This is a genomic window from Pseudomonas sp. GM33, from assembly GCF_000282295.1.
In the GTDB taxonomy this organism is placed as follows: Bacteria; Pseudomonadota; Gammaproteobacteria; order Pseudomonadales; family Pseudomonadaceae; genus Aquipseudomonas; species Aquipseudomonas laurylsulfatiphila.
The window spans coordinates 1-55,543 of sequence record NZ_AKJO01000111.1; the positions used below are offsets into that span (position 1 = coordinate 1).

Consider the following 55,543-nt stretch of genomic DNA (forward strand, 5'->3'; position numbering starts at 1 on the left):
AGAAAGCGATGCTGAGGAGGGTCTGGCGTTTCATGATCGTGTGCTCCGGGGTGCTTATGGGTGGGTATGGAGCAGATGTTACGCCGCGGATTTTTTAAGAGAACTTCATTGAGGTGATGGTGAACATCGATGGCAGTGATAGGACCTGCGCCATACCTCTTGTGAGCTTGATGGTGCGATCGTCGGATGGTCGCTGTGTGGCAGGTGGTGGCTTCTACACTGGAAAGCTGGCGCGTTCCTCTGCCGGGACGGATGATGAGGCACTACAGAGATCGCGGTGTGCAAGGAGACGATTATGTACCAGCTCTACGGCCATCAGAACTCCGGGGCCGCGGCCATCGAGGCCGCCCTTGAACTCTGTGATGTTCCTTATCGCTTCATCGATGTCGAGGCGTCCGCGGAGGCGGCCCATGCGCTGGAGAAACTCAATCCGCTCAAACAGATTCCAACCCTGCAACTCCCCGATGGCGCTGTCCTGACCGAGAGCTTGGCGATCCTGATTCACCTCGGGCTGAGCTTTCCCGCGTCGAGGTTGTTGCCCCAGGACCCGGCCGAGCGGGACCAGGCCATTCGCGCCATGGCGTACATCGTCAGCAATTGCTATGCGGCCATCGGCATCATCGATTATCCCGAGCGCTGGCTGGCCGGGGCGGATGAGTCGTCCAGGCAGAATCTCATGGAGGGAGCCCGCCGGCGCCTGCACTGGAGTTGGGAGGTGTTTGCCGACCAGTTTTCGGGCGAGCTGTATCTGGGCAGCGAGAAGCCAGGGGCCCTGGATGTGCTGACGGCGGTGATCTCGCGATGGGCGGGCAGTCGGGAACATTTGCGCACTGCGCGGCCCGGGTTTTTCGCCTGGCTGGAACGAATCGACCGCCACCCGGCTCTGGCACCGGTGTTCGCCCGGCATTGGCCAGTCTGAAAACACCACTTACCCTGTGGGAGCGAGCTTGCTCGCGATGGGGCCATGTCGGTCGACATCTATGTTGAATGTCTGGCCGCTATCGCGAGCAAGCTCGCTCCCACAGGTTTTCGGGTGAATGTTGTGTCCGGATTTACTCCCCGCGAATGTATTGCTCCAGCTGGCGAATCAGCTCCGCCTGTTCGGCAATCGCTTCCTTGACCAAGTCACCGATCGACAGCAGGCCGATCAATTTGCCGCCTTCGACCACCGGTAAGTGACGCAGGCGTCTATCGGACATGATGCCCAGGCAGGTATCCACGGTTTGGTGGGTGTCGACGGTAATCACCGGCGACACCATGATGTCGCGCACGGGCGTGCCCACCGAGGAGCGGCCGTGCAGCACCAGTTTGCGCGCATAGTCCCGTTCGCTGATGATGCCCAGCACTTCATCATTCTCCACCACCAGCAAGGCGCCGACGTTTTTCTCGGCCATCTTCATCAGCGCTTCGAGCACCATGTGATCGGGTTTGATCTGGTGCACTTCCTGATTCTTCTGATCTTTGAGCTTGAGCAGTTGGGCGACGGTTTTCATGGTGGTTACTCGGGTGTTGTCGTTGTCCTTGAAGAATCGTAGACGCAGGCGCTCAGGGCAAGGGCGAAAGCGGCAGATAACACGCAAAAAACGTCATTCGGCGGTTTTTCTTCGGTAAACCTCTTATTTCCGGCTAGCAACTTACCTGTGGGAGCGAGCCTGCTCGCGAAAGCGGTTCAACATTCAATGATGATGTTGGCTGTAAGTCCGCTTTCGCGAGCAGGCTCGCTCCCACAGGATTTATGTTCATCCCGAATCCCGGGGCCATACGCGCTATCCCTGCCGATGACAGGTAGAATCCCCCTCTGAATCAACGTTGAGGTTTGCAGTGGTGGATCTACAGCAGGGCTTCGTCCTGACCCGGCATTGGCGCGACACCCCGGCCGGTACGGAAGTCGAGTTCTGGCTGGCGACCGACAGCGGTCCCCGGCGCATCCGCTTGCCTTGCCAGCCCTCGGTGGCGTTCATCCCTGCTGCGCAGCGTCTGCAGGCCGAAAGCGTTTTGCATGACGAGAAGAACGTCGAGCTCAGGCCCCTGGCCCTGCAGGATTTCGACCATCGCCCGGTTCTCGGGCTCTACTGCCAGCAACATGGCCAGTTGATGCGCCTGGAAACCGCGTTGCGCCGGGCCGGCGTCGAAGTGTTCGAAGCCGACGTGCGCCCGCCGGAACGCTACATGATGGAACGCTTCATCACAGCGCCGGTGCGCTTCAGTGGCACGCCGAATGCCGAGGGCCTGCTGCTCGACGCTCAGATGAAGCCCGATCCCGACTATCGGCCGAGCTTGAAACTGGTGTCCCTGGACATCGAGACCACGGCCCAGGGCGAATTGTATTCGATTGCCCTGGAAGGCTGCGGCGAGCGTCAGGTGTACATGCTCGGCGCGCCCAATGGCGACGATAGCCAGGTGGATTTCCAGCTCGAGTACTGCGATTCGCGGACCCTGCTGCTGAAAAAGCTCAACGAATGGTTTGCCCGGTTCGACCCCGACGCGATCATTGGCTGGAACGTCGTGCAGTTCGACTTGCGCGTGCTTCACGAACACGCCCGGCGCCTGGCGGTGCCGTTGAAACTGGGGCGTGGCGGCGAGGAAATGCAGTGGCGCGAACATGGCAACGGCAACCATTACTTCGCTTCAGCCGCTGGCCGCCTGATCATCGACGGTATCGAGGCCCTGCGTTCGGCGACCTGGAGTTTCCCCTCGTTCAGCCTGGAAAACGTCGCGCAAACCCTGCTTGGCGAGGGCAAGTCCATCGACAACCCGTACCAGCGCATGGACGAAATCAATCGCATGTTCGCCGAGGACAAACCGGCGCTGGCCAAATACAACCTCAAGGATTGCGAACTGGTCACGCGGATTTTCGCCAAGACCGAGTTGCTCACCTTCCTGCTGGAGCGGGCCAGCGTCACCGGTCTGCCGGCCGATCGCATGGGCGGTTCGGTGGCAGCGTTCACCCACCTGTACATGCCGCTGATGCACCGTCAGGGGTTCGTTGCGCCGAACCTCGGTGGCAAGCCACCTGAAGCCAGCCCGGGCGGTTTCGTCATGGATTCGCAACCGGGGCTGTACGAATCGGTGCTGGTGCTCGACTACAAAAGCCTCTATCCGTCGATCATCCGTACCTTCCTGATCGACCCCGTGGGGCTGATAGAAGGGCTGAAGCATCCGGATGACAGCGAATCGGTGCCGGGCTTTCGTGGCGCGCGCTTTTCCCGCACCCGTCATTGCCTGCCCTCCATCGTCGCCCGGGTCGCCGAAGGCCGGGAAACCGCCAAGCGCGAACACAACGCACCGCTGTCCCAGGCGCTGAAAATCATCATGAACGCGTTCTATGGGGTGCTCGGCTCCAGCGGTTGTCGCTTCTTCGACACGCGCCTGGCGTCGTCCATCACCTTGCGCGGGCACGAGATCATGCTGCGCACCCGCCAGTTGATCGAGGCACAGGGGCATGCAGTGATTTACGGCGACACTGATTCGACGTTCGTCTGGCTGCGTCGCGCCCACGGCCAGCAGGAGGCGGCACAGATCGGCCAGGCGCTGGTGGCACACGTCAATCAGTGGTGGCGCGAGCATGTGCAGCAGGAATACGGCCTGCAAAGCGTTCTCGAATTGCAGTTCGAGACCCACTACAAGCGCTTTTTGATGCCGACCATTCGCGGTGCCGAAGAAGGCAGCAAAAAGCGCTACGCCGGACTGGTGACTCGCGCCGATGGCAGCGACGAAATGGTCTACAAGGGCCTGGAAACCGTGCGCACCGACTGGTCGCCGCTGGCCCGGCAATTCCAGCAAGAGCTGTATTCGCGGATCTTCCTGCGCAAGCCCTATCAGGATTACGTGCGTGACTACGTGCGCAAGACCCTGGCCGGCGAGTTCGATGACCGGCTGGTTTATCGCAAACGCCTGCGCCGCACCCTCGATGACTATCAGCGTAACGTCCCGCCCCACGTACGCGCGGCGCGCCTGGCCGATGAGTACAACGACAGCCAGGGTCGCCCGCGGCAATACCAGAACGGCGGCTGGATCAGCTACGTGATCACCGTCGCCGGCCCCGAACCGCTGGAAGTGCGCAGCGCGCCCATCGATTACGACCACTACATCACCCGGCAACTGCAACCGGTGGCGGACGCGATACTGCCGTTTGTCGACGACGACTTCTCAACCCTGATTGGGGGGCAGTTGGGCCTGTTTTGAGTCCATCAGCGACAAGGTCCAGTCATCCAGGATGCCGTGGAAGTACTGGTTCAAGGCTTGCTGGAAAAGGCTGTCGGCGGCATCGACCTGGGCGAACAGGGTCATCGAGGAATGAAATTTCAGGTCGTCGGGATGACCGAAAATCCCGGCCACCGAGCGCTCTCGGACGTTCAGCACTTCCTGGGTGCAGGTGCGCAGGCGGGCGCCGAGCAACGGATGCTCAAGGTAGGCCAGGGCCTCCTCTCGCGAGCGAATGGCAAAGCGGCGCGACATCTCGCTGCCGCCGAGCCCGGCAAACTGCGGAAAAATGAACCACATCCAGTGGCTGCGCTTGTGTCCGTTGTTCAGCTCGTCTTGAACCCGGTCGAATACCGGGTCCTGAGCCTGGAGAAAGCGTTGCAGATTGAACGGGTCCAGGTGGTCGGTGCTTCTCATGGCGAAGCTCTCTGACTGCGTTGGCTCAGACCATGGCCAGCCGCTGTTTGCGTTGTGGCGCATGAAACGCGTGGTCCAGCGCCTCCAGATCCCCGGGTTCAAGTTGCAGCGTGGCGGCTTGGGCATTGAGTCGCACATGTTCGGGCCGGACCGCTTTGGGGATGGCGATCATGCCGTCCTGGCGCATTATCCATGCCAGCGCCACCTGTGCTGGCGTCACGCCGTGCCGGGCGGCCACCTGCTTGAGCGTGGCATTGGCGAGCATTTTTCCACCCTGACCGATCGGGCAGTAAGCCATGACCGGCAGCCGTTGCTGTTGGCTCCAGGGTAACAAGTCAAATTCTATGCCGCGCTGCTCCAGATTGTAGAGCACCTGATTGGTGGCGCAGGCCGGGGCGTCCAGTTCCAGCAGGTCGTCGAGGTCGAAATTGGACACGCCCCAACGCCCTATTTTGCCGGCTTCGCGCAGGCGCTCGAAGGCGTCGACGGTTTCCTGCAGCGGATACTGGCCGCGCCAATGCAGCAGATACAGATCGATGTAATCGGTACCGAGCCTGCGTAGGCTGCGCTCGCACGCCTGGGGGATGCCATGGCGGCTGGCGTTGTGCGGGTACACCTTGCTGACCACGAAGACGCTCTCGCGCTGGCCGGCGATGGCTTCGCGGACCACTTCCTCGGCGCCGCCTTCGGCGTACATTTCAGCGGTGTCGATCAGGGTCATGCCCAGTTCGATGCCCAGGCGCAGTGCCGCGACTTCTTCCCTGTGCCGAGAGCGGTCCTCGCCCATCTGCCAGGTGCCCTGGCCAATGACGGGCACCTGGGCGCCAGCCAATTGAAGCGTGCGCATGCAAACCTCCTGTGTGTATACGGTGTTGTAGGAGCTGCCGCAGGCTGCGATCTTTTGATCTTGAACAATCAAAGTCAAAAGATCGCAGCCTGCGGCAGCTCCTACAGGGAGTGTGTACCGTTTCATGATGTTCTGATCCGTTTTTTCTATGAACATTCCCCTGCCAGTGATCGATTGGTGTCGCCCGATACTGCACTTTTTCGAAATGTCCGGCTCTATCCATGGCAGCCTGCGGCGATCCCCACCGTCGGCCCATGCCCAAGTTCAAGAACCCATGGCTCGAGTTTCACCCGCGAACAGCACAAAAATTCGCCGTCATTGCCTGCTGCTGGCAGGTCTGTCGATGTTCTTCGTCACCGGTTGCAGCCCGCAGCAGGGCGGCGACATCTTCACCCAGATGCGCGAAGGCCAACCCCAGGAGTTCCTGCAGACCAGTGTCGACCGAATGGCCACCCTGACCATGCGCGACAACCTCGACAGCCTTTACCTGCTCATGGGCAAGCTCTACCTGCGCAATCCCGATGAGCTGAAAAAGTCCGGTTTCCTCGATGCCCGTACGGCCGGCAAGCAAGTACGCATGGCCATTGAACAGCAGCAGCCATTACCGACCCTGGGCAGCAAAAAGGATTTGGCGGCCCTGCGTTTTGCCATGAGCCCGGAATTTCTCGGCGATCGGGTCGGGGCGTTCATCTATGCCATCGGCAGCATGCTGGTGACCGCCCATGGCAATCGCACCGAGTTCTACATGACCGATACGATCAACCCGGTATTCGTCAGCAATGCCGCACGCAACATCGAGATTGCCACCTGGATCCTCAGCCAGAGACAAGACAAGCAAGGCCAACCCCTGCTGTTTTCCAACGAAATCTCGGAGGAGGGCAGCAACCTGAGCTTTGCCGTCGAGTTCGGCAAGATCGTCGCCCGCCTGGACCTGCTGACCCAGATGCTCGACGAGCGCTACCGGCGCATCGGTCTGAACTATGCCCAGAGCCTGCTGTTTCTGAATTTTCTGCCGGTGCAGTGAGTCCTGTGGGAGCGGGCTTGCTCGCGAAGGCGGTGGGTCAGTCAATATTAATGTTGCCTGACACTACGCCTTCGCGAGCAAGCCCGCTCCCACAGGGAGGTGGTGGTTCCGGAATAAAGATAGATCGCATCGATATAACTGGTTATAAGAAAAATCGCTATGCTGCGGGCCAGATTTCCCCTGCGATCTTTGTGGACGTATCAATGGATTTAGTGAACATCGGGTTGGTCGTGGCCGGGTTGGTGGTTGGCTTTATTGTCGGCATGACTGGCGTCGGTGGCGGGTCGCTCATGACCCCGATCCTGCTGTGGTTCGGTATCAACCCGGCGACGGCGGTCGGTACCGATTTGCTCTACGCGGCGATCACCAAGTCCAGCGGCGTACTGGTTCACCGAAAGAACAACAACATCGACTGGGCGATTACCGGTTGGCTGACCCTTGGCAGCGTGCCGGCGGTGGCACTGACGTTGTGGTTCCTGAGCAGCCTGCACTCCAGCCCCGATGCGATGAACGCGATCATCAAGCAGGCTCTCGGCTTTGTGTTGTTCGCCACGGCACTGGCGATCCTGTTCAAGAAGCGTCTGCTGGATTTCGCCCACAAACGTGCTGGCGGCCACTACAACCCCAGCGGCTCGCGCCTCAATGTCCTGACGGTCATCACTGGCCTGGTCCTCGGCACCATGGTCGCGCTGACGTCCATCGGCGCCGGTGCACTGGGCACCGTGGCCCTGTTCATTCTCTATCCGATGCTGCCGACCCGCCGCCTGGTCGGCACTGAAATCGCCCACGCCGTACCGCTGACCCTGGTCGCCGGCCTCGGCCATGCAAGCATGGGCAACATGGACTGGCACGTCCTGGGTTACTTGCTGGTGGGTTCGTTGCCGGGGATTTACCTGGGCAGCCACCTGACCGGGCGCATCTCCGACGAACTGCTGCGTCCTTGCCTGGCGACCATGCTGTTGCTGATCGGCTACAAACTGGCGTTCTGATTCAATTCGTTACGCCAACCTCCTTCGCGGGTGCAATGCCCAGTCGGTGCCTGTCCGGGCACCCCTTGCGACCCGCTTGATCCTTGATCTGCCTTGAACTTTGTAAGTCCCGAGATGACCCCGAGTTGTTGCGCAATGACTGCCCTGACCTAAGCTTGGGACAAGGCGAAAAAATTTGCGGTACGTCACCCGGAACAATCGCCGCGATGCGCAATCATTAGAGCGTGGATATCAAAAAGGAGATGCGCATGCTCATCAGGTCACTGACCATGGCTATCTTGCTGGCGATTGCCGGCACCTCGTTCGCCGCCGATGGCGACTCACCGCTGGACATGGACAAGGGCAGGGCACGACCACTGATTGTCATCGCTCCAAGCACTGTGGATCCGACCTGGGTCAGCCTGAAAAAGTCGCTGGATGAACCGGCCAATCGCAAGGGTTTCACCGACCGCAACATGGTGCTCTACACCGTGCTCAACCTGATGGGCCAGCGCGACGGCAAAGACCTCGGCCCCCAGGACACGGCGGCGCTGATCCGCTCGCTCAAGCTGGGTGCCGGCGCCAAGACCAAGGTGATTCTGGTCGGCAAGGACGGCGAAAAGAAACTGGAACAATCGGACACCATCAAGCTGGACGAGATCTTCAGCGCAGTCGATCAACTGCCGGCGGCCGAGAAAGAATTTACCGCGACAGTGGCCGCTCCCGTCGCTGAAGCCGAGCCGGCGGCCAAAGGCGCCAAGCCCGGGAAAAACAGCAAACCGGCCAAGCCCGCCAAACCACCGGAAATGCCGGATGATTGATTCGGCCCTGAATCCTGGTGGTAAGCAATTAACTTGTGGGAGCGAGCTTGCTCGCGATGGGGGTCTGACATTCAACATTTATATTGGCTGTTACGACGCCATCGCGAGCAAGCTCGCTCCCACAGGTTTCGTGTGTTAACTGATCAGTATCAACCTCCAGTTTTTTCTCTGGGAGCGCGAACCAGACCTATTGGCCAAGCGCACTCAAAATCTGATGCGCAATTCTGACCCGCTGCGCATTCGGGAAGTTTTTGTTGGCCAGCATCACAATGCCGATCTCCTTCGATGGCACGTACGCCACGTAAGCGCCAAAGCCACCGGTTGAACCTGTCTTGTTGATCAGTACGTTCTGTGGCTGCGCTTGCGGCGGGTTCAGCCACTGGACTTCATGGGCCTGCATGGCCATCGGCGTGGAGTTGCCGTCCAGCAAGCGATCCAGTGTGATCGGGTAGCGATACATCTCCCAGCCCAGGCCCTGGGTCATGTCGCCAACGCTGTAGTAGGCGCTATGGGTCAAGGCGATGGCTTGCTGCAAGGGCTTGTCCAGATGCGCCGGCTTCATGTTGGCGTCGACGTAGGCCAGCAAGTCAGAGGCGCTGGTTTTCACCCCGTACGCCTCGGAATCCAGCGCCCCCGGAGTGACTCGCACCGGCTTGCCGTCCTTGTTGTAGCCCTGGGCGTACAGCGCCATCTGGTCCTGTGGTACATGCACATAGGTGTGCTTGAGGCCCAGTTTCGGCAGCAGGGTTTTCTCCATCAGGTCATCAAACGGCTGGCCCATGCTGTGGGCGGCGAGGTAGCCGAACAGGCCAAGGCTGGGGTTCGAATACAGTCGGTGGCTGCCGGGGGCGTAGAGCGGTTTCCATTGTTTGTAGTAGCCGAGCATTTTGTCGGCCGAATCAGATTCGGCAGGAAATTGCAGCGGCAGGCCGCCGGCGCTATAGGTGCCCAGTTGCAGCACGCTGATGTTGTCGAAAGCGCTGCCGCGCAAGGCCGGAAGAATCTGGCTGGCCTTGTCCGACAGTGACAACTTGCCCGTATCCTGGGCGTAGGCGGCGAGGGTGGCGGTGAAGGTTTTGCTGACCGAGCCGATTTCGAACAGGGTGTCTTTTGTGACGGGGCTGCCGGTTTCCGTCGAGGCGACGCCATAGTTGAAGTAGTGCGCTTGGCCGTTGACGGTGACCGCCACGGCCATGCCGTGGATACCCTCGGCCTGCATCACCGGTTGTACGGCGGCGTTCACCAGCGTCTCGATTTGATCCTGTGCCACGCACTGGCCTGCGGCAAATATCGCCATGCCGGCGGCGATGGTTTTCAGCCTGTCCATGTTGGTTTAATCCTTCGTTGATTCAGTTGCGCGCCATTTTAGGGGGTTAAGCGCTATGCTCCGAGCGCTTTTTAAACCGGCCGCCAGCAGGCGGCCACGCGCAACCCTTGATTCAACTCACTTGGCGTTTCAACGCACCAGGCACGGCCGCTTGTTATCGAACTTCCAGCCGGGAATCAGGAACTGCATGGCCACGCTGTCATCCCGCGCCCCCAGGCCCATGCCTTTGTACAGTTCATGAGCTTTGGCGACCTGATCCATGTCCAGCTCGACCCCCAGCCCCGGTTTCTGCGGCACCTGCACGCAGCCGCCGACGATTTGCAGCGGGGCCTTGGTCAGGCGCTGGCCGTCCTGCCAGATCCAGTGGGTGTCGATGGCAGTGATCTCGCCCGGCGCGGCTGCCGCGACATGGGTGAACATTGCCAGGGAAATGTCGAAGTGGTTGTTGGAGTGTGAACCCCAGGTCAGGCCCCATTCGTGGCACATCTGCGCCACGCGCACCGAACCCTGCATGGTCCAGAAGTGCGGATCGGCCAGGGGAATGTCGACCGACTGCAACTGGATCGCGTGGCCCATCTCCCGCCAGTCGGTGGCGATCATGTTGGTTGCGGTTTTCAGCCCCGTGGCCCGGCGGAATTCAGCCATGACTTCGCGTCCCGAGTAACCGTTTTCCGCCCCGCACGGATCTTCGGCGTAGGCGAGCACGCGGTGCTGATCGCGGCACAGACGGATGGCTTCCTTCAGTGACCAGGCACCATTGGGGTCAAGGGTGATGCGCGCATCGGGGAAGCGTTCGGCGAGGGCCGTGACCGCTTCGATTTCGGCGTCGCCGCTGAGCACGCCGCCCTTGAGCTTGAAGTCCTTGAAGCCATAACGCGCGTGCGCCGCCTCGGCCAGGCGGACCACCGCTTCGGCGGTCATGGCTTTTTCGTGACGTACGCGGAACCAGTCGTTGTCGGCGTCTGGCTCGCTGCGGTAGGCGAGGTCTGTTTCGTTGCGATCACCGACATAAAACAGATAGCCAAGCATCTTCACTTCATCGCGCTGCTGGCCTTCGCCGAGCAGGGCGGCGACCGGCACGTCCAGGTGCTGGCCGAGCAGATCGAGCAGCGCAGCTTCCAGGCCGGTGACGGCGTGGATGGTGATGCGCAGGTCGAAGGTCTGCAATCCTCGACCGCCGGCATCGCGGTCGGCGAAGGCCTGGCGTACCTGGTTGAGAATCTTCTGGTAAGTGCCGATCGGGCTGCCGACCACCAGGCTGCGTGCGTCTTCCAGGGTCTGGCGAATGCGCTCGCCACCTGGCACTTCGCCGACGCCGGTGTGGCCGGCGTTGTCCTTGAGGATCACGATATTGCGGGTGAAAAACGGGCCGTGGGCGCCGCTGAGGTTGAGCAGCATGCCGTCGTGGCCGGCCACCGGAACAACCTGCATGCTGGTGATGATCGGGGCTTTGGCGATGTCGTGTGCGGTCATGTCGTTATCCTTTTAAACCAATGATTCAGGCGTGGTGGGGCGCTGGTTTGCCCGGTGCGGTGACGGGGGCGACCTTGGGTTTGTTGCGTGCGGCAAAGACAATGATCGCGGCGATGATCGAGGTCGCGGCCAAGCCGTAGAGTCCGCCCTGGATGGAGCCGGTGCGTTCCTCCAGCAGACCGAAGGTGGTCGGCGCGACGAAACCGCCGAGGTTGCCCACCGAGTTGATCAGCGCGATGACACCGGCGGCGATGCGTGCGTCCAGGTAAGCCTGGGGAATCGGCCAGAACAGCGACGAGGCCGATTTGAAACCCAGCGCCGCGAAGCAAATCGCGACGAAGGCGAAGACCGGCCCACCGGTGGTGGACATGAACATCCCGGCAGCGGCGATCAGCAGGGCCGCGGCGACCCAGGCTTGCTGATGCTTCCACTTGGCCGACAACGAGGCGAAGGCATACATGCCGACTATCGACAGCAGCCACGGGATCGAGTTGAACATTCCGACCTGGAAGTCGCTGAGGTCGCCCATCTTCTTGATGATGCTCGGCAGCCAGAAGGTCGCGGCGTAGATGGTCAGCTGGATGAAGAAGTAGATCACGCAGAACAGGATGATCTGGCGATCCTTGAGCAGTTTGCCCAGTGACGGCTTGATCGGTGTGGCGGCTTCGCGGGCCAGTTGTTCGTCGTCGATGGCCTTGACCAGTGCGTCCTGCTCGTCGCGGCTCAGCCATTTGGCATCGTGGGGTTTGGAATCGAGCCAGAACCAGACAAAGACACACAGACCCACCGAGAACATGCCTTCGATGAAGTACATCCATTGCCAGCCATGCATGCCGAGTCCGCTGATTTGCAGCAGCAAACCGGACAGGGGGCCGGAGATCAGCGAGGCAATCGCCGAGCCACTGAGGAAGATGGCAATCGCCTTGCCGCGCTCCACGCCAGGCAACCAGCGGGTAAAGTAGTAGATCACCCCGGGGAAGAACCCGGCCTCGGCCACGCCCAGCAGAAAACGCAGGATGTAGAAGTGGGTTTCGTTCTGGATGAACGCCATGCCTGCGGCGACCAGGCCCCAGGTCAACATGATCCGTGTCAGCCAGATGCGAGCGCCGACTTTTTGCAGAAGGATGTTGGAGGGCACTTCGAACAGCGCATAACCGATGAAGAACAGACCGGCGCCGAGGCCGTAGGCGGCAGCGCCAATGCCCAGGTCGTGTTCCATGTGGGCACGGACGAAACCGATGTTCACTCGATCAATGTAATTGACGATGAACATGATGACGAACAGCGGCAAGACGTGACGTTTGACTTTGGCGATGGCGGACTTCAGCGCTGAATTGGCGTCGTCGTGCATCCCGGAGACGGATGTATTCACTGCGTTTTCTCCCACTCGTTATTTTTATGCGGGGTGAGGCTGGGTGTTGCGTTGTTGATAGACATCATACAACTAGGTTTTTTGATCTTGCAACCGCCTTTGGCCAATGAAATGGTGCTGTTTTAGAGATTTTTTATTTTGACGGCGGTGACTGGCGGCCTTTAAAACGAATGAATATGGGCCAGTTGTTGAGTGTTGTCATACAAGTTGAGCGAGATTTTTCAGGATTCCCGCCCGGCGCGGTGCTACGATTCGATAGCCCTGATTTCCGGACACCTTCATGCAAGAAGACCTCGAAGCCCCCGCCCGCAAGCGCAGCCACAACCTGGCCCATGACCTGGTGGAGAAACTGACCCAGCGCATCCTGCTCGGCCAGATGTTGCCCGGCGACAAGCTGCCGTCGGAAAACACCATCGTTCAGGAGCACGGGGTCAGTCGCACGGTGGTGCGCGAGGCGATCTCGAAGTTGCAGGCCTCGGGGCTGGTGGAAACCCGGCATGGCATTGGCACGTTCGTGATCGAGCGCGCACCGGAGCAGGGGCTGCGGCTGAATGTCGACACGGCGTTGGGGGTGCGCAGCATTCTGGAGTTGCGCATGGGCCTGGAAACCCAGGCGGCGGCGCTGGCAGCAACTCGCCGCACCGATCTGCAACTGGCGCAGATGCGTGAAGCGCTGGACGACTATCAAAGCCTGCTGGCCAACAACGACAGCTGTGTCGAAGCGGACCGGCGTTTTCATCTGCTGATCGCCGAAGCCACCGGCAACGTCTGCTTCACCGAAATCATGCAGCACCTGGGCAGCGCCATGATCCCGCGCACCCGGGTCAATGCGGCCGAGCGGGGGGCGGTGGACTTGAGCAAGCTCGGCGAGCTGGCCAATCTTGAGCACGAGGCGATCCTCAATGCCATCAAGCGCCAGGACCCGGACGCGGCGCGGGCGGCGATGTGGTTGCACCTGACCAACAGTCGTGACCGGTTTTCGGCTAGCTGATAGTCAGTGACACCGCGTTATCGTTCATCGCGGGCAAGCCACGCTCCCACAGGTTCTGGGTCGTGCTCAGGAACCGCGGCATCCATAAAAACCTGTGGGAGCGAGCTTGCTCGCGATAGCGCCAGACCTGACAGCGAAAAACCTGAATCAGACCCTGACAGCCTGAACAACCACAGCCCGCCGCTCAAGATTCAACGCCAGCACACTTGCCAACACCACCAGCCCGCCGACCACGATCATTAACGTCGGCCGTTCGCCGAGCGCATAGGACGCCATCACCATCGCCGTCGGCGGCGTCAAATACAGCGTCATGGTCGCCCGGCTCAAATCGACATGCGCCAGCACATAGGCCCAGGCCAGGTACGCCAGTGCACTGGGGAATATCCCCAGGGCAATCACCGCCCACTGCACGCGCATCGGCGCCAGGGCGACTTGATCCACCAGGCCGGGCAGAAAAATCAACAGCAGCCCCGTACCGGACCACACCGTGTAGCACACCAGCGTCAGCCCGTCGTAACGCCCGGTGTGATGTTTTTGCAGGGCAAAGTAGAGGCTCCAGGACACCGCCGCCAGCAGGATCAGCAAGCCGTGGGCGTCAATGCTGCCCAGGCCATGATCGCCCGCCACCACGATCACCACGCCAAACAACCCGAGCAGCACACAACCCCAGCGCCACAGGCTCACCTGATCCTTGAACACGAAGCGCGCTATCAATGTGCTGAACAGCGGCGTGGTCTGGGCCAGGACGCTCGAAGCGCCAGCGCTGACTCCCTGCTGGCCGAAGTTGATCGCCACGTGATGCAGGCTCACGGCAAAGAAACCCAGGCCGAACATCAGCGGCAAGTCTCGCAGGCTGGGCAGGCGAATGCCTTTGAAGACCGCGACCACGGCCATGAACACGGAGGCCAGCAGGAAGCGCAGCAGGGCCAGGTGCACGGGGTCGTAGGCCTGCAAGCCGATATGAATGCCGGTCGGGGAGTAGCCCCAGCACGCCACGACAAACGCCATGGCCAGAATGATTTTCCAGGGTGAAACGAGGGAGGGTGTGAGCGGCGTCATGGTCGTGCACCTGTGGGCTGATGCACGGAGTATCAGAAAGCCAATCGTTCGCCACAACTGACTTATACTGCGCTAATCGTTCACTATAGGTGATGTATGGAGCTGGCACAGATTCGCATGTTCAAGACCGTGGCCGACGTCGGCAGCATTGCCCGCGCGGCTGAATTGCTACATTGCGTGCCGTCCAACATCACGGCACGGATCAAGGCCCTCGAGGCTGAGCTGGGTGTTGCGCTGTTCCTGCGCGAAGGCCGAGGGCTGCGCATCAGCCCGTCGGGGCAGACCTTCCTGGCCTACGCCTCGAAAATTCTCGCCCTGACCGCCGAGGCCAAGCGGGCGGTCGACCCTTCGGCCGAACCCTCAGGGCCGTTGCGCATCGGCGCCATCGAGTCGTCGGCCACCGGGCGGTTGCCGCGCCTGCTGGCGAAATTCCACAAGCGTTTCCCGCAGGTGGCGCTGGAGCTGACCACCGGCACCTGGGGGCAGTTGCTCGATGACACGCTCAATCACAAGCTTGATGGCGCCATCGTCGCGGTCGACGTCGAGCGTTCGCACCTCAAGCGCACGCCGATGTACCGCGAAGAGTTGCTGCTGATCGCCTCGACATCCCTGGGGCCGTTGCGCAGCGTGACGGACCTGCATGACAAGACGATGTTCCTTTGGCCTCAGGGCTGTCCTTACCGGGCGGCGATGGAGCATTGGCTATTGCGAAATGGGTTGGCGCTGCCGATTGTCAGCCTGGCCAGCTATGGCGCGATTGTCGGTTGCGTCAGCGCCGGGGCCGGTGTGGCGCTGGTGACTAAAGGGGTTTTCGATCAATACGCCAAGGGCGCGGGGTGCGTGGCGTTTGAGTTTCCCGAACTGACGGCCATCGAGAGCCTGTTCTACTGGCACGAAAACGCCGGGGTGCACCCGGCGCGTGAGGCGTTCGTGGCGATGCTCCGCGAGGAATTTGCCTGACGCAGTACCTGTGGGAGAGCCTGTGGGAGCGAGCTTGCTCGCGATGACGGAGTGTCAGTCGCTAACAATATTGACTGATACACCGCTATCGCGAGCAAGCTCGCTCCCACAGGGTTTTGTGTGTATTTGAAGGTCAGTTCACACCTACGTCCCGCATCAACAACCCAAACTGCAGATCCACCGCATCCGGTATCGGTAAATACACCCTATGCCCATCCCCCGGTGCAACGTCGATCGCTTCGCCCTTGGCGTTCTGCAGCTGATGCAGATCGAAGTGGAAGTTGCCTTTGGGCGTCATCAGCTCCATGTGGTCGCCCACGCCGAAGCGGTTTTTCACCTTGACCTCGGCCAGGCGATCCCGGCGCTGCCCGGTCAGCTCACCGACAAACTGTTGCCGTTCCGACACCGAGCTGCCGTTCTGGTAGTTCTGGTATTCGTCATGCACATGCCGACGCAGAAAACCTTCGGTGTAGCCGCGCTGGGCGAGGGATTCCAGGTCGCTCATCAGGCCGCGGTCGAAGGCCCGGCCCGCCACCGCGTCGTCGATGGCCCGGCGATAAACCTGGGTGGTGCGCGCGCAATAAAAGTGCGATTTGGTCCGGCCTTCGATTTTCAGCGAATGCACGCCCATCTGCGTCAGGCGTTCGACGTGCTGCACGGCACGCAGATCCTTGGCGTTCATGATGTACGTGCCGTGTTCGTCTTCGAAGGCGGGCATCTGTTCGCCGGGACGATTGGCTTCCTGCAACAGGAACACCTGATCGGTGGGTGCGCCGATGCCCAGGGTCGGTTCGGGATCGAATGTCTGCACGATCTCGCCCAGTTGGTTTTCCGTGGCCGGCTGCGCCGTGTATTTCCAGCGACAGGCGTTGGTGCAGGAGCCCTGATTGGCGTCGCGCCTGTTCATGTACCCCGACAGCAGGCAGCGCCCGGAATAGGCCATGCACAACGCGCCATGCACGAACACTTCCAGTTCCATGGCAGGCACTTGCCCGCGGATCTCGGCGATCTCTTCCAGCGACAGCTCCCGCGACAGGATGATCCGGCTCAAGCCTTGCTGCTGCCAGAACTCGACGCTTGCCCAGTTCACCGTATTGGCCTGCACCGAAAGGTGGACCGGCATCTGTGGGTAGTGCCGGCGCACCAGCATGATCAGGCCAGGGTCGGACATGATCAGCGCATCGGGGGCCATGGCGATCACCGGTTCAAGGTCTTTGAGGAAGGTCTTGAGCTTGGCGTTGTGCGGCGCGATGTTCACCACCACGTAGAAGCGCTTGCCCTGTGCCTGGGCCTCGCGAATGCCAAGGGCGAGATTGGCGTGGTCGAATTCGTTGTTGCGCACCCGCAGGCTGTAGCGCGGCTGGCCGGCGTACACGGCATCGGCGCCATAGGCGAAGGCATAACGCATGTTTTTCAGGGTGCCGGCGGGGGCGAGCAGTTCTGGCGCGGTGAGGTTCATGGCGGTGTCGGTCGCAAAAGCCGCGCAGGATAAACGCTCGGCACGGAGCGTTTATTGACCTGGATCCATGTCTGGTCAACAAAGAGATGGCACTCGCGCGAGCCGTAGCGGACTAAACATCAGGGCCCAAGTGTTGCGTCCCGGCGGGCATGGATCGGATATGAACGAAGAAACCCTGAAAGACAGATCGCTGACGATCCTTCTGGCCCTGGTGAGCATCGCCTTCATCTGGATCCTGCTGCCGTTCTACGGCGCTGTATTCTGGGCGGTAATCCTCGGCATCCTCTTTGCACCGCTGCAACGGCGGCTGCAGCTGAAGTTCGGCTGGGAGCGCAACCTCACGTCACTGCTCACGCTGAGCATCTGCCTGTTGATCGCGATCCTGCCAGTGATAGTCCTCAGCATCCTCCTGATCCAGGAGGGGGCCGCGCTCTACAAGAACATCGAGAGCGGCGAACTGGACATCGCCGGGTACGTGGCGCAGTTCAAGCACATCCTGCCGCCGTATTTCCAGCACCTGCTGGACCGCTTCGGCATGGGCGAGCTGAACGGTTTGCGAGAAAAAATCGTCAAGAGTGCGATGACCGGCGGGCAGGAACTGGCCGCCCAGGCCTTCATTTTTGGCCAGGGCACGTTCGAGTTCATCGTCAGTTTCTTCATCATGCTGTACCTGCTGTTCTTCTTCCTGCGCGACGGCGCGGAACTGGCGCGCAAGGTGCGTGCGGCGGTGCCGTTGGAGGAACAGCAGAAACGTCGTTTGCAGCTCAAGTTCAATCGCGTGGTACGGGCTACTGTGAAGGGCAACCTGCTGGTGGCGATCACACAGGGCGCGCTGGGTGGTCTGATTTTCTGGTTCCTGGACATTCCCAGCGTATTGCTCTGGGCGGTGTTGATGGCGTTTCTGTCGCTGTTGCCGGCGGTGGGGGCGGGGATTGTCTGGGTGCCGGTGGCCGCGTTTTTCCTGCTCACCGGGGCGATCTGGCAGGGCGTAGTGCTGGGTCTGTTCGGGATCTTCGTGATCGGCCTGGTGGATAACGTGCTTCGACCGATTCTGGTGGGCAAGGACACCCGGATGCCGGATTACATGATCCTGATCTCGACCCTCGGCGGCCTGGCGATTTTCGGGCTCAACGGCTTTGTCATCGGCCCGTTGATCGCGGCCCTGTTCATGGCCAGCTGGGACATTTTCATCGAAACCAAACCGCGGGTGCAGCTGCCCTAGGCGCTGAACCTGCCGGACTGGCCGGTGCCGATGCGTTGCGACAGCTCACGGGCGGCGGGCAGCGAAGTCAGCGGGCCGCTGATCTGCACACCGTCCTGCACCAGATACCAGCAGGCGAGCATGCCCAACTCTCTGAGCTGTGCGGGGACGGCGCTGCCGATAACGGACATGATCTGAACCTGGGACATGAAAAGTACCTCCATCAATCTGTGGAGCTACTTTAAGGTCCGGGTGCCTCGAGGAGTAATCAACGCTTTCGATAGTGGTCATTGATGCCAGCGGGGGCAAATGACCGTTGGTCGCTCAGTTGACCACCTGATCGAGCATATTTACCACTTCCTGCTCGTTGAGCAGGCCCTTGCGCACCAGGTTTTGCGTCAGCAGCGAGAGAAACTTGGCGCTGCGATGACCTTCCAGGTGCTTGAGTTCGGTCAGTGCGTTGTACACCTTGCTGGAGGTGCACAGACCGACGATGCGGTGCGGGTTTTGCGTTGGCATGTGGTCGTCCTTGTTGTTATCAACCTGTTTTCGACGGACAGCACCGAGCTTGCGGACCTGTCATGACAAAAATATGACCGTTTTTCGCCACACGGCAGAAAACCGGTCGAGTCCATCTTGCCCGTTTCTGCCGCACGCATTGTCCCGATAGCGACCTTGGCGAGATTTATCCAGACCTGCACCGACCAATGGGCATAAAAAAGGATCTTCACACAATCCCGGGAAACACCGATAACGCAATACCTGTAGGAGCCAGCCTGCTGGCGATGGACTCCAGCGCGCCGCGTATATCCAGTTCACCCGCGTTATCGTTAACGACCATCGCTGGCAGGCCAGCTCCTACAAGAGGCCGCGTCCGAGTCAAAACCAGCGAACGCCCCAAAAAAAGCCCCGCTGTTTCAGCGGGGCTTGATGAGTTCGTTACCAGCGGCCGTAGTGAGGGCCGTAGTAGCCACGTGGCGGGCCGTAGTAGCCACGGGGTGGCCCGTAGTAAACCGGGGCCGGGCGGTAGTAGATCGGTTGCTGCACGTAGACCGGGGCCGGCTGGTAGTAAACCGGGGGCGGTGGCGCGTAATAAACCGGAGGCGGTGGGGCGTAGACCGGTTGCGGCGCGACATAGACCGGACGGTTGGCGTTGATCAGAGCCGAACCTACGATGGCAGTACCGACGATCGCGCCAAACACCGCCGGACCCTGCCAGTAATTACCACCACCATGGGCTTGCGCCTGTCCCGCGATAGCGAGGGCGCCGATCAGCAAGGCTACTGTGGGGATTTTACGGATCATGATAGTTCCTCGTTTCTTCAGCCCGGCGCCTGTGTCTGCAATAGACCCAGGGATTGTCGCGGGGATACTTCTAAGACAGCTTTTTTTCGAAAAACAGCACGGTCGCCAGGTAAATTTTGTGTAAGGTCTGTACCGACTTTCTTACCGACCTGGTCAAGCCCGTGCGTCCAGGCTTTCATGATCGATCAGATCCAGATGGACGGCTAATCCCGTCTATCCGAAAAGTGCATTTGAAGGAGCTTTGCCATGCAGATGAACCCCAACAAAGACACCCAGCTGTGCATGTCCCTTTCAGGGCGCCCCGGGAACTTTGGCCTGCGTTTTCATAATCATCTGTATGAACAACTGGGCCTGAACTTCTACTACAAGGCCTTTGCCAGCCAGGACCTGCCGGGCGCCGTCGCCGGCATTCGCGCCCTGCGCATTCGTGGTTGTGGCGTGTCGATGCCGTTCAAGGAAGCCTGCATTGCCCTGGTGGATGAACTCGACGCCTCTGCCGCCGCCATTCAATCGATCAACACCATCGTCAACACCGACGGTCATCTCAAGGCCTACAACACCGATTACATCGCCGTTGCCCAGTTGCTGGAAAAACACCAGGTGCCCAAGGACTCGAGCTTTGCCCTGCGCGGCAGCGGCGGCATGGCCAAGGCCGTGGCGAGCGCCTTGCGCGATGGCGGCTATGAGAACGGCCTGATCGTGGCCCGCAACGAGCGCGCCGGGCAGGCTCTGGCGCAGTCGTTGGGCTATGAGTGGCAGGCAGAGTTGGGCAGTCGTCGCCCGCAGATGCTGGTTAATGTCACCCCGATCGGCATGACGGGAGGGCCGGAGGCCGAGCAACTGGCCTTCGAGGGCGATGTGATCGAAAAAGCAGACACCGTCTTCGATGTGGTGGCGATCCCCTCGGAAACGCCGCTTATCGTGCGTGCCCGTGCCGAAGGCAAGCGGGTCATCACCGGGCTGGAAGTGATCGCGATCCAGGCGCTGGAGCAATTTGTGCTCTATACCGGTGTACGGCCGACGGATGAGCAGTTCCAGAAGGCCGTGGCGTTTGCCCGCAGCTAGGAGGTGTCCATGCACCCGCCCATTCTCAATCTGAACACTGTCGAGCTTGAACCGCTGCCCGAAGGATTTGCGCCGACCGGTGAAACCGCCGGTCGCTATCAACAGCGTCTGGCCCGAGTCGGTCAGCAACTCGGGGCGCAAAAGCTGGGATATCGCTTGTATGTGCTGGAGCCGGGCATGCGCGGCAGTCCGTTTCACAGCCATCGGGTCAATGAGGAAATGTTCTACGTCGTGGCCGGGGAAGGGTACGTTCGCCTGGGAGACGAGCGTTTTCCAATCCGCGCCGGTGATGTGATCGCCTGTCCACCGGGTGGGCCTGAAAAGGCCCATCAGATCATCAATACCAGCAACGGCGAGTTGCGGTATCTGGCCGTCAGCACCCAGCAATCGCCGGAGATCTGCGAATACCCGGATTCCGGCAAATATGCCGTGATGGATGACTTCAAAGTCGATGCCGAGGGTAATGCATCGGGATTTGTCGCGGTGGCCCGGCAGGCCGATGGGGTGGATTACTGGGACGGGGAGTAAGTTCTCACAGGTTCTGTGCCAATCACAAATGCCAGTCAGTCCACAGCTCCACTGTGGGAGCGGGCTTGCCCGCGAAAGCGTCGGCACATCCAGCATTGATGTGACTGACAATCCGCTTTCGCGAGCAAGCTCGCTCCCACAGGTTTTGTGTCAATCACAAATGCCAGTCGGTCCACCGATCCACTGTGGGAGCGGGCTTGCCCGCGAAAGCATCGGCACATCCAGCATTGACGTGACTGACAATCCGCTTTCGCGAGCAAGCCCGCTCCCACAGGTTTTGTGTCAATCTCAAATGTCAGTCAGCCCACAGGTTTTGTGCCAGGCAAAAATCCAGGCTATTCCAGCCGTGCCAACCGCTCTTCCAGCGCCGCAATCCGCGCTTCCAGTTCTTCGATCCTTTCAACCGAAACCCCACTGCTGCCGCGCTCGGACGGGTTCTGCCGGGCCGCCATGATTGCCTCGATATCCACCGGATCACCCAGGGCGTGGGTGTAGCGGTCTTCACGCTGGCCGGCCTGACGCGGTATCAGCACGGCCAGGCCCCTGGCAATCAGGCGTTCCAGTTGATGCACGACCTGTTCGGCGTCTTCGAATTCATGCATGCGGCCGCTGCGGGTCAGCAGTTCATTGACGGTCTGCGGGCCGCGCAGAAACATCAGCCCGGTCAGGATCACCTGCGCCGGCACCAGTTCCAGGGCCTTGTCGACCTTGTGTTCCCAGCGGTCGGCACGGCTGCCCATCACCAGCCTGGCGAAGCCGCGTCCTTCGAGCGCGCGCAGGCTCTGGCCGACCTGGCCCGGCGTCAGGTTCATCACCGGTTCGCGGCTGGTTTTCTGGTTGCAGGCGATCACCAGCGCATTGAGGGTCAGGGGATAGGTTTCCGGGCTGGTGGCCTTTTTCTCGATCAACGAACCCAGAATGCGGATTTCCGTGCTGTTGAGCCGTGGTTCGTCAAAAGTCGTCTCTTGCTCAGTGCTCATGGTTCTGCATCCTTAGCCGATTCATGTTTTTCACTTGCGTGGGTGCACTTTAGATGGGCAGGCGCCAATGGCAACAGAATTCGCTGTGTCATCAGGGCAATGATGACAAAAAGTGCATGGAATATTGACGCGATTTTTACAAACGGCCGGGCACCGTGTGCGAGGTCGCGCGAGTGTGTCCACGGGACGGGGCACTGTTGGCGTCATCGCCGTGAAAAGCTGAGTACTGCATCGAGTCGGCCGGTGTACGACACCTTGATTCGCCTCTGATAAAAGAAATCCAATAAAGGCGAGAGTGACTCCATGAGCCAAGACATTTTTGTATCCGTACTGATTCCCGCCAAGAACGAAGCGAACAACCTCAAGCCGCTCATTGAGGAAATCCGCGTGGCGCTGGCCGATGAGTCGTACGAAATCATCGTCGTCGACGATGGCAGCACCGATTCGACCCTGCAGGAACTGCGGCAGATCCGCCAGAGCGGCCTGAACACCCTGCGCATCCTCCATCACGAGCGGTCGCTGGGGCAGAGCACGTCGCTGTACCACGCCGCCCGCGAGGCCCGCGGGCAATGGCTGGCGACCCTCGATGGCGACGGCCAGAACGACCCGGCGGACATTCCCGGCATGCTGGCGCTGGTACGCGGCGAACCGGGCAAGGCCGATGTGCAGCTGGTCGCCGGGCACCGGGTCAATCGCCGCGACACCGCGAGCAAACGCTACGCCTCGCGGTTCGCCAACAACCTGCGCCGGCGTCTGCTCAAGGACGCCACCCCGGACACCGGTTGCGGCCTGAAGCTGATCGAGCGCACGGCGTTCCTGCGCCTGCCGTACTTCGACCACATGCACCGCTTCATTCCGGCGCTGATCCAGCGTCACAACGGGCGCATGATCGTGCACCCGGTCAACCACCGGCCGCGCACGGCCGGGGTGTCGAAATACGGCAACCTCGACCGCGCGCTGGTGGGCATTCTCGATTTGTTCGGTGTCTGGTGGCTGATCAAGCGCACGCGGCTGAACACCATTGCCCAGGAGATAGAGGGATGAATCTCTCCCGCGAAGCCCTTTGGCTAGCCGTCGGTTTTGTTGGTCAGATCGCCTTTACCGGGCGGTTTGTCCTGCAGTGGCTGTACAGCGAGTACAAGAAGCGCAGCGTGATCCCGGTGAGCTTCTGGTACCTGAGCATCGTCGGCAGCACTTTGTTGCTGGCTTATGCCATTTACCGCGAGGACCCGGTGTTCATCGTCGGGCAGGCCTTTGGCTCCCTTGTCTACTTTCGCAACCTGCAGTTGATCGCCAAAAGTAAATGCCTGAAGGAGTAGGTCATGCGCGGATCGTTATCGACCCGAAATATTACGTTGCTCGTGGCCATCGCGGTTGCGTTGCTGTTTTTCTGGGGACTGGGCAGCGTGCCGTTCCTCAGTGTCAACGAGGCCCGCCGCGCCGTTACCGTGCGCGAAATGCGCGAGGCGGGTAGCTGGCTGCTGCCTTACATGAACGGCGACTTGTATCTCTCCAAGCCGCCGTTTTTCTATTGGGCCGGCCTGGTTTCAACGGCGGTGCTGGGCAGCTTGTCCGAGTGGAGCGTGCGCCTGCCTTCGGCGCTGGCTGCCGCCTTGTGCTGTTTTGGCACCTATCTGTACGGCGTCCGGCAGGCGGGGCGGCAGGTCGGATTGTTCGCCGTGGTGTTCCTGGCCGCGAACGGTGCCTTCAGCCTGTTCGCACGGCGCTCGGAAATCGAGATGCTGTTGACCCTGCTGTGCTTCGGCGCGCTGCTGGCAGCCTGGCAGTTCATCTTCCTGCAGGGGCGGGCTTTGTGGAGTCGATTGAGCTACGTACTGCTGGGTTGCGCGCTGCTGACCAAAGGGCCGGTCTGCCTGTTGTGGGTGACGGCACCGATCCTGACCTATGCCTTGATCTACCGCGATGCCCGGGCCAAGGCTTATCTGTGTGACGGTTGGGGCTGGCTGATTGCCCTGGTGCTGGGCAGTTCCTGGTACGTGGCGGTGTCGGTGAGCCAGGGCTGGGGCATCTGGGCCTCGATCATCAGCGAAGACATCGTGAAGAAGATCGACGGGCAGGGCGCCGAGGCCTGGTATGCCTATCTGCTGTACCTGGCCGGTGATTTCTTCCCGTTCTGGCTGATCGTGTTTGTACAGCCGCGCAAGTTCTGGGCAATGATCCGCGCGCGCCGCGAGGCCGGCATGCTGCTGTGCTGCAGCCTGTTGCCGCTGCTGGTTTTTTCCCTGTTCACCGAAAAGCATGGCAAGTACCTGTTGCCGGTCTATCCGTCCATGGCGTTGCTGCTGGCGATGCACTGGTCGGCGCTGCTCGACGAACTGAAGGGGCGCTGGCGCACGGTCCTGGCCGTTGTGCCCTACGTGATGCTGGCCGGGTTCGTGGTGTTCTACATGTTCGTCGAAGCGCGGGTGTTGTCGCACCGGGTCGGCGGTCTTGAGCAGGTTGCCACGCTGGCCGACAGCCAGCCGGGGCAGAAGGCTTACACCCTCGGTGAGCCGGATATCCGCCTGGTCTATTACATGGGCCGGCCGGTGGCGCCGCTGACGGTGGCGCAGTTGCAGTCCGGGTCCCGTCCGGCGGGGCTGCTGTTCCTGCAAGAGCCTCTCGCGGCTGAACTGCAGAACCTGGCGTCGTGCCAGGTCGGTGAAATCAACCCGTACCTCAAGCCGCACCGTTCAGCGCTGCTCGTGCGCATGGGGGGCGACTGTCGCTGATCGGCTTCCCGGCTGAGCAGTCACCGCAGCACATCACCCGTTCGGACTAGGCAGGGCTAACGATTCTGCCGCGTCCGGGCGGCGCCAAACTTCATGCTCAAAGGGGTGTTGCGCCATGCGCGCCCCGCCAAACGAGCAGAAGGCGCCGCGATGGAGTTTGCATTCAGCGACGAACAGGAAATGATCCGCGCATCGGCCGAGGGCTTCCTCGCCGATGTCTCGGATTCAGCCGCCGTGCGGGCGGCAATGGTCAGTGAACGGGGCTTCGACGAAGCCCTCTGGCAGCGGTTGTGCCAGGAAATGTACTGGCCCGCCATTCATATCCCCGAAACCTACGGTGGCCTGGGCCTGGGCTTTGTCGAGCTGACGATCCTGCTCGAGCAGATGGGCCGGCGTTTGCTGTGCTCGCCATTTTTCGCCACCGCCTGCATGGCCACACCCGCGCTGTTGCTGGCTGCCAATGATGAACAGAAACAGCGCTGGTTGCCGTCGATCGCCGATGGCAGCGTGACGGCGACCCTGGCGTTCAGCAGTGCCAACGGCTGGTCGGCCGACGATGTCCAGGCAACGGTGGTGGCCGAAGGCGACGGGTTCATCCTCGATGGCACCCTCAAGCATGTGCTCGACGGGCATGGCGCCGACCTATTGGTCATTGCCGCACGACAACCCGGAACCACTGGCGAAAAGGGCATCAGCCTGTTTGCCGTGAGCGCCGCAAGCGCAGGCATCGAGCGGCAGATGTTGCCGACCATGGACCAGACCCGGCGCCAGGCGCGGATCCAGCTCAAGGGCCTGTACCTTGAAGCTGACGCGCTACTGGGTGAGTTCGGTCATGGCTGGCCGCACCTTGAGCGCGTCCTGCAACTGGCCTGCATCGGCCTGGCTGCCGAGCAGACCGGCGGCGCGCAGCAGGTGCTCGACCTCAGCGTGGCCTACATGCAGGAACGCCAACAGTTCGGGCGCCCGATTGCCAGTTTCCAGGCCCTCAAACACCGCGCCGCCGACATGATGCTGCAGGTCGAGTGCGCGCGTTCGGCCAGTTACTACGCCGCGTGCGTGGCCCAGGAGGTTCTCGACCCGCAGGGCGATCCGCAGGTCGCCGCCGAACTGCCGCTGGCGGCGGCGCTGGCCAAGGCGCAGTGCTCCGAGACCTATTTCCACTGCGCGTCCGAGTCGATCCAGTTGCACGGCGGCGTCGGTTTCACCTGGGAATACGACCCGCACCTCTACTTCAAGCGCGCCCGCGCCAGCGAGAGCTTCCTCGGGCTACCGGCCTGGCATCGCGAGCGGATTGCCGTGGTCATTCTTGGAGAGCAGCCATGAAAATCAGTTTCAGCGAGCAGGACGAACGCTTCCGCCAGGAAGTGGCCGACTGGATGAGCGCCAACCTCTGCGGCGAATTCGAAGCCCTGCGCTTTCGCGGCGGTCCGGGCGACGAGCACATGTTTCCCGAAGAGCGCAAAGCCTGGGAGCGCAAGCTCGCCGAAGGCGGCTGGACCTGCGTCGGCTGGGCGCCGGAACATGGCGGGCGTGGCTTGTCGATCACCCGGCAAGTGATTTTCCACGAAGAATATGCCCGCGCCGGCGGTCCTGGTCGCATGGGTCATATCGGCGAAGGGCTGGCCGGGCCGACCATTGCCGCGTTCGGCACGGTTGAACAGCAACAGCGCTTTTTGCCGGGAATCGTCAGCGGCACGTCGTTCTGGTGCCAGGGCTATTCGGAGCCGGGCGCCGGTTCCGACCTGGCCAACGTCAAGACTCGCGCCACGCTGGATGAGGCGAGCGGCCAATGGGTGATCAATGGCCAGAAGGTCTGGACCTCCCTGGCCCACGAGTCGGACTGGTGCTTTGTCATCGCCCGTACCGAGCCGGGCAGCGTCGGCCATCGCGGCCTGTCGTTCCTGCTGGTGCCGATGGCTCAGGCGCAAATCACCGTGCGGCCTATCGAGCAACTGACCGGCACCTCGGAGTTCAACGAAGTGTTCTTCGACGATGCCCGCACCGACGCCGCCAATATCATCGGCGCGCCGGGTGACGGCTGGAAGATCGCCATGGCGTTGCTGGGTTTCGAGCGCGGTGTGTCGACCCTCGGCCAGCAGATGCAGTTCCAGAACGAACTCAACGAAATCATCGCCATTGCTAAAGCCAACGGTGCCGACCGCGACCCGATCCTGCGCCAGCGCCTGGCCGAAGCCTGGAGCGGGCTGCGGATCATGCGCTACAACTCGCTGCGCATGCTATCGGGTAGCCAGGACGGTTCGCTGCGCAAGGAGGCGACCATCTACAAGCTGTTCTGGTCGACCTGGCACGCCAGCCTCGGCAAGTTGGCGATGGACGTGCTCGGCGCCGAAGCGGAATTGCTCGAAGCGGCGTCCTACCAACTGACCCGTTTGCAGTCGCTGTACCTGTTCAGCCGCGCCGACACCCTGTACGGCGGCAGCAACGAAATCCAGCGCAACATCATCGCCGAGCGTGCCTTGGGCATGCCCAAAGAGCCGCGTCCGCGCGCCTGAAAGGAGAGAGTTCATGTCTGTACCTCAATATGTTGAAGGTCGCGGCCTGCTGCGCGGCAAGTCGGTACTGATCACTGCCGCCGCCGGTGCCGGGATCGGTTTTTCCGCCGCCGTGCGCGCTGCCGAGGAAGGTTGCCGGGCGCTGATGATCAGCGATATCCATGAAGGCCGGTTGGCCGAAGCGGTGCTGAAAATTCGCGAAACCACCGGGTTGCAACAGGTCTTCGGCCAGGTCTGCAACGTCGCCGACGAAGCCCAGGTGCAGCAGCTGATTGCCTGCGCCGAACGTGACCTGCAAGGCGTCGACGTGCTGATCAACAACGCCGGCCTCGGCGGCTCGCGCCTGCTGGTGGAGATGGGCGATGAGGAGTGGAACCGGGTGCTGGATGTGACGCTCACCGGCACCATGCGCATGACCCGCGCCATGCTGCCGAAAATGATGGAGCGGCGCGCCGGGGTCATCGTCAATAACGCCTCGGTACTGGGCTGGCGCGCGCAGAAAGAACAGGCGCACTACGCCGCGGCCAAGGCCGGCGTCATGGCGCTGACTCGCTGTGCAGCGGTCGAGGCCGCCGACTACGGCATCCGCATCAATGCGGTCAGCCCGAGCATCGCCCTGCACGATTTCCTGCGCAAATCCGCGCCTCAGGCGGTGCTCGATCAACTCGCCGCCAACGAAGCCTTCGGCCGCGCCGCCGAAGTCTGGGAAGTGGCCAACGTGATGATGTTCCTGGCCAGCGACTACAGCTCCTACATGACCGGCGAAGTGTTGTCGGTATCCAGCCAGAGGGCGTGACCATGCCACGTATTTTCGACACGCCGATGGCCCTGTTCGAGGCCGTTGGCCAATCGCTCGGCGTCAGCGACTGGCTGCTGCTGGAGCAGGACCGCATCGACCGGTTCGCCGACGCCACTGGCGATCACCAGTGGATTCACGTCGATCCGCTCAAGGCCGCCGATGGCCCGTTTGGCGCCTGCATCGCCCATGGCTACCTGAGCCTGTCACTGGTCAACCTGTTCCTGCCGCAGATCGTCGAAGTCCGTGGCCTGGCCATGGGCGTCAACTACGGCTGCGAGCGGGTGCGCTTCCCCTCGGTGGTGCGCGTCGGTTCGCGGGTACGCGGCAGCGCGCAATTGATCGCGGTCGAGGAAGTGAAGGGCGGCGTGCAGGCGACCATCCGCGTCAGCGTCGACATCGACGGCGAGGAACGTCCCGGCTGCGTAGTCGACACCATCAGCCGCTACTACCCCGCTTGAGTCACCAGCAGAATTTCCGAGGAATCCAGCATGAAAGAAGCCGTCATCGTTTCGACCGCCCGTACTCCGATCGGCAAGGCCTTTCGCGGTGCGTTCAATGACACCGAGGCGCCGCAACTGGGTGGCCACGTGGTGCGCGAAGCCGTGCGCCGCGCGGGCATCGAGCCGGGTGAAGTGGACGACGTGATCATTGGCGCCGCGGCGCAGCAGGGCACGCAGTCCTACAACCTGGGACGCCTGTGCGCGATTGCCGGCGGCTTGCCGGCATCGGTTGCCGGGATGGCCGTCGAGCGCCAGTGCTCGTCGGGCCTGATGAGCATCGCCATGGCCGCCAAAGGCATCATGTGCGACGAAATCGACATCGCCGTGGCCGGTGGCCTGGAGTCGATTTCCCTGGTGCAGAACAAGCACAAGAACCTCTATCGCAACCAGTCGGCTTCGGTGATCGAACTGGACCCGCACGCCTACATCCCGATGATCGAAACCGCCGAGATCGTCTCCGCGCGCTATGGCATCTCCCGCGACGAGCAGGACGAATACAGCTACCAGAGCCAGCTGCGTACCGCACAGGCCCAGAGCGCCGGGCGCTTTGACCGCGAGCTGGCGCCGCTGACCAGTCGCCAGATGATCGTCGACAAGGCGACCGGCGAAACCCGCCATGAATCCGTGACCTTGCTGCGCGACGAGTGCAACCGTATCGACACCACCCTCCAGAGCCTGAACGCACTTGAGCCGGTATGGCCGGGCGGTCAGTGGAGCGACAAGGGGCGTTTCATCACCGCCGGCAATGCCTCGCAGCTGTCCGACGGTGCGTCGGCCTCGGTGTTGATGAGCGCGAAAATGGCCGAGAAGCGTGGCCTGGAACCGCTGGGGATCTATCGCGGCATGGCCGTCGCCGGTTGCAACTCCGACGAGATGGGCATCGGCCCGGTCTACGCCATTCCCAAGCTGCTCAAGCGCCACGGCCTGACCATGGACCACATCGGCCTCTGGGAGTTGAACGAAGCGTTCGCCTGTCAGGTGCTGTACTGCCGCGACACCCTGGGCATTCCCGCCGAGCGCCTGAACGTCAACGGCGGGGCGATTTCCATCGGTCATCCGTTCGGCATGTCCGGGGCGCGGATGGTTGGACATGCGCTGATCGAAGGCCAGCGTCGCGGTTTGCGCTATGTGGTGGTGAGCATGTGCATCGGTGGCGGCATGGGCGCCGCCGCCCTGTTCGAGGTGGTCTGAATGATCAGCGCACAGCAGATCCAGGCGACCATGGCGCGTTACGTGGAGCTGGTGGATGCCGGCGACATCGAAGGCATACTCGCGCTCTACGCCAAAGACGCCACCGTTGAAGACCCGGTCGGCCAGGCGCCGCTGCAGGGCATCGACGCCATCGCGCGTTTTTATCGTGAAGGACTGGGGGCGATGAAGGTCTCGGCAACCCGGACCGGCCCGGTGCGCGCGACGCTCAACGGTTGCGGGGCGATACCGTTCCGGGTCGACATGGAGTGGGGCGGGCAACCGTGCTCGCTGCATGTGATTGATGTGATGGAGTTCGATGCCGACGGAAAGATCCGCTCGATGAAAGCCTACTGGAGTGAAGTTAACGTAACTGCGCGAGGTGAAGCATGAACCTGGAACAGCGGATCGCCCGCCTGGAAGCGCTGGAGGACATCCGCCAGCTCAAGCATCGCTACTTCAACGCCTGCGACCTCAAGCAGGTCGAGGTGATTGCCGACTGCTTTGCCGACGGTGAAGTGCTGATCGATTACGGTCCGTTGGGGATCTTTCGTGAGCGCGACAGTTTTATCGCGCTGTACCGCGAACTGGCCTGCCATGCGCGGGTGATCGACCTGCATCATGGCGCCAACCCGGAAATCGAAGTGCTGGACGAGGATCAGGCCCGGGGCCGTTGGGCCCTGTGGTATTTCAACCTGGATGGCGAGAACGGGGCGACGCGGCAGCTGGGTGGGTTCTATCAGGACCGTTACCAGCGTATCGCCGGCCAATGGAAGATCGTCGCCACCTGTTTTACCGCTCACTCGGAAGTGGCGCGTTCCTGAGGTGGCCCCTGTGGGAGCGAACCTGCTCGCGATGGCGGCGTGTCAGGCAACATTGATGTTGGATGTTCCGGCCCCTTCGCGAGCAAGCCCGCTCCCACAGGTTTTAGGGTGAACCTGGTATTTGCGCACACCCCAATCCCCTTGCGGGAGCGGGCTTGCTCGCGAAGGCGGCATGTCAGGCGACATCAATGTTGGATGTGCTCAAAGCCATATCGGAATTCTGCGTGCGGCCGGTTTCGTAGTACGCCTTGAGGTTCTCGGCAATCTGCCTCACGACCTTGTCGAAGGCCTTGGCCAGCAACCACTCTGCCAACCTGCCACCGCGCAGGCAGTAGTGCATTTGCAAGGTGATGCGGGTGGCAATGCCTTCGGCTTGCAGGGCATAACTGAAACTCGCCTCGCGAAACGGAAAGGGCGAATCACTGCCGCCCTTGTGCAACCGCAGCACGAACCCCGTGCCTTCCTGCCACTGCATCACGCTTTCATCCAGGTACTGACCGCCCTTGCGCAACACCCGGCGACTGGCGCCGACACCTTCCGTTGCACCGGGATGAAACCGGCAACCGGTCAGCCCTGGCACGTAGTGCGGGGCGAGGCTCAGGTCGCGCAGTTTGGTCCAGGCGGCTTGTGGCGTGAGGTTCAGCACCACGCTGTGACTGGCAATCGCGGACATGTCGGAGCTCCTCTTGTGAATGGGTCTCATGAATGGGATTGAGCCGCATCGAGAAACGCCGGTCGCTCACCGGCACCATGCACCGCAATGTCCGCGCCGCTGACATAACGGGCCAAAGACGACGCCAGGTACAGGCAGGTATCGCCAATGTCCTCCGGGGTCGCCAGGCGTTGCAATGGAATGGTCGCAGCCACTCGGGCAATGCCCGCGTCGTCACCATAATGCATGGCCGCCTGCTCGGTGAGAATCAGCCCGGCGGTGACCGCATTGACCCGCACCTTCGGCGCCCATTCCACCGCAAGCGAAGTGGTCAGGTTCAGCAGACCGGCCTTGGCCGCGCCATAGGCGGCGGTGCCGGGGGAAGGGCGGGTGGCGCTGACACTACAGATGTTGATGATCGCGCCGCCGTCGGCTTGGGCCTGCATCGCCTGGTTGGCCTGCTGGCACAGGTTCAGTGGCGCGATCAGGTTCAAGCGAATGATCGCTTCACTGAAACGGGGAGAAGCCGTGGCCGCGTCGGCATTCGGTGAGCCGCCGGCATTGTTGACCAGCACATCGAGGCGGCCGAAACGCTCGACGATCTGTGCGATCAAACGCCCGGATTGTTCGACGTCCCGCAGGTCGCAGGGCACGAACAACGCCTCGCGCCCGCCGCTGGCCGGCACGGATGGCGGTGCTTCGCGACCGCAGATCACCACCTCGGCGTCACAGTCGAGAAAGCGCTGGCTGATGCCGCGACCCACACCTTTGCCACCGCCGGTGACCAGTACCACTTTGCCGCGAAAGTCCATTGGATCAAGCATGGGAATTCTCTTTTTGCCGCTCGGGAATGGCGTCGATGCTAGGTCTGTGGGCCCTGTAATCCAACGTCCGATGAGACTAGAGCCTTCTGTAGGAGCGAGCTTGCTCCGGGCGGCGTTCCGACGATGGACGTCAACGATAACGCGTAAAACCTGATGCCCCACGGTGTCCTGGCGTTTTTCGCGAGCAGGCTCGCTCCTACAAGGGCGTAGTCCTGTCGGACGATGTTGCGCACCCGGCCCGTCTGAATAATCCGACTACAACAACAGGCCGGGAGGACACCTTATGGGCGCTTCAGCGCAAGGGCACTTCGTTACGCTGCCGGATGGTTTGCAGCTGCGCTATGTGGATACAAGCGGGAAGGATGGCGGCAACGGCGAGCCGGTGATTTTTATCCATGGCAGCGGGCCGGGCGCCAGCGGTCACAGCAACTTCAAGCAGAACTACCCGGTGTTTGCCGAGGCCGGTTACCGGGTGATCGTCCCGGATCTTCCGGGCTACGGCGCCTCGGACAAGCCCGACACCCTCTACACCCTGGATTTTTTTGTCGCAGCCCTGGGCGGTTTGCTCGATGCCCTCGACATCCAGCGTTGTGTGCTGGTCGGTAACTCGTTGGGCGGCGCGATCGCGATCAAACTGGCCCTCGACCAACCGCAGCGGGTCAGCCGGCTGGTGCTGATGGCGCCCGGTGGCCTGATGGAAAAGGAACAGTATTACCTGCAGATGGAAGGTATCCAGAAAATGGGTGCGGCCTTCGCCAAGGGTGAGCTCAACGATGCGGCGGGCATGCGTCGCCTGCTGGCGCTGCAGCTGTTCGACGAAAGCCTGATCAGCGACGAGACGGTCAACGAGCGGGTGGCCGTGGTGCAACAGCAGCCGGTGTGCGTGCTGTCGACCATGCAGGTGCCGAACATGACGTCGCGCCTGGGGGAGTTGCAGTGCCCGATCCTCGGTTTCTGGGGCATGAACGACAAGTTCTGCCCGTCCTCCGGTGCCCGGACCATGCTCGAAAACTGTTCCAGAATCCGCTTCGTGATGCTCAGCGAATGCGGGCATTGGGTGCAGGTCGAGCACCGTGACTTTTTCAACAGCCAGTGCCTGGCGTTTCTTCAGGAGGCCCGCGGATGAGCGTGCAATTGCGCCGTGAGTTCGGCGAAGAGCTTTATCAGGCGCTGCTCAGCGGCTCCACCCTGGCGCCGCTGACCGAGCGTTGGCCGTCGATCAGCATCGAAGACGCCTATCACATTTCCCTCTATGCCATTGAGCGTCGGGTGGCGGCCGGTGACCAGATCGTTGGCAAGAAGATCGGCGTGACCTCGGCGGCAGTGCAGCAAATGCTCAACGTGCATCAGCCGGATTTCGGCTTCATCACCCGGCAGATGTCGTTCGATGACGATGCGCAAATTTCCCTGTCCGCCAACAAACTGATCCAGCCCCGCGCCGAGGGCGAAATCGCCTTCAAGCTCAAGCGCGACCTGGTCGGCCCGGGCATCACCGAAGCCGATGTGCTGGACGCCACCGAATACGTGATGCCGTGCTTCGAGATCGTCGACTCGCGGATTCACGACTGGCGCATCCGCATCCAGGACACGGTCGCTGACAACGCCTCCTGCGGTGTATTCGTGCTGGGCGACAGCAAGGTCGACCCCCGCGAGCTGGACCTGCCGAACTTGCGCATGCGTGTGTTCAAGAACGGTGAACCCCTGAGTGAAGGCCTGGGTTCGGCGGTTCAGGGCAATCCATTGACGGCGGTGGCCTGGCTGGCCAACACCCTGGGCGCCTTCGGTATTCCGTTCAAGGCCGGGGAAATCATCCTGTCCGGCTCCCTGGTACCACTGGAACCGGCCCGTGCCGGTGACTGTTTTTCTCTGACCATCGATGGCCTGGGCAGTGCCCGGGTGTCTTTCTGCGCATGACTTTTGGAGTTTGACCCCATGAGCAAAAAACTCAGAGCGGCCATTATCGGCCCGGGCAATATCGGCACCGATCTGCTGATGAAAATGTGTCGATCGCAATGGATCGAGCCGGTATGGATGGTTGGTGTCGACCCTGAATCCGAAGGCCTGAAACGTGCCCGGGAAATGGGCATTAAAACCACCGCCGGCGGTGTCGATGGCTTGCTGCCGCACGTGCTCGACGATGATATTCGCATCGCTTTCGACGCCACCTCGGCCTACGTGCACGCGGAAAACAGCCGCAAACTCAACGAGCTCGGGGTGATCATGATCGACCTCACGCCAGCGGCCATCGGCCCGTTCTGCGTGCCACCGGTCAACCTCAAGGAGCACGCGTCGAGCCTGGCGATGAACGTCAACATGGTCACTTGCGGTGGCCAGGCGACCATCCCGATGGTGGCGGCGGTGTCTCGTGTGCAACCGGTGAGCTACGGCGAAATCGTTGCCACCGTGTCTTCCGGTTCGGTCGGCCCGGGCACCCGCCAGAACATCGACGAATTCACCCGCACCACGGCCGGTGCGGTGGAGAAGATCGGCGGCGCCCGGCGCGGCAAGGCGATCATCGTGATCAACCCGGCCGAGCCGCCGCTGATGATGCGCGACACCATCCACTGCCTGACCGATGACGAGCCGAACCAGGATGCGATCCGTGCCTCGGTGCTGGACATGGTTCGCGAGGTGCAGCGCTATGTGCCCGGCTACAAGTTGATCAACGGGCCGGTGTTCGACGGGCGCAAGGTGTCGATCTTCATCGAGGTCGAAGGCCTCGGCGATTTCCTGCCCAAGTCCGCCGGCAACCTCGACATCATGACCGCCGCCGGTTTGCGCACGGCCGAGATGTTCGCCGAAGAAGCCCACAAGGGCACCCTGCAACTGCCTGTCCGTTGAGTGGAGATGAGTATGAATTTGCAAGGTAAGAGCGTCCGTCTGCATGACATGAGCCTGCGCGACGGCATGCACGCCAAACAGCATCAGATCAGCATTGAACAAATGGTTTCGGTGGCCACCGGTCTCGATGGGGCCGGCGTGCCGCTGATCGAAATCACCCACGGCGATGGCCTGGGCGGTGCGTCGCTGAACTACGGTTTCCCGGCCCACAGCGACGAAGAGTACTTCGCTGCGGTGATCCCGCAGATGAAACAAGCCAGGGTTTCGGCCCTGTTGTTACCGGGGATCGGCACCCTCGACCACCTGAAAATGGCCCATGAGCATGGGGTCTCGACCATTCGAGTCGCCACTCACTGCACCGAAGCGGACGTGTCCGGCCAGCACATCGGCATGTCGGCGAAAATGGGCCTGGACACCGTCGGCTTCCTGATGATGGCGCACATGGTCAGCCCGGAGAAACTGCTGGAGCAGGCGCGGCTGATGGAAAGCTACGGCGCCAATTGCATCTACTGCACCGACTCGGCCGGCTACATGCTGCCCGATGAAGTGACGCAAAAGATCGGTGCCCTGCGCGCCGGCCTGAACGCCAGGACTGAAGTCGGCTTCCACGGCCACCACAACATGGGCATGGCCATCGCCAACTCCCTGGCCGCCATCGAGGCCGGTGCTGCACGCATCGACGGATCTGTTGCGGGCCTTGGCGCAGGGGCGGGCAATACGCCGCTGGAAGTGTTTGTCGCGGTGCTGGAGCGCATGGGGGTCAATAGCGGCGTGGATCTGTACAAGATCATGGACGTGGCCGAAGACCTGGTGGTGCCGATGATGGACCAGCCGATCCGCCTCGACCGCGATGCGCTGACGTTGGGTTATGCCGGGGTCTACAGCTCGTTCCTGCTGTTCGCCAAGCGTGCCGAGCAGAAGTACGGGATTGCTGCCCGCGAGCTGCTGGTGGAGCTGGGTCGACGCGGGACTGTGGGGGGACAGGAAGACATGATCGAAGACCTGGCGTTGACCTTGTCGCGGGCCCGTGGGGTATTGCCAACCTGATCCTTGAAGCGACGAAAAAACCACCGATGATTCGGTGGTTTTTTTATGCCCGGTGAAATCTTGCGCTCAAGGCAACAGATTACGTACCAGCGGTGGATAGCAATTGATCGCCGTGCTCGCACAGCTGAAATACGCCGTGGTCGGTCGATAGGCTTCGTTTTTGAACAGTTGGCACAGGCTGGTGGACGCGCCAGCACAGACGATGATGAACAGAGCACAAGTGGATTTGCGCATGATGAGTCTCGACACGGTTTTATTGTTGTAGAGACAGGTTAGGGCGGCGGATGGCGAGCGGCTTCGTCCGAATGGACTAGTTGATGGCTTGAAGACCCCGCAGCCCCTTGTGGGAGCGAGCTTGCTCGCGAAGGCGGTGTATCAGGCGACATGGATGTTAAATGTGCCGGCCCCTTCGCGAGCAAGCCCGCTCCCACAGGTTACTGGACGTTTTCGGGATTTGCGTCTGGCTGCAATCCCCTGTGGGAGCGAGCCTGCTCGCGAAGGCGGTGTATCAGGCGACATGGATGTTGAATGTGCCGGCCTCTTCGCGAGCAGGCTCACTCCCACAGATACTAATGGGTGTCAGGTTCTTCGCGCGAGGGCGCCCATGGCCATGAACAGCGCGGCAATGGCCCTGGCTTCGTGGAGGTCGCCGCGGGCCACCAGTTCGGGGATCTGTGCCAGGGGGACTCGCAGGCATTCAAGGGGTTCGGGTTCGTCGCCTTCGAGTTGGCAGGGGCTCAGTTGTTCGGCCAGTACCACGCGGTAGCGATGGCACAAATGCCCCGGTGCCAGGGTCAGCTCGCCCAGCTCGGTGAGGCGTGCGGCGCGCAGGCCGACTTCTTCGCTCAGCTCGCGCTGCGCTGCCTGCAGGTAGTCTTCATCGGGCTCGGCGCCACCCTTGGGCAGGCCGAGGATGGTTTTTTCCACACCGACCGCGTATTCGCGCACCAGCAGCACATGCTCTGGATCAGGCATCGCCACCAGCATCACCGAGCGATAACCGGTGCCGCGCAGGCGTTCGTAGACCCGCTGCTGGCCGTTGCTGAATTGCAGGTGCAGGGCTTCGATCTGAAAGTGGCCGCTTTGCGCCAGCAGTTCGGTCTTGAGGATGGTTGGGCAGTTGCGCATGGGGCAGTCCCCTGTTTGGGATGAGGACACTGTGCGCTGTACAACGGGGGCCGCCATCGTCCGAGCGGACGAGGGCGGCAATGAGGGTCAGCCGAGGGTCAGCCGAGGGTCAGCCGAGGGTCGCCACGCTGCGCAGGATCAGGCGCACCAGCATGGTCTGGCGGGTCACGCCGGTCTTGGAGAAGGTCGAGCGCAGGTGGGCCCGCGAGGTGTTGCGGCTGATGCCCAGTTCTTCCGAGGCTTCGTCGAGGGTCAGACCGTTGGCCAGCAGCATCGCCAGCTGGGTTTCCGCCGGGGTGAAGTCGAACAGCGCGCGCACGATTTCCTGCGGCGCGGTGGACTGTTGTTCCGGGTCGCTGATGAAAATCACCACGGTTGGGCACTGTTTGCCTTCGCTCCAGTCGGTCAAAGGCACCGAGCGCACGATGATCCCCAGGTCCGCTTTGCCGGACGGCCGCTGCACGCGCAGGGCTTCGACCACCGACGGGTTGCTGCTCTTTTGCGACAGCAGCGACTGCTTGACCAGGCGGCGGAACTCCTGGGTGTCCCGGGCCGTGCCCACCTGCAGGCCATCGTTGACCAGTTTGATGCCGTCCTTTTCCTGGATCAGCCGGTCGGCCACCTGGTTGGTCTGCAGCACCTTGCCGGACTCGTCGAGGATGATCGTGCCGACCGCCATCTGGTTCACCGCGCCGGCGTACAGGTTGCGCTCGGCTTCGATGCGGTTGAGCTGCATGTGGATCTTGATCGAGCGCTCCAGATGCGGAATGAAATGCGTGAGCATGACCTTTTCTTCGTTGCCGAAAGGCTTGTCGTCCCGTCCACGGCTGATGCGAATGCGGCACTGGGCGCCGTCGACGGTGTTGATGTCGGCACCGAGGATGTGGAACACGTCCACCGGTTCAAGGAAGTTCTTGTAGAACTCGGAGTTCTGCCAGTCGTCGTTGGAGACGAACTCGGCGAGGGTCACGACCTGGCGGTTGGGCAGGTCGACAAAGGGGTCGAGGCTGAAAAAGTGTTTGTTGTACGACGCGGTCGCCTCGGTCGAAGTGCCGGTGGTGTTGACCATCAAGCCGTCCACGTGGGCGCTGGGCGGACGCAGGATGAAGGTCACGTACTTGCTGTTCAGATGCACATTGAGCTGATTGAGGAACGTCGCCCAGGGAATGTTTTCCAGGGGACCCTGATAGAGGTTGCCGATCAAATCACTGAACGTATCGAGGCTGAGGCTCTGCTGCATAGGGAAAAACCGTTTTTATTATTAGCGTTGGCGGTGGCCGAGAATAAGCGCCGGTATCGACTCCTTGCAACGCTCGGGCTCAGGGCCTGACAGGCGGCTGCCGATCAGGCCCGGGGCGGGCGAAAAGCCGCTGATATCAGACCCGTTCGCTGGCGCGCACGACATACTTCTTGTGTTCGGCAACGTCAGCCGACAGCGCCTGGACGTCGGTGTAGAACTGCTCGTACCAACGGCGCAACTGATAGACCGGGCCGTCGCCGTCGCACAGCAGCGGGTTGTCGACGCGGGTCTTGCTGTGCCAGATGGCCACGTCTTCGTAGAAGGCTGCCTGGGCCTGTGCCACGTAGGCCTTGGCCATCGCCTGGTTCTGCTCTTCGCTGAGCCCCGGGATTTTTTTCACCAGCACGCCGTAGCGCAGGGTGAAGCTGTCCAGATCGATTGGCACGTGGCAGTTGAGCAGGATCGAATGGATCGGCTGGCCATTCATGGCGCCGTTCATTTCGGTGATCTGATAGGCCGGGCCGAAGTAGGTGGCTTCGGTGGTCAACACGCTGTCGCCGGACAGGCGTTCGCTGCGGGCGCGCATGATCTGGGTGGCCAGGTGGCCTTCGAAAATGTTGATGAATTCATCGACCGGCGCGCCGTGCACGGTACCGAAGTGCGCCATGTCGGCGATGTTGTCGATCAGTTCGCGGCAGTTGGTGCCAATCTGCAACTCGGCGACTTCCCACTCGGCCCATTCGTCGCTGTAGCAGGCGTCGATGCGCGGAATGCGTTGTTCCGGCAGCGGCGGGTTGCCTTCGGGGTCATTCCAGACGAACAGCAGCCGGTTTTCTTCCATGATCGGCCAGCTTTTGATTTTGGCCCGTGGCGGGATGCGCTTGGCATAGGGGATGTCGTCGCACACGCCGTCGGCGCCCCAGCGCCAGGCGTGGAACGGGCAACGGATCGAGTTGCCCTCAACGCAACCGGTGCTCAGGTCGGCGCCCATGTGCGGGCAGTAGCCATCAAGAATATGCAGTTCGCCGTCTTCACCCTGGAACGCCACCAAGCGGGTGCCGAACACCTCCAGGCGATGGGCCTTGCCGTCGCGGTATTGCGCGGCCAGGCCCAGGCAATGCCAGCCACGGGCGTAGCGGTCTTCCAGCAGTTTGGCTTCGATGCGGTGCAGGGTACTCATCTTATTATTCTCCCAAGGGATCACGGGGTTGGCGCATGTAAGGGATTCTGCCGCCCCTGTAAAAGCGGGCATCGTCTGAATGGACGATGGCTGCTTTAAGCAGGCCCGCTCTACTGGCGCCATTGGACCCATGGCAGGAGTTGGCGATGAGTAATGAACAAGGGCCGGTGGCGGTGATTACCGGGGCCGCCAGTGGTATTGGCCGGGGCTTGGCCGAGCACGCGGCGACGCTGGGCATGCGCCTGGTGCTGGCGGATCGGGATGCGGCGGGCCTGCAAGCCCTGTGCGACGAATTGAAGGCCGATGGTGCGCAGGCGATTGCCTGCGTCACCGATGTCGGTGAGGTGAAGCAGGTCGAGCGCTTGCGTGACCGGGCTGTCGAGCACTTTGGCGGGGTCGACCTGCTGTTCAACAACGCCGGCGTCATGCAGACCGGCTTCAGCTGGGAAATCACCGAGGCGCAATGGCAGCGCATGCTCGACGTCAACCTGGGCGGCGTGATCAACGGCATTCGCAGTTTCGTGCCGCTGTTGCTCAGCCAGGGCCGGGCAGCCCATGTGATCAACACTGCGTCCCTTGCCGGGCTGGTCAGCAGCCCGCTGATGGCACCGTACAACGTGACCAAGCAGGCGGTGGTCGCGCTCTCGGAAACCCTGCATTACGAACTCGCCATGCTCGGTGCGCCGGTGTCGGTTTCAGTGCTGTGCCCGGGGCCGGTGGCCAGTGAAATCATGGCGTCGAACCAGCTGGTGGACAGCGCCGGATCCGACTTCAGTCAACTGCTCGACAGCACCATTCGCCAGGGCATGACCCCGGCGAAGCTGGCCGCGCTAGTGTTCGCCGCCGTCGCGCAAAAACGCTTCTGGATCCTGCCCCACAAGGGTTTCAAGCCGGCCCTTGAGCGCCGGGTACAAAGCATCCTGGGCGAGACCAATCCGCAATTTCAAATGACCGACGTAGAGGACGATGCCCATGCCGCTCGATAAGCAGATCGCCGGGGTTCTCCAGCAATTTCGCGACCTCCCGGAACCCGATTTCAGCCAGATCGATGCCGCCCAGTACCGGCAGTTCTCCGATAACCTGCTGCCGGCCATCCCCGGCGATCCGATGAGCGAGGTGCGCGATCTGAAAGTGGCCGGCGCGAACGGTGATCTGGATGCACGGCTGTACCGGCCATCGCAAGCGTCCGACCTGCCGTTGCTGGTGTATTTCCATGGCGGCGGATTTGTCATGGGCAATCTCGATACCCACGATAATCTTTGCCGTTCGCTGGCGCGCCAGACCGAGGCGGTGGTGGTGTCGGTTGCCTATCGTTTGGCGCCTGAACACAAATTTCCGGCCGCACCGCACGATTGTCATGCGGCCACCTGCTGGTTGGTTGAACACGCAGCCGAGCTTGGCTTCGATGGCAGCCGACTGGCCGTGGCCGGGGACAGCGCCGGTGGCAATCTGGCACTGGCGGTCAGCCAATTGGCGGCGCAACGCAAGGGACCGAAGATCCGCTATCAGTGCCTGTTCTACCCGGTCACCGATGCCGGATGCGACAGTCAGTCCTTCGAGGCATTCGCCGAAAGTTATCTGCTTTCCGCCAAGGCGATGCGCTGGTTCTGGCAGCAATACCTGCAAGAGGATGGACAAGCGGACGATCCATTGGCCTCGCCATTGCGAGCCGAAAGCCTGGCAGGCTTGCCGCCGACCACCTTGTTCACCGCCGGGTTCGATCCGCTGCGGGACGAGGGCGAAGCGTTGGCCGAGTGCCTGCGCGAAGCCGGTGTGGCGGTGCGCATGCAGCGATACGAAGGCATGATCCACGGTTTTATCAGCATGGCGCCGTTTGTTGAAGCAGCAGCACAAGCGTTGACAGAAGCTTGCGCCGATTTGCGTGGAGCACTCAAATGAGCGGCCTGGCTTTCAACACGGTGCCGCAACTGATCGAGGCCATTGGTGCCGGTCAGATGGTGGTGATCACCGACGATGAGCACAACGGCGAAGGCTCGCTGCTGATGGCCGCCGATCAGGCCGGGGCCGAGGCCGTCACCTTCATGGCGGTGCAGGCACGCGGGCTGATTTGCCTGGCCCTGACCGAGCAACGCTGCCGCGCGTTGGGCCTGGACCTGATGGTGCCCAACTCCCGGGCGCAACATGGCGTGGGGTTTACCCGCTCGATCGAAGCCGCCACCGGGGTGTCCACCGGCATCTCGGCGGCAGACCGGGCGCGGTCGATCCAGGTGGCGGTCGACCCGGCCAGCGTACCGGCGGACCTGGTGCAACCGGGGCATATCTTCCCGGTGCAGGCCTTGCCCGGCGGCGTGATGCAGCGCGCCGGACATGTCGAGGCCGCTTGCGACCTCACACGGCTGGCGGGGCGGCAACCGGCGGCCACCCTGGTGGGCATTCTCAACGAGGACGGCGAACTGGCCCGGGGCGCCGAGTTACATGAATTTGCCCAGCGTCATGGCTTGCGGATCGGCACCATTGCCGACCTGATTCACTACCGCATCCTGCATGAGGGCACGATCGAGCGCGGCGACGAATACCCGTTGCATACCCGCCACGGCGAGTTCCAGGTGACGACCTATCAGGACACCTACCAGGGCGCGTTGCACCTGGCTCTGGTCAAAGGCCGGATCGACAGCACGCAACCGGTGCTGGTGCGGGTGCAAAGCATCGAGACGTTGCGTGACGTGCTGGGGTGTGAAAGCGAAGGCGGGACACAGCAGTGGACCCTCGACCGCTCGCTGGCGAGCATCGCCGCCGCCGGTAACGGCGTTCTGGTGTTGCTGGCACAAAAGGAAACCGCCGACGGCGTGCTCGAACAACTGCGCCAGCGCAGTGGCGCCAAGCCGCGCACACCGCTGTTTCCGCAACGGACCCTGGGCATCGGCGCCCAGATCCTGCGCGACCAGAACGTGCGCAAAATGCGATTGATGAGCTCGCCGGTGCCCTACAAGGCCGTGTCCGGGTTTGATCTGGAAGTGACCGAGTTCGTGCCGTTTCAACCCGTAGGCTAAAGCAAACACAAAACCTGTGGGAGCGAGCTTTTGTGGCGAGGGGGCTTGCCCCCGTTGGGGCGCGCAGCGGCCCTGGAATCAGCGTTCGCGTTTTTTCAGTGAGAACGCATTCGCCGATTTTACGACTGCTTCGCAGCCGAACGGGGGCAAGCCCCCTCGCCACAGGTCAGTGTGTTCCCACGGATTCAACTTAAGGCTTGATCCCGCGCAACATCATCTTCGCCTGATCCTGCACCGCCGCCGGTGCCGTCATGTTGCCGTCGATCACGGTGATCACCGCATGGCCTTGCCACAGTTGGTACGCATCGGCCTTTTGCTGGGCTTCGGTCGGTGACAGCGGGGCGGCCAGGTTGACGTGGACCACGCCGTCGGCGCCACGTTGTGAGGTGAAGTTCACCCGGTCCCAGTTGCCGATCGGGGCAAAGCTCACGCCCTTGACCTCATCGGGTTTCAGCGGCGGGTAGTTGAGGTTCAGGCCGCTGACGCCCGGCAGGCCCAGCACGTTCAAGTCACACTGATGTTTGCTCCTGGCACAGGCCTGTCTGGCTTCTGTACCGGCCAGGCTCGCCTGCTCGATCACCTTCACGGCAAAGCGCGCCGTGTCGTCCATCGCATCGACGGTCTTGCGGTACCCGGCCTGCTGGTCACGGATGATCAGATCCATGTCGATGGCCGTGGACACCGCCACTGCCGGCACCCCTTTGAACATCGCCCGTACCGCCGCGTTGAGGGTGCCGGACATCTGCGTCAGCGGGCCGACGTTTTCGCCAAAGTTGCTGCCCGACACCACCAGGTCCGGCGGCGAATCCTTGAGGATCACCTCGAGTCCGACGTTGACCGCATCCACCGGCGTGCCAATGGCGGAAGTCTTGCCGGCAGCTGGGGTGTAGCCCTCCGGTGGTCCGACGCAATACCGGCCCGGCGCCAGTTCGGTCACCGCCAGGGCCTGGCCGGGTACGACCACACTGGCGGCACTGATGCCGCTGCTGTCGTTCAACGGGCCGACCAGGGTGACTTTATGCCCGGCAGCGGTCAGGGCGCGGTACATCGCATCGATGCCGGGTGCGCGGCAGCCATCGTCGTTGGTCAACAGGATGTTCAGGGCGTTGGCCTGCATCGACAGGCCAACGCTGGCCATGGCGATGACGCCGGTGAGGAGTTTGTTCATGGGGACTCTTCCGTGGGAGGCGCGGATTTTACAAAGCACATCGCCCCGACCGAAGAAATCGGTCGGGGCGCGGTGAGTTTAGCGGGTGCCGAGTTTGCGCAGGTTGCCAGGGGTGAATTCGTCTTCGGTGAAGGCGGTGGCGTTGAGTTTGGCCGGTTTCTGATCGACCAGCATGCGGTCAACCAGGTAGGAGCCGGCGATCAGGTCGTGGTAGATGCCGAGGCGAGCGTGGTAGCGCTGCATCTCGTAGGCGTAGATCGAGGTCTGCATGTTGGTGCGCCACAACTGGCCACGGCTGTCGTAGTTGTCGGCCATGGTGGCCGACCAGGTGTCTTCGTCGAGGTACAGCACGCGCTTGGCATACACGTGGCGGGCGCCTTCCTTGAGGTTGGCCTGCAACACCCAGACGCGGTGTTTCTCGTAGCGCATGTACTGCGGATCGACGTGACCGGTGGTGTCCAGGATCTGGTCGGCCGTTACGCTCGGGTCGTCGATCTTGTAGTTGTGGTACGGGATGTAGATCTCTTTCTTGCCGACGATGGTCCAGTTGTAGCGGTCCGGCGCACCGTTGAACAAACGGTCTTCGTCGTACACGCGAAAACCACCGGCGCCGGTCGGCGAGTCGTAGCCCACGGTCGGCGCGCGACGTACCCGGCGTTGGCCCGGGCTGTACTGCCAGGCCTGGCGCGGTGAAGCGGTCGGGTTGATGAACTCGTGGCCGACCACGATCTCGCCTTTCTTGCGCACCGGTTCCAGGGTGGTGATCAGGAAGTGGGTGAACACACCGTTGGCGGTATCCAGCGCTTTGTCCGGACTCGACCAGATCGAGAAGATCTTGTAGTCGACCTCTTCCAGTACCTTTTCCTTGTTGGAGTACACCACCGCCTGGCCGTAGACGGCCTCTTCAGTGCTGGCGCGCCCCTGCAAGGTATGGTTGAACATCAACTCGCTGCCGTTCTTCGGGATCGGGAACGGCGAGGCACCCCAGGCGTTTTTCGTGTCGTTGTTGTCATTGTCGAGTTCGGCAGTGACGGCGTTTTTCTTGACCTGGTCTTCCAGGCGCTGATCGAGGCGGAAGTCGCGGTGGCTCGGGTACACCGGGATCTTGAACGTGTCAGGGTAACGCTTGAGCAACGCTTTCTGGCCATCGGTCAGGTTGTCGGCGTACTTGTCCATGTTCTTAGAATCGATCACGAACAACGGTTTTTCCGCGGCGTACGGGTCCGGGTACGGCGTGCCCGGGCCGGCGTATTTGAGGCCGGGTGGCAGGCCGCGCCATTTGCCGGTCCAGGCCGGGATGCTGCCGTCGGCGTTGCCGGCTTTTTCGGCACCCATCGGGGTCAGGTCCTGGCCCAGGCGGGCGGCTTCTTCGGGGTTGACCTTGGCGTAGGCCAGGCCACTGCCGAGCAGGCCGACGGTCAGTGCCGTGCTCAATAATGTTTGGGTGAATCTGGACATGCTGTGCTCCTCCGACAGGGGAATCAGAACCGGTACTTGAAGTTGAGCGCGACGTTGTCGCGGTCGGCCAACGGGCTGTTGTTGGCGTTGCCGAGGTAGGCGTTGTAGCGGGCCTCGACGGTAAAGTTGCCCAGGTAGCGCCACGAACTGCCGATGCTGGCGCGGTTATCGTTCTGGCCGGCGTTGATCGAGCCGACCATCGAACTGTCGCCGTGGGCGGCGGCGCTGAAGGTGACAGGCACCGACATGTCCCATCCGCTGAACACGTCGTTGTAGTCAAAGTTCGCCTGCACCGTGTAGCCCCAGGCATCGCGGTCATAGACCAGGCTGTCGGTTCCCGGCAGCGCGAAGCCCGGTGCCAGGGTCACCGGTTGCGACTTGTCGTTGCTGACCACGGTGTTGTAGACCACCTCGCCGGTCAGGGTGGTGTTGTCGGCGAAGGAGGTCGGGCCGAGCACGTAGATCATCGACGTTTGCGCCTGCACGGTCTTGCCACGCACGGGGCTGGAGAAACCGTTGTCGACCATCACTGGCGTGCCATCGCGGTAGCTGACTTCACCGGCCCAGCTGACGTCGCCCAGCACGGTGGCGAAGCTCGCGCCGAACAGGTCGATGTTGTCGAAGTAGCGCACCTGGTAGCGGCCCAGCGTTGTCGCGAAGTCCAGCGACGGGGTCTTGTCGTGATAGCGCGAGTAGTAGATGCCGAACTCGGTGTTGTTCAACGACTCGGCGGCGTAGGTGAAGGCCAGGCCGTACTGGCCGCTGTCGCTCGGCTTGTCGTCCTTGAGGCGGGTGACGAAACCGGAGGCGTCGTTGAAGCCGCCCTCATCGATGAAGTCGGTGGTGGAGAAGTAGCTGCCCACGCCGAACAGCTCGGTCTTTTCCCACTTGTATTGGTAGTACGCCTGGACACCCAGGCTTTCGGTCAGGGCGAACTGGGTGAACAGTTGGCCGACCGGCAGCAGGATTTCCTTGACCTCGACGCCTGGGGTGGTCGCCTTGGTCGCGTCGACCGGGCTCTGCGCTGCGGAAATGCCCGGGTAGAACAGACTCTCACCCCAGCTGACGACCTGGTTGCCCAGGCGCGCGTTGAGGGCGTGGCCGCTGACGTCCCAGGTGCCGTAGGCGTAGTAGTCGAGCATGCGCAGTTCATTGCGGTGCTGGTCGATGGTGTCCTGGGAGAAACGGTCGGGCTGGCTGCAATGGCCACCGGCGAAGCAGTTCGAGGTGCCGGTGGTGTTGTCGTTGCCCTGATCGTAGACGTTGTCGTAAAAACCGGTCGCCCGGACGAACACGCCATAGTTGTCTTGCCATTTGATGTTGGCTTCGGTGAGAAAGCCGCTGCGGTTGTTGATCAGGCTGCCTTTGTCGAAGGCGTTGTCGCCGTCGTTGGCGTTGGCATCGGCAGTCAGTTTGTGATCGCGAGACTCGGCCCGCCAGGCGAGGCTGTACGTCAGTGTGGTGTCCCAGTCGATGCTCAAGTCTTCGCTCGGCTGAAAGCTCATGGCGTTAACGTGAGCGCTTAATCCGCCAGCCAGCAACAGCAATGCCAGCTGTACGCGAGGGTGCTGTGTTGGTGGGGCGATTATTGTTTTTATCATGTCGTCCTCATGGCCCAGGTCAGACCTGCCCGACCTGCATTTCAGGGGGGTGATTGGTGCTGTGGGCGACTATGGAGTCACGACTTGCGCGCAACATCGTCCAAGCGGACTAAGCGATTTGTACTGGGCTGTCGCAGTCCCAGCCTTAGTCCCATCGGACGATGAACACCCGGCGCGTGCGGCGAACAATCCCGAGACCGACTACACCGGGCGAAGATCCGGCGGTGGCGGTTTCTGCCTGATGGGCGCTGAACAAGGGTGATCGCATGAACGCTGCCGGGATCAAATGGGACGAGTGTTGTGATGTGTTGGTGATTGGCTCGGGAGCCGGGGGCATGACCGCTGCGCTGCGTGCCCACGACCTGGGCTTGAATGCGCTGCTGATCGAGAAGAGCGGCGAGTACGGCGGCACCTCGGCGGTGTCCGGCGGTGGCATCTGGATCCCCAACAACCACCGGATCAATGCGCTCGGCGGCAGTGATTCGGCAGCCGAAGCGATTGCCTACATCCGCGCTGTGACCCATGGCGAGATCGACGACGGGCGCATCGAGGCCTATGTCGAACATGGCCGGGAGATGGTCGAGTACCTGGAAAAACACACCCGGGTGCGCTTCGAAGCGCAACCTCGCTACGCCGATTACTACCCGGAAGTCGCGGGCGGCAAACCGGGCTATCGCTCGATGGATCCGCAACCCTTCGATGCCGCCGAACTCGGCGAAGAATTCCTGCGCATGCGCGCACCGTCCCCCGGCACCTTGATGATGGGACGCATGGCGATGACCATGAAGGAGGCGCAAGTGCTGCTGTGCCGTGGCCCCGGCTGGTTGCGCCTGACCCTGCGGGTAATGTGGCGCTACTGGCGTGACCGCGAGGGTCGGCGCTTGTCCCGCCGTGACCGCTACCTGACCCTGGGCAATGCCTTGATTGGTGCCTTGCGCTCTTCGTTGCAGGATCGCGGCAAATCCCTGTGGCTCAACTGTGCGCTCGAAGAACTGCTGTTGGTCGGCGACCGGGTCGGCGGCGCGCGGGTCAATCGCAACGGTCAGTTGCTCAACGTCAAGGCGCGCTACGGGGTGATCGTTGCTGCCGGTGGTTTCGAGCGCAACCAGGCGATGCGTGAGCAGTACCTGCCGCAGCCGTCCCGGGCCAACTGGAGTGCCACGCCACCGAACAATACCGGCGACGGCATTCGCGCCGGCCAGGCCATCGGCGCGCGGACCGCGTTGATGGAGCACAGCTGGTGGGCGCCGACCACTTACGTCAAGGGCGAAGAGAAGCAGCGTGCGTTGTTCGTCGAACGAACCCTGCCGGGGTGCGTGATGGTCAACGCCGCGGGCGAACGTTTCGTCAATGAAGCCGCGCCCTATACCGATATCGTTTATGCGATGTACGCCAACAACCGCGAAGGCGCCGCGAGCGTGCCGTGCTGGATGGTGTTCGACGCCGAGTTCCGCCGCAAATATCCCTGCGGTGCCTTGCTGCCGGGCTATGCCCAGCGCGACTGGCAATTGCCCGAGCATCTGCGCGACTACTTCCACAAGGCGTCGAGCCTGGAAGAGCTGGCGACGAAAATCGGCGTCGACGCCGGCGGGCTGCTGCGCACCGTGCAGCGCTTCAACGGCATGGCCGTGCAGGGCGTCGACGAGGATTTCCACAAGGGCGACTCACTGTTCGACCGCTACTACGGCGACCCGAACGTGCAACCCAATCCGTGCCTGGCACCGTTGCTCAAGGGACCGTTCTACGCCGTGCGCATCGACGCCGGCGACATCGGCACCAAGGGGGGGCTGCTGACCGACGTGCACGCCCGTGTGTTGCACGAAGACGGGCAACCGATCAACGGCCTGTACGCCATCGGCAACAGCGCCGCCTCGATGATGGGCCGCACTTATCCAGGTGCCGGCTCGACCATCGGCCCGGCCATGACCTTCGGCTACCTGGCCGCCAATCACATCAAGCGCCAGAGCGAAACCGCTTCGGCGAAAACCTTGTTCGGGAGCGTTGAATGAATCAGCCACGTCAACAGATCGCCGTAGTAACCGGTGCCAGTCGCGGAGTGGGGCAGGGTATTGCCCTGGCCCTCGGGGCGGCCGGCATGACCGTGTACATCACTGGCCGCGCTCCGGCGCAGGGTGGATCGAATCTGTACGGGCATGCCTTGCGCGGCTCGCTGGAGGACACCGCCGCCGCGATCACCGCCGCCGGTGGGCGCGGTATCGCGGTGGTCTGTGACCACGCCGATGATGCGCAGGTCCGGGCGCTGTTCGAGAAGGTAGAGCAGGAATGCGGGCACTTGGATTTGCTGGTGAACAACGCCGCGTTCATCCATGACCAGTTGATCGAACCGGGGCCGTTCTGGGCCAAACCGCTGGAGCTGGTACGGATTCTCGACGTCGGCCTGCGCTCGGCCTACATCGCCAGCTACTACGCCGCGCCGCTGTTGCTCAAAAGTACCCAAGGACTGATTTGCTTCACGTCGTCGTTCGGGGCCGGGTGCTACATGCACGGCCCGGCGTACGGTGCGCAAAAGGCCGGAGTCGACAAACTGGCGGCGGACATGGCCATTGATTTTGAAGGGCAGGGCGTGGCGGCGTTGTCGCTGTGGCTCGGCCCGCAACTGACCGAACGCACCCGGATTGCCGGTGAGCAGCATGGCGAGCAGTACCAGGCGTTTCTCGCCCATGCCGAAACCCCGCAGTTCAACGGGCGGGTGATCGATGCCTTGCTCAATGATCCGCAGTTGATGGCGCTGTCCGGGCAGACCTTGATCACTGCCGAAATCGCTCCCGGCTACGGCATCAGCGAAGCCGAAGGCCGCCAGCCGCCGTCGCACCGCGCCATGCTCGGCGACCCGCGTCAACAGCACCCGGCGCGGGTGGTCTGAATTCACAGTCGTCAGGCACACACAAACCTGTGGGAGCGGGCTTGCCCGCGATGAGGGCGTCAGCTTCAACATTGATGTTGACTGACACACCCCCATCGCGGGCAAGCCCGCTCCCACAGGTAATGTGGCATTAATCAAAATATCGCCGACGCTTAACTGACCGGCCGCAACGCCCACTCACGCAACACATTCTTCGTCACTTTCCCCGCGGCATTGATCGGCATGCTCTGCAGCACCTGCACCCGGCGCGGCACCTTGTAGTTGGCCATCTGCTCACGGCACCAGGCGAGGAACCGCGCCTGCTCGATTTCCATTCCGGGTGCCGGCAACAGGAACGCCATCGCCACCTCACCCATGCGCTCATCGGGAATACCGATCACCGCGGCCTGGGCCACGCCCGGATAGGTCAGCAGGCACTGTTCGATCTCCGCCGGGTACACGTTGAAGCCACCGGTGATGAACATGTCCTTGAGGCGATCGGTGATGCGCAGATAACCCTGTTCGTCGAGCATGCCGATGTCGCCGGTGTGCAGCCAACCGTCGGCGTCGAGAATCTCCTGGCTGGCTTCGGGGTTGTTGAGGTAACCCTGCATCAGGTTGTAACCGCGAATCTGCACTTCACCGGGAGTGTTCGCCGGTTGGCTGCGGCCAGTGTTGCCGACACAGCGCACTTCCACCCCAGGCATCGCCCGGCCACTGGTGTTGGCGACCAGTTCCGCGGAATCACCGGAGCGGCAGATCGTGGCGAAACCGCAGACTTCCGTCAGGCCATACGCGGTGACGATGGTGGCGAACCCCAGTTCGTCGCGCATGCGGTGGATCATCTCCACCGGGATCGCCGCCGCGCCGGTTACCGCTACCCGCAATGAGCTCAGGTCGAACTCGCCGCGTTGCGGATGGGCCAGCAACGATTGATACAGCGTCGGCGGCCCGGGCAACACGGTGATGCGTTCGCGCTGTACGCATTCGAGCATGGCCTGTACGTCGAACACCTGCTGCGGCAGGAGGGTGCAGCCACGCATCAATGCGGCCAGCCAGCCGGCCTTGTAGCCGAAGGAGTGGAAGAACGGATTGACGATCAGGTAGCGATCGCTTTCGCGCAGCCCGACGATGTCGCTCCAGTCACGCACGATGCGCAGGTTCTGGCCGTGGCTGGTCATCACGCCCTTGGGCTTGCCGGTGGTGCCCGAGGTGAACAGTACGTCGGACAAGGCTTGCGGGCCAACGCTTTGTTCGCGGGTGCGCAAGGCTAGTTGCGGCACGTCGGCCGCCAGATCCATAAAGCGCTCCCAGGCCAGGGTGCCCGGATTGGCGCCGCGCAGGCTGACGATGTGGCGCAGCGCAGGCAGGTCTTCCGACACCAGCATGCCGGGGTAGTCCGCGCCGAGGAATTCGCCGATGGCGAACAGCACGCAGGTGCCGCTTTCGCGCAAGATGTAGCCCGCCTCGCTGCCCTTCATCCGGGTGTTGAGCGGTACCAGGGCGGCGCCGACACTTTGCAGGGCGCCGGCGGCGACGATCCATTCCCATACGTTGGGCGCCCAGATCGCCACGCGGTCCCCGGCCTGTACGTCGAGGGCCAGCAGGGCGCGGGCAGCCTGGCGACGCAACTGGTCGAGTTGTCGGTAGCTGATGCTGTGGCCCGCGTCCTCGATGGCCGGGCGGTCGCCGTAGGCCTGGGCAGCGTTGGCGAACAGTTGAGCGATGGTCAGTGCGGTGGCGACAGGCGGCATGGGGCCTCCCCGGTTAGAAGACAATGACGAAAAAGGGAGTAGGCCGGGCAGGGCGCCCGGCCGGATTGCGAATTACTGGGCGGGCGGGGCGAAACGGCGACCGGCGGAGAAACCACCGTCCACGGCGATCATCTGGCCGCTGACAAAGGACGCTTCGTCCGAAGCCAGGAACAGCGCGACATTGGCCACTTCTTCCGGTTGTCCGGAGCGGCTGAGCATGTGCTGCGAGGCGAAGAAGGCGTGGAACGCATCGTTGTCACGGACCATGCTGGTCATCGGTGTTTCGATCAGGCCCGGGCACAGGCCGTTGACGCGAATGTTGGCGTAGCCGTAGTCGATGGCCATCGAACGGGTCAGCTGGTTGATGCCGCCCTTGGACACGTTGTAGGCCACGTTGCCATCGCAGCCTTGCAGGCCGAAGATCGAACCGACGTTGATGATCGAACCACCGCGCTGCTCCACCATCGACGCCAGCGCGTACTTGCTGGTGAGCATGCTGCCGGTCAGGTTGATGTCCATCACCCGTTGCCAGTTGGCGGTGGTGGTCTGGGTCACGCTGCCCTGGTCGGCGACGCCGGCGGCGTTGACCAGGATATCGATGCGCCCGAAGCGGCTGATGACGTCTTGCATGACCTGCTGCACCTGCGCTTCGTCGCGCACGTCCAGGGTCATGAACAGGCCGGGGAAGTCTGCCGGGACGCTGCCGATGTCCAGCCCGACCACTTGCGCGCCTTCGGCAGCGAAACGGCGCACGCAGGCCAGACCGATCCCCGAAGCGCCGCCGGTGACCACCGCGACCTTGTTCTGCAAACGAGCCATAACTGCACCTCTTTATTGTTGTGGGCTAATGCTGTGGCCGAGTCTAACTGCAGACCGGGCCTGAGTGATCGTCCGTTGAGACTAAGGCGACAAAGCCCATACGCAATCCCCTGTAGGAGCTGCCGCAGGCTGCGATCTTTTGATTTTTAAAGGCAAGATCAAAAGATCGCAGCCTGCGGCAGCTCCTACAGAGGGATGCGTAGCCTTAATCCGGGAATTTCAGGCGTACCCGGGCACCCGTCGGGCGGCTCTGGCAGGCCAGCGTCCAGCCGTCGGCGAGTTCCTTGGGGGTCAGCACGTCGTTGCGCGCCAGTTGGGTCTGGCCTTCCTTGACCACGCACATGCAGGCCCCGCAAAAACCTTCTTCACAGGACGACGGCACATCGAGGCCAGCCGCTTTGCAGCTTTGCAGCAAGGTGTCGCCGGGTTTACAGGCAATTTCGTGTTGCTGGCCGTCGAGCTCGACGATCAGCGCTTCACATTGCGAATCCATGGCCGCCGCTCGTGCCAGCGTTTCTTCGGCCAGCAGTTCATCGGGGTCCGGTGGCGAGACGAAACGTTCGACATGTATGCGTTCGGCCGCTTCGCCCAGTGCCAGCAGCGTGCGCTCCACGGTGTCCATGAAAGGACCCGGCCCGCAGATGAAGTAGTCGCCGCCGGCCGATCCGCGCAGCAGATGACGGACCTGATGGTCCGTCAGGAAGCCCTGCACCGAATCGAGGACGTGCACCACGTGCAGTTGATCAGGATGCGCCTTGATCAACTGGCACAGCTCGTCCTTGAAAATCACCGACGCCTCATCGCGGTTGGCGTAGATCAACTTGATCGGCCGCCGGCTGCCATGGAGCACTGATTTGAGAATGGAAAACACCGGGGTGATGCCCGAACCGCCCCCGAACAGGACCAGGGGCTTTTCGGTGTCCGCCTGCGGGTCCAGGCAGAAATGCCCGGCCGGTGGCAATACTTCCAGCCAGTCGCCGACCTGGACTTCGTTCATCCAGTTCGACACCCGGCCACCGTCGACACGTTTCACCGTGACCTTGGGCAGCGCGTCCGTGAGGGGCGAGCTGGCCATGGAGTAGCAGCGGGTCAACAGTTTGCCGGCGAAGGGCACGCGAAAACTCAGGAACTGGCCCGGTTTGTAGCGAAAGCGCTCACGCAGGGTTGGCGGTATGTCCAGCACCAGCGAGCGCGCATCGGCGGTCTCGTCGATCACCGCGCACACTTGCAATGAGACGCTTGCCGTCGTCGATTCGGCCGGGGTCAGGTTCTGTTGTTGCGTGCCCATGTTCACCTCGACCTCAGAGCCCGCTGATCAGTTGGGCGTTGTCGACCCGGATCTCGGCACCGTTGACGAACCGCGATTCGTCGGTGGCGAGGAACAGCACCACGTTGGCAATGTCCCGTGGCGCCGCCATGCGGTTCATCGGGTCCTGGTCCAGCGCTTCCTGCGGGATCGGCTGACCACCGGCCAGGGCCTGGGTCATCGGCGTGTTCACGCCATCGGGGTGCACGCTGTTGCAGCGGATGCGATAGCCCTGTTGCTTGCAGTGCAGGGCGATGGAGCGGGTCATCGCCGCCACCGCGCCTTTGGACGCCGAGTAAGCGCAGAACATCGGCATGGCGCCCAGGGCGGCGACCGACGACATGTTGATGATCGAGCCGCCGCCGCTTTCCTTCATCGCCTGGATGGCGTACTTGCAACCGAGGAAGTAGCCGTCGCCGTTGATCTTCTGCACCTTCTGCCACAGCTCCAGGGTGGTGTCTTCGATGCTGCCCAGGGCCAGGATCGCGGCGTTGTTGACCAGTACGTCGAGGCGGCCGAAGCGTTCGACGGTGGTCTTGACCACGTGTTGCCAGTCGCTTTCGCTGGCGATGTCGTGGCGGATGAACAGCGCGTTGGCGCCGATTTCCGCAGCCGCCTGGCGGCCGGCTTCTTCGTTGAGGTCGGTCAGTACTACTTTGGCGCCTTCGCGGGCCAACAGCAGAGCGTCTTCGCGACCAATGCCGCTGGCGGCGCCGGTGATGATGCAGACTTTGCCTTCTACACGTTGCATTGTTGTTCTCCTGATCGTGCGGTTTGAAGTGCGAATTGGTCGGCCACGTGGGCGGCAGCCCGGCGACCGGAATAGATGCAATCGGCCAGTGACAGGCCGGAGACATACAGGTTGGAGGCGACCCCGACCGCATTGCGGCCGGCGCTGTACAGGCCGTTTATTGGCTGGCCGGCAGGGTCCAGCACCCGACCGCTGGCCTCGCAGACTTTCAACCCGCCCAGGGTGATGACCGGGCAGGGGAACAGTTTGCTGGCGAATGAAAGGTCGAGGGCATACCACGGGCCCTGGTCGAGGTTGGCGAGCATCGCCGCGGACTTCCCGAACTCGTCGGCGACTTCACCGCGTGCCGCGCGGCTATAGCGTTCGACACTCTGGCGCAGCAGTTCCGGCGGCAGATGGCAGCGCTTGGCCAACCCGGCCAGGCTGCTGCTGCGTTTGGCGTTGAACAGCAGGTTGAGCAGCACCGGCAGGCGCTGGAAATTCCACACCTTGCCGGGACCGACCTGACTCAATGCCTCACGTACCAGCGCGCGGTTGAGCAGCAGAATGGCGCGACCATCCTGTTCTTCGACCATGGCGTGGCCGAGGGTCGCGCCGTAGATTTCTTCGTTGGCGTAACGTTGTCCCCGGGCATTGACGATCAGCCCACGGGCCCAGGCCAGTGGTGGATTGATGAAACGCCAGGCGCTGACCTTGTCCATCCGCGCCACGCTGCCGCCGGCGCTCTGGCCCAGGGCGATGCCGCTGCCGTTGCACCCGGTGGCGCCCAGCGGCAGACCGGCCAGGTACTGGGGCGCGTGCTGGCGCACCAGGTCGCGATTGAAGATGAAACCGCCGCTGCTCAACAGCACCGCCTGTTCGGCGCGAATCAATTGGCGGATGGCGCTGGTCTGTTCGATGCGACGCTGACGGGCGCGCAAGCGGTCGGCCAAGGCCGGAGCGTACATATGAATGGCTGCGGCCCAGCGCGACAGACGCGCATGTTGTTTGGCCGCGCGGCTACCTGACGGCAACTGCCAGGCTTCGACGCCGAGGACCTTGTCGTCGAGGTCGAGCACCAGCCGCCGCACTTCGCACTGGCTGCGCAGGCGTACGCCGTTTCGCAAGGCGCTGGCCTTGAGCGGGGCGAACAGACTGGCGCCGGACATGCCCGGGCCTTTGGTGCGATGGCCACGAGGTGCCGGTTTGGCGCTGGCGGCATAGGCCGGCACGGCTTCGTTGCCGGAGTAATAGAGGTAGTACTGGTCGCTCGGGTACGAAGTCTTGTGCGGCGGCACGCTGGCTTCGAAGGCCGCGCCATGTCGCTCCAGCCAGGCCAGTTGCTCACGGCTGCCTTCGCAGAAA

55 protein-coding genes (1 of these 55 cut by a window edge) are annotated in these 55,543 nt (G+C 62.2%); 29 read left to right on the top strand and 26 right to left on the bottom strand.

The features are described from left to right. Positions 1-295 precede the first annotated feature (295 nt). Positions 296-919, top strand: a complete 624-nt coding sequence (locus PMI26_RS09180; protein ID WP_007976810.1) for a glutathione S-transferase family protein — start codon at positions 296-298, stop codon at positions 917-919. 133 nt (positions 920-1,052) lie between these two features. On the opposite strand, the gene PMI26_RS09175 is transcribed toward PMI26_RS09180, so the two are convergent. After that, positions 1,053-1,493, bottom strand: a complete 441-nt coding sequence (locus tag PMI26_RS09175; RefSeq protein WP_007976812.1) for a CBS domain-containing protein — start codon at positions 1,491-1,493, stop codon at positions 1,053-1,055. 331 nt (positions 1,494-1,824) lie between these two features. On the opposite strand from PMI26_RS09175, the gene PMI26_RS09170 reads away from it, so the two are divergent. Continuing rightward, complete coding sequence (locus PMI26_RS09170; protein WP_162130291.1) at positions 1,825-4,185, top strand: DNA polymerase II; 2,361 nt, start codon at positions 1,825-1,827, stop codon at positions 4,183-4,185. Here PMI26_RS09170 and PMI26_RS09165 read toward each other — a convergent pair. Then, on the bottom strand, positions 4,150-4,620 hold the full coding sequence (locus PMI26_RS09165) for a DUF1810 domain-containing protein (RefSeq protein WP_007976815.1): 471 nt from the start codon (positions 4,618-4,620) through the stop codon (positions 4,150-4,152). The genes PMI26_RS09170 and PMI26_RS09165 overlap by 36 nt on opposite strands. 25 nt (positions 4,621-4,645) lie before the next feature. Beyond that, entirely contained in the window at positions 4,646-5,467 is an 822-nt protein-coding gene (locus tag PMI26_RS09160; RefSeq protein WP_007976817.1) for an aldo/keto reductase, read from the bottom strand. Positions 5,468-5,741: 274 nt separating this feature from the next. On the opposite strand from PMI26_RS09160, the gene PMI26_RS09155 reads away from it, so the two are divergent. The 3 genes from PMI26_RS09155 to PMI26_RS09145 all read left to right on the top strand — a co-directional run bounded on the left by PMI26_RS09155 (position 5,742) and on the right by PMI26_RS09145 (position 8,280). Beyond that, complete coding sequence (locus PMI26_RS09155; protein ID WP_033048055.1) at positions 5,742-6,491, top strand: hypothetical protein; 750 nt, start codon at positions 5,742-5,744, stop codon at positions 6,489-6,491. Positions 6,492-6,694: 203 nt separating this feature from the next. Then, on the top strand, positions 6,695-7,480 hold the full coding sequence (locus PMI26_RS09150; protein ID WP_007976821.1) for a sulfite exporter TauE/SafE family protein: 786 nt from the start codon (positions 6,695-6,697) through the stop codon (positions 7,478-7,480). A 248-nt stretch (positions 7,481-7,728) separates the two neighbouring features. Beyond that, a complete protein-coding gene (locus tag PMI26_RS09145) occupies positions 7,729-8,280 on the top strand; it encodes a DUF4174 domain-containing protein (RefSeq protein ID WP_007976822.1) in 552 nt (183 codons plus the stop codon). A gap of 187 nt (positions 8,281-8,467) precedes the next feature. Here the strand turns inward: PMI26_RS09145 and ampC are convergent, their stop codons facing one another. The 3 genes from ampC to PMI26_RS09130 form a co-directional block, all read right to left on the bottom strand. After that, the gene (ampC, locus tag PMI26_RS09140) at positions 8,468-9,577 is read right to left on the bottom strand and encodes a class C beta-lactamase (RefSeq protein WP_443200851.1); all 1,110 of its coding nucleotides are present in this window, start codon (positions 9,575-9,577) and stop codon (positions 8,468-8,470) included. A gap of 159 nt (positions 9,578-9,736) precedes the next feature. Next, complete coding sequence (gene gudD, locus PMI26_RS09135; protein WP_007976826.1) at positions 9,737-11,080, bottom strand: glucarate dehydratase; 1,344 nt, start codon at positions 11,078-11,080, stop codon at positions 9,737-9,739. A gap of 25 nt (positions 11,081-11,105) precedes the next feature. After that, complete coding sequence (locus PMI26_RS09130) at positions 11,106-12,452, bottom strand: MFS transporter (RefSeq protein ID WP_007976829.1); 1,347 nt, start codon at positions 12,450-12,452, stop codon at positions 11,106-11,108. A gap of 280 nt (positions 12,453-12,732) precedes the next feature. Between PMI26_RS09130 and PMI26_RS09125 the strand changes: the two genes are divergently transcribed. Then, positions 12,733-13,443, top strand: coding sequence for a FadR/GntR family transcriptional regulator (locus PMI26_RS09125; RefSeq protein WP_007976831.1), 711 nt, complete (start codon positions 12,733-12,735; stop codon positions 13,441-13,443). Between the two features lie 147 nt (positions 13,444-13,590). Here the strand turns inward: PMI26_RS09125 and PMI26_RS09120 are convergent, their stop codons facing one another. Further along, positions 13,591-14,502 carry a DMT family transporter gene (locus PMI26_RS09120; protein WP_007976833.1) on the bottom strand — a complete coding sequence of 304 codons (912 nt, stop codon included), beginning with the start codon at positions 14,500-14,502 and terminating at the stop codon, positions 13,591-13,593. Between the two features lie 96 nt (positions 14,503-14,598). Between PMI26_RS09120 and PMI26_RS09115 the strand changes: the two genes are divergently transcribed. Then, on the top strand, positions 14,599-15,462 hold the full coding sequence (locus PMI26_RS09115) for a LysR family transcriptional regulator (protein WP_007976835.1): 864 nt from the start codon (positions 14,599-14,601) through the stop codon (positions 15,460-15,462). A gap of 133 nt (positions 15,463-15,595) precedes the next feature. Here the strand turns inward: PMI26_RS09115 and trhP are convergent, their stop codons facing one another. Then, entirely contained in the window at positions 15,596-16,921 is a 1,326-nt protein-coding gene (trhP, locus tag PMI26_RS09110; protein WP_007976837.1) for a prephenate-dependent tRNA uridine(34) hydroxylase TrhP, read from the bottom strand. A 160-nt stretch (positions 16,922-17,081) separates the two neighbouring features. Here trhP and PMI26_RS09105 point away from each other — a divergent pair, with 160 nt between their 5' ends. Beyond that, positions 17,082-18,143: an AI-2E family transporter gene (locus tag PMI26_RS09105; protein WP_007976839.1), complete on the top strand. Its 1,062-nt coding sequence runs from the start codon at positions 17,082-17,084 to the stop codon at positions 18,141-18,143. On the opposite strand, the gene PMI26_RS09100 is transcribed toward PMI26_RS09105, so the two are convergent. From PMI26_RS09100 to PMI26_RS09090, 3 genes are all read right to left on the bottom strand, one after another. Further along, complete coding sequence (locus PMI26_RS09100; RefSeq protein WP_007976842.1) at positions 18,140-18,331, bottom strand: hypothetical protein; 192 nt, start codon at positions 18,329-18,331, stop codon at positions 18,140-18,142. The two genes, PMI26_RS09105 and PMI26_RS09100, sit on opposite strands and share 4 nt — an antisense overlap. A 115-nt stretch (positions 18,332-18,446) precedes the next feature. Beyond that, positions 18,447-18,641, bottom strand: coding sequence for a hypothetical protein (locus tag PMI26_RS09095; RefSeq protein ID WP_007976845.1), 195 nt, complete (start codon positions 18,639-18,641; stop codon positions 18,447-18,449). 420 nt (positions 18,642-19,061) lie between these two features. Next, positions 19,062-19,427, bottom strand: coding sequence for a hypothetical protein (locus PMI26_RS09090; protein ID WP_007976847.1), 366 nt, complete (start codon positions 19,425-19,427; stop codon positions 19,062-19,064). Between the two features lie 246 nt (positions 19,428-19,673). Here PMI26_RS09090 and PMI26_RS09085 point away from each other — a divergent pair, with 246 nt between their 5' ends. Further along, a complete protein-coding gene (locus tag PMI26_RS09085; RefSeq protein ID WP_007976850.1) occupies positions 19,674-20,492 on the top strand; it encodes a shikimate 5-dehydrogenase in 819 nt (272 codons plus the stop codon). Between the two features lie 9 nt (positions 20,493-20,501). Continuing rightward, a complete protein-coding gene (locus tag PMI26_RS09080; RefSeq protein ID WP_007976851.1) occupies positions 20,502-21,020 on the top strand; it encodes a cupin domain-containing protein in 519 nt (172 codons plus the stop codon). A gap of 335 nt (positions 21,021-21,355) precedes the next feature. Here the strand turns inward: PMI26_RS09080 and PMI26_RS09075 are convergent, their stop codons facing one another. Further along, positions 21,356-22,000: a YceH family protein gene (locus PMI26_RS09075; protein WP_007976853.1), complete on the bottom strand. Its 645-nt coding sequence runs from the start codon at positions 21,998-22,000 to the stop codon at positions 21,356-21,358. A gap of 303 nt (positions 22,001-22,303) precedes the next feature. On the opposite strand from PMI26_RS09075, the gene PMI26_RS09070 reads away from it, so the two are divergent. The 10 genes from PMI26_RS09070 to PMI26_RS09025 all read left to right on the top strand — a co-directional run bounded on the left by PMI26_RS09070 (position 22,304) and on the right by PMI26_RS09025 (position 30,556). After that, positions 22,304-23,044 carry a glycosyltransferase family 2 protein gene (locus PMI26_RS09070; protein ID WP_007976855.1) on the top strand — a complete coding sequence of 247 codons (741 nt, stop codon included), beginning with the start codon at positions 22,304-22,306 and terminating at the stop codon, positions 23,042-23,044. After that, a complete protein-coding gene (locus PMI26_RS09065) occupies positions 23,041-23,319 on the top strand; it encodes a lipid-A-disaccharide synthase N-terminal domain-containing protein (protein ID WP_007976857.1) in 279 nt (92 codons plus the stop codon). The genes PMI26_RS09070 and PMI26_RS09065 overlap by 4 nt, the downstream gene beginning before the upstream one ends. Positions 23,320-23,322: 3 nt before the next feature. Further along, positions 23,323-24,732, top strand: a complete 1,410-nt coding sequence (locus PMI26_RS09060) for an ArnT family glycosyltransferase (protein ID WP_007976858.1) — start codon at positions 23,323-23,325, stop codon at positions 24,730-24,732. A 150-nt stretch (positions 24,733-24,882) separates the two neighbouring features. Next, positions 24,883-26,055, top strand: coding sequence for an acyl-CoA dehydrogenase family protein (locus tag PMI26_RS09055; RefSeq protein ID WP_007976860.1), 1,173 nt, complete (start codon positions 24,883-24,885; stop codon positions 26,053-26,055). Then, positions 26,052-27,245 carry an acyl-CoA dehydrogenase family protein gene (locus PMI26_RS09050; protein WP_007976862.1) on the top strand — a complete coding sequence of 398 codons (1,194 nt, stop codon included), beginning with the start codon at positions 26,052-26,054 and terminating at the stop codon, positions 27,243-27,245. Before PMI26_RS09055 ends, PMI26_RS09050 begins: the two co-directional genes overlap by 4 nt. A 13-nt stretch (positions 27,246-27,258) precedes the next feature. Then, positions 27,259-28,041, top strand: coding sequence for an SDR family oxidoreductase (locus tag PMI26_RS09045; RefSeq protein ID WP_007976863.1), 783 nt, complete (start codon positions 27,259-27,261; stop codon positions 28,039-28,041). 2 nt (positions 28,042-28,043) lie between these two features. Further along, positions 28,044-28,502 (top strand): MaoC family dehydratase, encoded by a 459-nt coding sequence (locus PMI26_RS09040; RefSeq protein ID WP_007976864.1) that lies wholly within the window; start codon positions 28,044-28,046, stop codon positions 28,500-28,502. 30 nt (positions 28,503-28,532) lie between these two features. Next, the gene (locus PMI26_RS09035) at positions 28,533-29,735 is read left to right on the top strand and encodes an acetyl-CoA C-acyltransferase (RefSeq protein ID WP_007976866.1); all 1,203 of its coding nucleotides are present in this window, start codon (positions 28,533-28,535) and stop codon (positions 29,733-29,735) included. Then, positions 29,736-30,125 carry a steroid Delta-isomerase gene (locus PMI26_RS09030; RefSeq protein WP_007976868.1) on the top strand — a complete coding sequence of 130 codons (390 nt, stop codon included), beginning with the start codon at positions 29,736-29,738 and terminating at the stop codon, positions 30,123-30,125. Next, complete coding sequence (locus PMI26_RS09025) at positions 30,122-30,556, top strand: nuclear transport factor 2 family protein (protein ID WP_007976871.1); 435 nt, start codon at positions 30,122-30,124, stop codon at positions 30,554-30,556. Before PMI26_RS09030 ends, PMI26_RS09025 begins: the two co-directional genes overlap by 4 nt. Positions 30,557-30,731: 175 nt before the next feature. Here the strand turns inward: PMI26_RS09025 and PMI26_RS09020 are convergent, their stop codons facing one another. Both PMI26_RS09020 and PMI26_RS09015 read right to left on the bottom strand, forming a co-directional pair. Next, positions 30,732-31,229 carry an SRPBCC family protein gene (locus tag PMI26_RS09020; protein ID WP_007976874.1) on the bottom strand — a complete coding sequence of 166 codons (498 nt, stop codon included), beginning with the start codon at positions 31,227-31,229 and terminating at the stop codon, positions 30,732-30,734. 26 nt (positions 31,230-31,255) lie between these two features. Continuing rightward, complete coding sequence (locus PMI26_RS09015) at positions 31,256-32,032, bottom strand: SDR family oxidoreductase (protein ID WP_007976875.1); 777 nt, start codon at positions 32,030-32,032, stop codon at positions 31,256-31,258. A gap of 283 nt (positions 32,033-32,315) precedes the next feature. On the opposite strand from PMI26_RS09015, the gene PMI26_RS09010 reads away from it, so the two are divergent. The 4 genes from PMI26_RS09010 to dmpG are packed head-to-tail and all read left to right on the top strand — an operon-like array spanning position 32,316 to position 35,920. Then, positions 32,316-33,158, top strand: coding sequence for an alpha/beta fold hydrolase (locus tag PMI26_RS09010; protein ID WP_007976877.1), 843 nt, complete (start codon positions 32,316-32,318; stop codon positions 33,156-33,158). Then, positions 33,155-33,946 (top strand): fumarylacetoacetate hydrolase family protein, encoded by a 792-nt coding sequence (locus PMI26_RS09005; RefSeq protein WP_007976879.1) that lies wholly within the window; start codon positions 33,155-33,157, stop codon positions 33,944-33,946. Before PMI26_RS09010 ends, PMI26_RS09005 begins: the two co-directional genes overlap by 4 nt. An 18-nt stretch (positions 33,947-33,964) precedes the next feature. Further along, on the top strand, positions 33,965-34,873 hold the full coding sequence (locus tag PMI26_RS09000) for an acetaldehyde dehydrogenase (acetylating) (protein ID WP_007976881.1): 909 nt from the start codon (positions 33,965-33,967) through the stop codon (positions 34,871-34,873). Between the two features lie 12 nt (positions 34,874-34,885). Beyond that, positions 34,886-35,920, top strand: a complete 1,035-nt coding sequence (gene dmpG / locus PMI26_RS08995; protein WP_007976882.1) for a 4-hydroxy-2-oxovalerate aldolase — start codon at positions 34,886-34,888, stop codon at positions 35,918-35,920. A gap of 66 nt (positions 35,921-35,986) precedes the next feature. Here the strand turns inward: dmpG and PMI26_RS31650 are convergent, their stop codons facing one another. From PMI26_RS31650 to PMI26_RS08980, 4 genes are all read right to left on the bottom strand, one after another. Then, complete coding sequence (locus PMI26_RS31650; protein WP_007976884.1) at positions 35,987-36,154, bottom strand: hypothetical protein; 168 nt, start codon at positions 36,152-36,154, stop codon at positions 35,987-35,989. 345 nt (positions 36,155-36,499) lie between these two features. Then, positions 36,500-37,048 (bottom strand): ADP compounds hydrolase NudE, encoded by a 549-nt coding sequence (gene nudE / locus PMI26_RS08990; protein WP_007976886.1) that lies wholly within the window; start codon positions 37,046-37,048, stop codon positions 36,500-36,502. Between the two features lie 109 nt (positions 37,049-37,157). Further along, complete coding sequence (locus PMI26_RS08985; protein ID WP_007976888.1) at positions 37,158-38,288, bottom strand: helix-turn-helix transcriptional regulator; 1,131 nt, start codon at positions 38,286-38,288, stop codon at positions 37,158-37,160. A 136-nt stretch (positions 38,289-38,424) separates the two neighbouring features. Further along, positions 38,425-39,468 carry a Rieske 2Fe-2S domain-containing protein gene (locus PMI26_RS08980; RefSeq protein WP_007976890.1) on the bottom strand — a complete coding sequence of 348 codons (1,044 nt, stop codon included), beginning with the start codon at positions 39,466-39,468 and terminating at the stop codon, positions 38,425-38,427. Between the two features lie 146 nt (positions 39,469-39,614). On the opposite strand from PMI26_RS08980, the gene PMI26_RS08975 reads away from it, so the two are divergent. From PMI26_RS08975 to PMI26_RS08965, 3 genes are read left to right on the top strand one after another with little or no spacing between them, the layout of a single operon-like run. Beyond that, positions 39,615-40,454, top strand: a complete 840-nt coding sequence (locus PMI26_RS08975) for an SDR family NAD(P)-dependent oxidoreductase (protein WP_007976893.1) — start codon at positions 39,615-39,617, stop codon at positions 40,452-40,454. Beyond that, positions 40,441-41,367 (top strand): alpha/beta hydrolase, encoded by a 927-nt coding sequence (locus tag PMI26_RS08970; RefSeq protein WP_007976895.1) that lies wholly within the window; start codon positions 40,441-40,443, stop codon positions 41,365-41,367. The genes PMI26_RS08975 and PMI26_RS08970 overlap by 14 nt, the downstream gene beginning before the upstream one ends. Next, positions 41,364-42,479 (top strand): 3,4-dihydroxy-2-butanone-4-phosphate synthase, encoded by a 1,116-nt coding sequence (locus PMI26_RS08965; protein WP_007976898.1) that lies wholly within the window; start codon positions 41,364-41,366, stop codon positions 42,477-42,479. The genes PMI26_RS08970 and PMI26_RS08965 overlap by 4 nt, the downstream gene beginning before the upstream one ends. 190 nt (positions 42,480-42,669) lie before the next feature. Here the strand turns inward: PMI26_RS08965 and surE are convergent, their stop codons facing one another. The 3 genes from surE to PMI26_RS08950 form a co-directional block, all read right to left on the bottom strand. Then, positions 42,670-43,647, bottom strand: coding sequence for a 5'/3'-nucleotidase SurE (gene surE, locus PMI26_RS08960; RefSeq protein ID WP_007976899.1), 978 nt, complete (start codon positions 43,645-43,647; stop codon positions 42,670-42,672). 78 nt (positions 43,648-43,725) lie between these two features. Continuing rightward, a complete protein-coding gene (locus tag PMI26_RS08955) occupies positions 43,726-45,105 on the bottom strand; it encodes a DUF1329 domain-containing protein (RefSeq protein ID WP_007976901.1) in 1,380 nt (459 codons plus the stop codon). 23 nt (positions 45,106-45,128) lie between these two features. Continuing rightward, complete coding sequence (locus PMI26_RS08950; protein ID WP_007976903.1) at positions 45,129-46,706, bottom strand: DUF1302 domain-containing protein; 1,578 nt, start codon at positions 46,704-46,706, stop codon at positions 45,129-45,131. A 266-nt stretch (positions 46,707-46,972) separates the two neighbouring features. Here PMI26_RS08950 and PMI26_RS08945 point away from each other — a divergent pair, with 266 nt between their 5' ends. Both PMI26_RS08945 and PMI26_RS08940 read left to right on the top strand, forming a co-directional pair. Then, entirely contained in the window at positions 46,973-48,715 is a 1,743-nt protein-coding gene (locus PMI26_RS08945; protein WP_007976905.1) for an FAD-binding protein, read from the top strand. Beyond that, positions 48,712-49,590 (top strand): SDR family NAD(P)-dependent oxidoreductase, encoded by an 879-nt coding sequence (locus PMI26_RS08940; RefSeq protein WP_007976908.1) that lies wholly within the window; start codon positions 48,712-48,714, stop codon positions 49,588-49,590. Before PMI26_RS08945 ends, PMI26_RS08940 begins: the two co-directional genes overlap by 4 nt. 152 nt (positions 49,591-49,742) lie before the next feature. Here the strand turns inward: PMI26_RS08940 and PMI26_RS08935 are convergent, their stop codons facing one another. The 5 genes from PMI26_RS08935 to PMI26_RS08915 form a co-directional block, all read right to left on the bottom strand. Next, a complete protein-coding gene (locus tag PMI26_RS08935; protein ID WP_007976910.1) occupies positions 49,743-51,323 on the bottom strand; it encodes a FadD3 family acyl-CoA ligase in 1,581 nt (526 codons plus the stop codon). 72 nt (positions 51,324-51,395) lie between these two features. Further along, positions 51,396-52,142 carry an SDR family NAD(P)-dependent oxidoreductase gene (locus tag PMI26_RS08930; RefSeq protein ID WP_007976912.1) on the bottom strand — a complete coding sequence of 249 codons (747 nt, stop codon included), beginning with the start codon at positions 52,140-52,142 and terminating at the stop codon, positions 51,396-51,398. A gap of 205 nt (positions 52,143-52,347) precedes the next feature. Next, positions 52,348-53,430, bottom strand: coding sequence for a ferredoxin--NADP reductase (locus tag PMI26_RS08925; protein ID WP_007976914.1), 1,083 nt, complete (start codon positions 53,428-53,430; stop codon positions 52,348-52,350). A 13-nt stretch (positions 53,431-53,443) separates the two neighbouring features. Continuing rightward, complete coding sequence (locus PMI26_RS08920; protein WP_007976916.1) at positions 53,444-54,199, bottom strand: glucose 1-dehydrogenase; 756 nt, start codon at positions 54,197-54,199, stop codon at positions 53,444-53,446. Then, a protein-coding gene (locus PMI26_RS08915; RefSeq protein WP_007976918.1) for an FAD-binding protein crosses the window boundary here: on the bottom strand, positions 54,187-55,543 show its 3' portion. Its footprint extends 323 nt past the window's final position; only the last 1,357 of its 1,680 coding nucleotides appear in the window; its start codon lies off the right edge, out of view — the gene reads right to left on this strand; its stop codon occupies positions 54,187-54,189. The genes PMI26_RS08920 and PMI26_RS08915 overlap by 13 nt, the downstream gene beginning before the upstream one ends.

Coding starts and splice junctions, on each gene's coding strand:
- PMI26_RS09180 (WP_007976810.1), top strand. CDS start 296: ATGTACCAGCTCTACGGCCATCAGAACTCCGGGGCCGCGGCCATCGAG.
- PMI26_RS09175 (WP_007976812.1), bottom strand. CDS start 1,493: ATGAAAACCGTCGCCCAACTGCTCAAGCTCAAAGATCAGAAGAATCAG.
- PMI26_RS09165 (WP_007976815.1), bottom strand. CDS start 4,620: ATGAGAAGCACCGACCACCTGGACCCGTTCAATCTGCAACGCTTTCTC.
- PMI26_RS09160 (WP_007976817.1), bottom strand. CDS start 5,467: ATGCGCACGCTTCAATTGGCTGGCGCCCAGGTGCCCGTCATTGGCCAG.
- PMI26_RS09155 (WP_033048055.1), top strand. CDS start 5,742: ATGGCTCGAGTTTCACCCGCGAACAGCACAAAAATTCGCCGTCATTGC.
- PMI26_RS09150 (WP_007976821.1), top strand. CDS start 6,695: ATGGATTTAGTGAACATCGGGTTGGTCGTGGCCGGGTTGGTGGTTGGC.
- PMI26_RS09145 (WP_007976822.1), top strand. CDS start 7,729: ATGCTCATCAGGTCACTGACCATGGCTATCTTGCTGGCGATTGCCGGC.
- ampC (WP_443200851.1), bottom strand. CDS start 9,577: ATGGCGATATTTGCCGCAGGCCAGTGCGTGGCACAGGATCAAATCGAG.
- gudD (WP_007976826.1), bottom strand. CDS start 11,080: ATGACCGCACACGACATCGCCAAAGCCCCGATCATCACCAGCATGCAG.
- PMI26_RS09125 (WP_007976831.1), top strand. CDS start 12,733: ATGCAAGAAGACCTCGAAGCCCCCGCCCGCAAGCGCAGCCACAACCTG.
- PMI26_RS09120 (WP_007976833.1), bottom strand. CDS start 14,502: ATGACGCCGCTCACACCCTCCCTCGTTTCACCCTGGAAAATCATTCTG.
- PMI26_RS09115 (WP_007976835.1), top strand. CDS start 14,599: ATGGAGCTGGCACAGATTCGCATGTTCAAGACCGTGGCCGACGTCGGC.
- trhP (WP_007976837.1), bottom strand. CDS start 16,921: ATGAACCTCACCGCGCCAGAACTGCTCGCCCCCGCCGGCACCCTGAAA.
- PMI26_RS09105 (WP_007976839.1), top strand. CDS start 17,082: ATGAACGAAGAAACCCTGAAAGACAGATCGCTGACGATCCTTCTGGCC.
- PMI26_RS09100 (WP_007976842.1), bottom strand. CDS start 18,331: ATGTCCCAGGTTCAGATCATGTCCGTTATCGGCAGCGCCGTCCCCGCA.
- PMI26_RS09095 (WP_007976845.1), bottom strand. CDS start 18,641: ATGCCAACGCAAAACCCGCACCGCATCGTCGGTCTGTGCACCTCCAGC.
- PMI26_RS09090 (WP_007976847.1), bottom strand. CDS start 19,427: ATGATCCGTAAAATCCCCACAGTAGCCTTGCTGATCGGCGCCCTCGCT.
- PMI26_RS09085 (WP_007976850.1), top strand. CDS start 19,674: ATGCAGATGAACCCCAACAAAGACACCCAGCTGTGCATGTCCCTTTCA.
- PMI26_RS09080 (WP_007976851.1), top strand. CDS start 20,502: ATGCACCCGCCCATTCTCAATCTGAACACTGTCGAGCTTGAACCGCTG.
- PMI26_RS09075 (WP_007976853.1), bottom strand. CDS start 22,000: ATGAGCACTGAGCAAGAGACGACTTTTGACGAACCACGGCTCAACAGC.
- PMI26_RS09070 (WP_007976855.1), top strand. CDS start 22,304: ATGAGCCAAGACATTTTTGTATCCGTACTGATTCCCGCCAAGAACGAA.
- PMI26_RS09065 (WP_007976857.1), top strand. CDS start 23,041: ATGAATCTCTCCCGCGAAGCCCTTTGGCTAGCCGTCGGTTTTGTTGGT.
- PMI26_RS09060 (WP_007976858.1), top strand. CDS start 23,323: ATGCGCGGATCGTTATCGACCCGAAATATTACGTTGCTCGTGGCCATC.
- PMI26_RS09055 (WP_007976860.1), top strand. CDS start 24,883: ATGGAGTTTGCATTCAGCGACGAACAGGAAATGATCCGCGCATCGGCC.
- PMI26_RS09050 (WP_007976862.1), top strand. CDS start 26,052: ATGAAAATCAGTTTCAGCGAGCAGGACGAACGCTTCCGCCAGGAAGTG.
- PMI26_RS09045 (WP_007976863.1), top strand. CDS start 27,259: ATGTCTGTACCTCAATATGTTGAAGGTCGCGGCCTGCTGCGCGGCAAG.
- PMI26_RS09040 (WP_007976864.1), top strand. CDS start 28,044: ATGCCACGTATTTTCGACACGCCGATGGCCCTGTTCGAGGCCGTTGGC.
- PMI26_RS09035 (WP_007976866.1), top strand. CDS start 28,533: ATGAAAGAAGCCGTCATCGTTTCGACCGCCCGTACTCCGATCGGCAAG.
- PMI26_RS09030 (WP_007976868.1), top strand. CDS start 29,736: ATGATCAGCGCACAGCAGATCCAGGCGACCATGGCGCGTTACGTGGAG.
- PMI26_RS09025 (WP_007976871.1), top strand. CDS start 30,122: ATGAACCTGGAACAGCGGATCGCCCGCCTGGAAGCGCTGGAGGACATC.
- PMI26_RS09020 (WP_007976874.1), bottom strand. CDS start 31,229: ATGTCCGCGATTGCCAGTCACAGCGTGGTGCTGAACCTCACGCCACAA.
- PMI26_RS09015 (WP_007976875.1), bottom strand. CDS start 32,032: ATGCTTGATCCAATGGACTTTCGCGGCAAAGTGGTACTGGTCACCGGC.
- PMI26_RS09010 (WP_007976877.1), top strand. CDS start 32,316: ATGGGCGCTTCAGCGCAAGGGCACTTCGTTACGCTGCCGGATGGTTTG.
- PMI26_RS09005 (WP_007976879.1), top strand. CDS start 33,155: ATGAGCGTGCAATTGCGCCGTGAGTTCGGCGAAGAGCTTTATCAGGCG.
- PMI26_RS09000 (WP_007976881.1), top strand. CDS start 33,965: ATGAGCAAAAAACTCAGAGCGGCCATTATCGGCCCGGGCAATATCGGC.
- dmpG (WP_007976882.1), top strand. CDS start 34,886: ATGAATTTGCAAGGTAAGAGCGTCCGTCTGCATGACATGAGCCTGCGC.
- PMI26_RS31650 (WP_007976884.1), bottom strand. CDS start 36,154: ATGCGCAAATCCACTTGTGCTCTGTTCATCATCGTCTGTGCTGGCGCG.
- nudE (WP_007976886.1), bottom strand. CDS start 37,048: ATGCGCAACTGCCCAACCATCCTCAAGACCGAACTGCTGGCGCAAAGC.
- PMI26_RS08985 (WP_007976888.1), bottom strand. CDS start 38,288: ATGCAGCAGAGCCTCAGCCTCGATACGTTCAGTGATTTGATCGGCAAC.
- PMI26_RS08980 (WP_007976890.1), bottom strand. CDS start 39,468: ATGAGTACCCTGCACCGCATCGAAGCCAAACTGCTGGAAGACCGCTAC.
- PMI26_RS08975 (WP_007976893.1), top strand. CDS start 39,615: ATGAGTAATGAACAAGGGCCGGTGGCGGTGATTACCGGGGCCGCCAGT.
- PMI26_RS08970 (WP_007976895.1), top strand. CDS start 40,441: ATGCCGCTCGATAAGCAGATCGCCGGGGTTCTCCAGCAATTTCGCGAC.
- PMI26_RS08965 (WP_007976898.1), top strand. CDS start 41,364: ATGAGCGGCCTGGCTTTCAACACGGTGCCGCAACTGATCGAGGCCATT.
- surE (WP_007976899.1), bottom strand. CDS start 43,647: ATGAACAAACTCCTCACCGGCGTCATCGCCATGGCCAGCGTTGGCCTG.
- PMI26_RS08955 (WP_007976901.1), bottom strand. CDS start 45,105: ATGTCCAGATTCACCCAAACATTATTGAGCACGGCACTGACCGTCGGC.
- PMI26_RS08950 (WP_007976903.1), bottom strand. CDS start 46,706: ATGATAAAAACAATAATCGCCCCACCAACACAGCACCCTCGCGTACAG.
- PMI26_RS08945 (WP_007976905.1), top strand. CDS start 46,973: ATGAACGCTGCCGGGATCAAATGGGACGAGTGTTGTGATGTGTTGGTG.
- PMI26_RS08940 (WP_007976908.1), top strand. CDS start 48,712: ATGAATCAGCCACGTCAACAGATCGCCGTAGTAACCGGTGCCAGTCGC.
- PMI26_RS08935 (WP_007976910.1), bottom strand. CDS start 51,323: ATGCCGCCTGTCGCCACCGCACTGACCATCGCTCAACTGTTCGCCAAC.
- PMI26_RS08930 (WP_007976912.1), bottom strand. CDS start 52,142: ATGGCTCGTTTGCAGAACAAGGTCGCGGTGGTCACCGGCGGCGCTTCG.
- PMI26_RS08925 (WP_007976914.1), bottom strand. CDS start 53,430: ATGGGCACGCAACAACAGAACCTGACCCCGGCCGAATCGACGACGGCA.
- PMI26_RS08920 (WP_007976916.1), bottom strand. CDS start 54,199: ATGCAACGTGTAGAAGGCAAAGTCTGCATCATCACCGGCGCCGCCAGC.